General features: G+C 66.5%; 43 protein-coding genes and 1 tRNA gene (2 of these 44 cut by a window edge). 22 read left to right on the top strand and 22 right to left on the bottom strand.

The annotated features are described in order from the left end of the window. From purD to ACFPO9_RS14295, 3 genes are all read right to left on the bottom strand, one after another. On the bottom strand, nucleotides 1–902 hold the 5' portion of the coding sequence (gene purD, locus ACFPO9_RS14305; RefSeq protein WP_379771796.1) for a phosphoribosylamine--glycine ligase. 367 nt of this gene lie to the left of the window's left edge; the window shows 902 of its 1,269 coding nt (coding positions 1–902); the start codon lies at nucleotides 900–902; its stop codon lies beyond the left edge, outside the window. Nucleotides 903–907: 5 nt separating this feature from the next. After that, nucleotides 908–1,633 (bottom strand): YebC/PmpR family DNA-binding transcriptional regulator, encoded by a 726-nt coding sequence (locus ACFPO9_RS14300; RefSeq protein ID WP_379771795.1) that lies wholly within the window; start codon nucleotides 1,631–1,633, stop codon nucleotides 908–910. A 71-nt stretch (nucleotides 1,634–1,704) separates the two neighbouring features. Continuing rightward, entirely contained in the window at nucleotides 1,705–2,475 is a 771-nt protein-coding gene (locus ACFPO9_RS14295) for a DUF2182 domain-containing protein (protein WP_379771794.1), read from the bottom strand. A 144-nt stretch (nucleotides 2,476–2,619) separates the two neighbouring features. Between ACFPO9_RS14295 and ACFPO9_RS14290 the strand changes: the two genes are divergently transcribed. The 5 genes from ACFPO9_RS14290 (at nucleotide 2,620) to ACFPO9_RS14270 (ending at nucleotide 5,714) form a co-directional block, all read left to right on the top strand. Further along, nucleotides 2,620–3,543, top strand: coding sequence for a DMT family transporter (locus tag ACFPO9_RS14290; RefSeq protein WP_379771793.1), 924 nt, complete (start codon nucleotides 2,620–2,622; stop codon nucleotides 3,541–3,543). Between the two features lie 9 nt (nucleotides 3,544–3,552). Further along, on the top strand, nucleotides 3,553–3,930 hold the full coding sequence (locus ACFPO9_RS14285; RefSeq protein ID WP_379771792.1) for a methylglyoxal synthase: 378 nt from the start codon (nucleotides 3,553–3,555) through the stop codon (nucleotides 3,928–3,930). Nucleotides 3,931–3,945: 15 nt separating this feature from the next. Further along, nucleotides 3,946–4,929, top strand: coding sequence for a quinone oxidoreductase family protein (locus tag ACFPO9_RS14280; RefSeq protein WP_379771790.1), 984 nt, complete (start codon nucleotides 3,946–3,948; stop codon nucleotides 4,927–4,929). Then, nucleotides 4,926–5,081 (top strand): hypothetical protein, encoded by a 156-nt coding sequence (locus ACFPO9_RS14275; RefSeq protein WP_379771789.1) that lies wholly within the window; start codon nucleotides 4,926–4,928, stop codon nucleotides 5,079–5,081. Before ACFPO9_RS14280 ends, ACFPO9_RS14275 begins: the two co-directional genes overlap by 4 nt. A gap of 141 nt (nucleotides 5,082–5,222) precedes the next feature. Continuing rightward, nucleotides 5,223–5,714 carry a PEP-CTERM sorting domain-containing protein gene (locus ACFPO9_RS14270; RefSeq protein WP_379771788.1) on the top strand — a complete coding sequence of 164 codons (492 nt, stop codon included), beginning with the start codon at nucleotides 5,223–5,225 and terminating at the stop codon, nucleotides 5,712–5,714. A gap of 69 nt (nucleotides 5,715–5,783) precedes the next feature. On the opposite strand, the gene ACFPO9_RS14265 is transcribed toward ACFPO9_RS14270, so the two are convergent. After that, nucleotides 5,784–6,422 carry a DUF4136 domain-containing protein gene (locus ACFPO9_RS14265; protein WP_379771786.1) on the bottom strand — a complete coding sequence of 213 codons (639 nt, stop codon included), beginning with the start codon at nucleotides 6,420–6,422 and terminating at the stop codon, nucleotides 5,784–5,786. A gap of 209 nt (nucleotides 6,423–6,631) precedes the next feature. Between ACFPO9_RS14265 and pepN the strand changes: the two genes are divergently transcribed. From pepN to ACFPO9_RS14240, 5 genes are all read left to right on the top strand, one after another. Beyond that, complete coding sequence (gene pepN / locus ACFPO9_RS14260; RefSeq protein WP_379771784.1) at nucleotides 6,632–9,286, top strand: aminopeptidase N; 2,655 nt, start codon at nucleotides 6,632–6,634, stop codon at nucleotides 9,284–9,286. Between the two features lie 56 nt (nucleotides 9,287–9,342). After that, nucleotides 9,343–10,344, top strand: coding sequence for a class 1 fructose-bisphosphatase (locus ACFPO9_RS14255; RefSeq protein WP_379771782.1), 1,002 nt, complete (start codon nucleotides 9,343–9,345; stop codon nucleotides 10,342–10,344). 74 nt (nucleotides 10,345–10,418) lie between these two features. After that, a tRNA-Thr gene (locus ACFPO9_RS14250) sits at nucleotides 10,419–10,494 on the top strand. Nucleotides 10,495–10,802: 308 nt separating this feature from the next. Next, entirely contained in the window at nucleotides 10,803–11,564 is a 762-nt protein-coding gene (locus ACFPO9_RS14245) for an ElaB/YgaM/YqjD family protein (RefSeq protein ID WP_379771780.1), read from the top strand. Between the two features lie 245 nt (nucleotides 11,565–11,809). Continuing rightward, entirely contained in the window at nucleotides 11,810–13,507 is a 1,698-nt protein-coding gene (locus ACFPO9_RS14240) for a methyl-accepting chemotaxis protein (RefSeq protein WP_379771779.1), read from the top strand. Nucleotides 13,508–13,613: 106 nt separating this feature from the next. Here ACFPO9_RS14240 and ACFPO9_RS14235 read toward each other — a convergent pair whose 3' ends face one another. Beyond that, nucleotides 13,614–16,730 carry an efflux RND transporter permease subunit gene (locus tag ACFPO9_RS14235; protein ID WP_379771777.1) on the bottom strand — a complete coding sequence of 1,039 codons (3,117 nt, stop codon included), beginning with the start codon at nucleotides 16,728–16,730 and terminating at the stop codon, nucleotides 13,614–13,616. Between the two features lie 10 nt (nucleotides 16,731–16,740). Beyond that, a complete protein-coding gene (locus tag ACFPO9_RS14230) occupies nucleotides 16,741–17,886 on the bottom strand; it encodes an efflux RND transporter periplasmic adaptor subunit (RefSeq protein WP_379771776.1) in 1,146 nt (381 codons plus the stop codon). A 147-nt stretch (nucleotides 17,887–18,033) separates the two neighbouring features. On the opposite strand from ACFPO9_RS14230, the gene ACFPO9_RS14225 reads away from it, so the two are divergent. Both ACFPO9_RS14225 and ACFPO9_RS14220 read left to right on the top strand, forming a co-directional pair. After that, nucleotides 18,034–19,599, top strand: coding sequence for a DUF1800 domain-containing protein (locus ACFPO9_RS14225; protein WP_379771775.1), 1,566 nt, complete (start codon nucleotides 18,034–18,036; stop codon nucleotides 19,597–19,599). Nucleotides 19,600–19,609: 10 nt separating this feature from the next. Then, nucleotides 19,610–20,845, top strand: a complete 1,236-nt coding sequence (locus tag ACFPO9_RS14220; RefSeq protein ID WP_379771774.1) for a DUF1501 domain-containing protein — start codon at nucleotides 19,610–19,612, stop codon at nucleotides 20,843–20,845. A gap of 163 nt (nucleotides 20,846–21,008) precedes the next feature. On the opposite strand, the gene ACFPO9_RS14215 is transcribed toward ACFPO9_RS14220, so the two are convergent. The 10 genes from ACFPO9_RS14215 to ACFPO9_RS14170 all read right to left on the bottom strand — a co-directional run bounded on the left by ACFPO9_RS14215 (nucleotide 21,009) and on the right by ACFPO9_RS14170 (nucleotide 35,386). Further along, the gene (locus ACFPO9_RS14215; protein ID WP_379771773.1) at nucleotides 21,009–21,761 is read right to left on the bottom strand and encodes a 2OG-Fe dioxygenase family protein; all 753 of its coding nucleotides are present in this window, start codon (nucleotides 21,759–21,761) and stop codon (nucleotides 21,009–21,011) included. A 23-nt stretch (nucleotides 21,762–21,784) separates the two neighbouring features. Then, nucleotides 21,785–23,803: a TonB-dependent receptor gene (locus ACFPO9_RS14210; protein ID WP_379771772.1), complete on the bottom strand. Its 2,019-nt coding sequence runs from the start codon at nucleotides 23,801–23,803 to the stop codon at nucleotides 21,785–21,787. Nucleotides 23,804–23,805: 2 nt separating this feature from the next. Further along, nucleotides 23,806–24,318, bottom strand: coding sequence for a DUF6702 family protein (locus ACFPO9_RS14205; protein WP_379771771.1), 513 nt, complete (start codon nucleotides 24,316–24,318; stop codon nucleotides 23,806–23,808). Between the two features lies 1 nt (nucleotide 24,319). Beyond that, nucleotides 24,320–26,710 (bottom strand): M1 family metallopeptidase, encoded by a 2,391-nt coding sequence (locus tag ACFPO9_RS14200; RefSeq protein ID WP_379771770.1) that lies wholly within the window; start codon nucleotides 26,708–26,710, stop codon nucleotides 24,320–24,322. Between the two features lie 81 nt (nucleotides 26,711–26,791). After that, nucleotides 26,792–29,191, bottom strand: coding sequence for a M1 family metallopeptidase (locus tag ACFPO9_RS14195; RefSeq protein WP_379771769.1), 2,400 nt, complete (start codon nucleotides 29,189–29,191; stop codon nucleotides 26,792–26,794). Between the two features lie 102 nt (nucleotides 29,192–29,293). After that, entirely contained in the window at nucleotides 29,294–31,684 is a 2,391-nt protein-coding gene (locus ACFPO9_RS14190; protein ID WP_379771768.1) for a M1 family metallopeptidase, read from the bottom strand. Nucleotides 31,685–31,869: 185 nt separating this feature from the next. Next, a complete protein-coding gene (locus tag ACFPO9_RS14185; protein WP_379771766.1) occupies nucleotides 31,870–32,064 on the bottom strand; it encodes a hypothetical protein in 195 nt (64 codons plus the stop codon). 78 nt (nucleotides 32,065–32,142) lie between these two features. Beyond that, nucleotides 32,143–33,369, bottom strand: a complete 1,227-nt coding sequence (gene lplT / locus ACFPO9_RS14180; RefSeq protein ID WP_379771765.1) for a lysophospholipid transporter LplT — start codon at nucleotides 33,367–33,369, stop codon at nucleotides 32,143–32,145. Between the two features lie 92 nt (nucleotides 33,370–33,461). Next, nucleotides 33,462–34,301, bottom strand: a complete 840-nt coding sequence (locus ACFPO9_RS14175) for a phytanoyl-CoA dioxygenase family protein (protein WP_379771764.1) — start codon at nucleotides 34,299–34,301, stop codon at nucleotides 33,462–33,464. A gap of 32 nt (nucleotides 34,302–34,333) precedes the next feature. Beyond that, a complete protein-coding gene (locus tag ACFPO9_RS14170; protein ID WP_379771763.1) occupies nucleotides 34,334–35,386 on the bottom strand; it encodes a M29 family metallopeptidase in 1,053 nt (350 codons plus the stop codon). A 134-nt stretch (nucleotides 35,387–35,520) separates the two neighbouring features. Here ACFPO9_RS14170 and ACFPO9_RS14165 point away from each other — a divergent pair, with 134 nt between their 5' ends. From ACFPO9_RS14165 to ACFPO9_RS14135, 7 genes are all read left to right on the top strand, one after another. Then, on the top strand, nucleotides 35,521–36,057 hold the full coding sequence (locus tag ACFPO9_RS14165) for a DUF3828 domain-containing protein (RefSeq protein WP_379771762.1): 537 nt from the start codon (nucleotides 35,521–35,523) through the stop codon (nucleotides 36,055–36,057). Nucleotides 36,058–36,154: 97 nt separating this feature from the next. Further along, nucleotides 36,155–37,663 carry a hypothetical protein gene (locus tag ACFPO9_RS14160; protein ID WP_379771760.1) on the top strand — a complete coding sequence of 503 codons (1,509 nt, stop codon included), beginning with the start codon at nucleotides 36,155–36,157 and terminating at the stop codon, nucleotides 37,661–37,663. Next, nucleotides 37,660–39,153 (top strand): hypothetical protein, encoded by a 1,494-nt coding sequence (locus ACFPO9_RS14155; RefSeq protein ID WP_379771759.1) that lies wholly within the window; start codon nucleotides 37,660–37,662, stop codon nucleotides 39,151–39,153. The genes ACFPO9_RS14160 and ACFPO9_RS14155 overlap by 4 nt, the downstream gene beginning before the upstream one ends. A 33-nt stretch (nucleotides 39,154–39,186) precedes the next feature. Then, on the top strand, nucleotides 39,187–39,660 hold the full coding sequence (locus ACFPO9_RS14150) for a hypothetical protein (RefSeq protein ID WP_379771758.1): 474 nt from the start codon (nucleotides 39,187–39,189) through the stop codon (nucleotides 39,658–39,660). Nucleotides 39,661–39,678: 18 nt separating this feature from the next. Next, nucleotides 39,679–43,395, top strand: coding sequence for a tubulin-like doman-containing protein (locus ACFPO9_RS14145; protein WP_379771756.1), 3,717 nt, complete (start codon nucleotides 39,679–39,681; stop codon nucleotides 43,393–43,395). A 17-nt stretch (nucleotides 43,396–43,412) separates the two neighbouring features. Next, nucleotides 43,413–44,462, top strand: coding sequence for a hypothetical protein (locus tag ACFPO9_RS14140; protein ID WP_379771755.1), 1,050 nt, complete (start codon nucleotides 43,413–43,415; stop codon nucleotides 44,460–44,462). Between the two features lie 18 nt (nucleotides 44,463–44,480). Beyond that, on the top strand, nucleotides 44,481–44,780 hold the full coding sequence (locus ACFPO9_RS14135; RefSeq protein ID WP_379771753.1) for a hypothetical protein: 300 nt from the start codon (nucleotides 44,481–44,483) through the stop codon (nucleotides 44,778–44,780). A gap of 123 nt (nucleotides 44,781–44,903) precedes the next feature. On the opposite strand, the gene ACFPO9_RS14130 is transcribed toward ACFPO9_RS14135, so the two are convergent. The 4 genes from ACFPO9_RS14130 to ACFPO9_RS14115 form a co-directional block, all read right to left on the bottom strand. Then, on the bottom strand, nucleotides 44,904–46,814 hold the full coding sequence (locus ACFPO9_RS14130; RefSeq protein ID WP_379771752.1) for a tetratricopeptide repeat-containing diguanylate cyclase: 1,911 nt from the start codon (nucleotides 46,812–46,814) through the stop codon (nucleotides 44,904–44,906). A 337-nt stretch (nucleotides 46,815–47,151) separates the two neighbouring features. After that, nucleotides 47,152–48,948 (bottom strand): ABC transporter ATP-binding protein, encoded by a 1,797-nt coding sequence (locus tag ACFPO9_RS14125; RefSeq protein WP_379771751.1) that lies wholly within the window; start codon nucleotides 48,946–48,948, stop codon nucleotides 47,152–47,154. Continuing rightward, nucleotides 48,938–50,689 (bottom strand): ABC transporter ATP-binding protein, encoded by a 1,752-nt coding sequence (locus ACFPO9_RS14120; protein WP_379771750.1) that lies wholly within the window; start codon nucleotides 50,687–50,689, stop codon nucleotides 48,938–48,940. Before ACFPO9_RS14120 ends, ACFPO9_RS14125 begins: the two co-directional genes overlap by 11 nt. Before the next feature lie 100 nt (nucleotides 50,690–50,789). Further along, nucleotides 50,790–51,572 (bottom strand): phasin family protein, encoded by a 783-nt coding sequence (locus tag ACFPO9_RS14115; RefSeq protein WP_379771748.1) that lies wholly within the window; start codon nucleotides 51,570–51,572, stop codon nucleotides 50,790–50,792. 176 nt (nucleotides 51,573–51,748) lie between these two features. Between ACFPO9_RS14115 and ACFPO9_RS14110 the strand changes: the two genes are divergently transcribed. The 3 genes from ACFPO9_RS14110 (at nucleotide 51,749) to ACFPO9_RS14100 (ending at nucleotide 54,292) form a co-directional block, all read left to right on the top strand. Continuing rightward, a complete protein-coding gene (locus ACFPO9_RS14110) occupies nucleotides 51,749–53,029 on the top strand; it encodes an amidohydrolase family protein (protein WP_379771746.1) in 1,281 nt (426 codons plus the stop codon). Between the two features lie 204 nt (nucleotides 53,030–53,233). Beyond that, nucleotides 53,234–53,764 (top strand): GNAT family N-acetyltransferase, encoded by a 531-nt coding sequence (locus ACFPO9_RS14105; protein ID WP_379771745.1) that lies wholly within the window; start codon nucleotides 53,234–53,236, stop codon nucleotides 53,762–53,764. Nucleotides 53,765–53,770: 6 nt separating this feature from the next. Then, entirely contained in the window at nucleotides 53,771–54,292 is a 522-nt protein-coding gene (locus ACFPO9_RS14100) for a GNAT family N-acetyltransferase (protein WP_379771743.1), read from the top strand. 134 nt (nucleotides 54,293–54,426) lie between these two features. On the opposite strand, the gene ACFPO9_RS14095 is transcribed toward ACFPO9_RS14100, so the two are convergent. Both ACFPO9_RS14095 and ACFPO9_RS14090 read right to left on the bottom strand, forming a co-directional pair. Then, a complete protein-coding gene (locus tag ACFPO9_RS14095) occupies nucleotides 54,427–55,512 on the bottom strand; it encodes an alpha/beta hydrolase (protein WP_379771742.1) in 1,086 nt (361 codons plus the stop codon). 12 nt (nucleotides 55,513–55,524) lie between these two features. After that, nucleotides 55,525–57,671 carry the 3' portion of an esterase gene (locus tag ACFPO9_RS14090; RefSeq protein ID WP_379771740.1) on the bottom strand. The gene runs 775 nt beyond the window's last position, so the window shows 2,147 of its 2,922 coding nt (coding positions 776–2,922); its start codon lies beyond the right edge, outside the window — the gene reads right to left on this strand; it ends in the stop codon at nucleotides 55,525–55,527.

Genomic DNA, 57,671 nt, shown 5'->3' with positions numbered 1-57,671 from the left:
AGGCGCGCCATGATGGGCTGGGTTTCCGGGTCGCCCATGCGGCAGTTGAATTCCAGCGTCTTCGGCGTGCCGTTGGCGTCGATCATCAGGCCGGCGTACAGGAAGCCGGTGTAGGGGATGCCATCCCTGGCCATGCCCTGGATGGTCGGGTTGATGATCTCGCGCATCACGCGCGCATGCATCGACGGCGTGACGATCGGCGCCGGCGAGTAGGCGCCCATGCCGCCCGTATTCGGGCCCTGGTCGGCGTCCTTCAGGCGCTTGTGGTCCTGCGAGGTGGCCAGCGCCAGGACGTTCTTGCCGTCGCACATGACGATGAAGCTGGCTTCTTCGCCGGCCAGGAATTCCTCGATCACGATGCGCGCGCCGGCGTCGCCGAAGCGGTTATCCGACAGCATGTGGTCGACCGCCTGGTGCGCTTCTTCCAGCGTCATCGCGACGACCACGCCCTTGCCGGCCGCCAGGCCGTCGGCCTTGATCACGATCGGGGCGCCGTTGGCGTCGATGTAGGCGTGGGCCTCGGCGGCATCGGAGAAGGTCTGGTACTTCGCGGTCGGGATGCCGTGGCGCTCCATGAAGGCCTTGGCGAAGTCCTTCGAGCTTTCCAGCTGCGCCGCCTCGCGGGTCGGGCCGAAGACCTTCAGGCCGCGAGCGCGGAAGATGTTGACGATGCCGGCCGCCAGCGGCGCTTCCGGCCCCACCAGGGTCAGCGCGATGTGCTCGGCCACCACGAAGTCGGCCAGCGCGGCCGGGTCCGTGATGTCGATGTTGATCAGGCGGGAATCGCGCGCCGTCCCGCCGTTGCCGGGTGCGACATAGACCATCTGGACGCGGTCGGATTGGGCCAGTTTCCAGGCCAGGGCGTGTTCACGGCCACCAGAGCCGACTACCAGGATTTTCATGGGGATTACTCTTCGATGACGGCGTTCGTATAGATTTCCTGGACGTCGTCGAGGTTTTCCAGGACGTCGAGCAGCTTCTGCATCTTCTGCGCGTCTTCGCCGGTGAAGACGGTTTCGACGTCCGGCTTCATGATCACCTCGGCGGAATCGGCCTTGAAGCCGGCCTTCTCCAGCGCATCCTTGACGGTGCTGAAGGCGTTCGGGTCGCACAGCACTTCGAAGCCGCCTTCGTCGTCGGCGATGACGTCGTCGGCGCCGGCTTCCAGCGCGGCTTCCATCAGCTTGTCTTCTTCGACGCCGGGCGCGAACAGGAACTGGCCGACGTGCTTGAACATGAAGGAGACCGAACCTTCGGTGCCCATGTTGCCGCCGTATTTGCTGAAGGCGTGGCGGACTTCGGCCACGGTGCGCACGCGGTTGTCGGTCATGCAGTCGACGATGATGGCCGCGCCGCCGATGCCGTAGCCTTCATAGCGGATTTCTTCGTAGTTCACGCCTTCCAGGCCGCCCGAGCCGCGCTGGACCGCGCGGGTAACGTTATCCTTCGGCATATTCGCGTCGGCGGCCTTGTCGACGGCCAGGCGCAGGCGCGGGTTGGTTGCCACGTCGCCGCCGCCCATGCGGGCCGCAACCGTGATTTCCTTGATGAGTCGGGTCCAGATCTTGCCGCGCTTGGCGTCGGTGGCGGCCTTTTTATGCTTGATATTGGCCCATTTGCTGTGTCCAGCCATGTCGAGTGTCCTTACTTGGTCGGTATACTAAATCCTCGACATTTTAGCATAGCCCCCTTGCCCAAAAACTGTCAGGGAAACAACAGCGCAGTGCCCCAGGCCACCAGTCCGAGCCCGGTGGCGCAGGCCAGCAAGTGCCCGCCGGGCAGCAGTTTTTCAGCCAGGATCAGGGCGATCAAGCCGCAGATCACGGGCAAGTTCAGCACCCCGGCCGGCAAGACCAGCGCCAGCAGCAGCCAGCAGCAGCCCATGCAGTAGCGGGCATCGGTGACGCCCATCCGGAACCCGCCCCAGGCCCCGCGCCGCCAGTGGGTCAGGACGAAGGCCAGCGGCGTGCGGCAGTTGTCCAGGCAGACGTGCTTGGCCGGCGTCCACTGGTAGACCCCGGCCGCCACCAGCGCCAGCGCGCCGGCGGTGGGGTGGGCGATCGCCATGCTCTCGTCCAGCGCGCCGGCGTCGTGCAGGATCCAGCCGGCCAGCGTGGCCACCAGCGCGCAGCAGCACCAGACGAACAGGTAGCCGAGCACGAACATCAGCGTGCCAGGATAGATCCAGCGTTCGCGCCACAGGCGCTTGACGCGCGCATACAGCAGCACCGAGGGCGCGGCCGCAGGCAGCATCATGGCCGCGATCACGACCACCCAGAGCGCGAACAGCAGCACCAGGTCGCCCGCGTGATAGGGCGCGGCGACCTTCTTGCCGGCCGTGGCGAGGCCGATCGGCGCCATGCGGCCCATGCGGTATAGCAGGTAAGCCCAGCACAGGGCCGCGAGCAGTCCCAGCAGGGTGAGCACGACGGTGCGTTCGGAACCGCTGCGCCTGAGGCCGCCGGCGCGGCTCATGTGACCGCGCTCCTGCATGCGATCCTGGGGTGGCTCATGACAATCCTCTGCTTCAAGTAGGTCAGCGGCGGTTGGACCGCTGCGTCCCATCGTCGTTCGCTGCCGTCCTCAGCCGGGATTCCGGATTCGCACTACAATCGTCCGATGAGCAAAATCGCAATCGACACATCCGTTGCGCCGGTCCCACGTTCTGCCCTGGTCGCCGGCCTCGCCATTGCCATCGCCGGCGCCATTCTGTTTTCCACGAAGGCCGTAGTCGCCAAACTGCTGTACCGCTACCACATCGATGCAGTGACATTGATCGCCTTCAGAATGCTGTTCTCGCTTCCGGTGTTTGCGGGCGTGGCGATCTGGAAGATGCGCACCCAGCCCCCCTTGTCGGTGCGCGACCGCTGGCGCCTGGTGGGCCTGGGCCTGGTCGGCTACTACCTGTCCAGCTATCTCGATTTCCTCGGCTTGCAGTACATCTCGGTCGGGCTGGAACGCCTGATCCTGTTCCTGACGCCGACCTTCGTGCTCCTGATTACCGCGGTGTTCCTGAAACGCCGCATCGGCGCCGCCCAATGGCTGGCGCTGGGCCTGTCCTACTGCGGCATCGTGCTGGTGTTCGTGCACGACCTGGGCGCGGGCGCCGGCAGCATCGTGACCGGTTCCCTGCTCGTGCTGGGCTCGGCGGTGGCCTACGCGGCCTACCTGCTCGGCACCGGCGAGATGGTCCGGCGCATCGGCTCGCTGCGCCTGGTCGCCTACGCGATGTGCGTCTCGAGCGCGGCCTGCATCGCCCAGTTCTTCATCCTGCGCCCGGCCAGCCTGCTGGTGCAGCCGCTGCAGGTCTACGGCCTCTCGCTCGTGAACGGGATATTCTGTACCATCTTCCCGGTCTTCATGACCATGATTGCGGTGCAGCGCATCGGCGCCCCGGTCGCCTCGCAGGCCGGCATGATCGGCCCGGTGTCCACGTTGTTCCTGGGCTGGGCCATCCTCGGGGAGCCGATCACCGCCGTGCAGCTGGGCGGGACCGGGCTGGTGCTGGCGGGGATCTATCTGCTGTCGCTGAAAAAAACTTAAGGGAAAAAAATGAAACCACGCATTGCCCTGATTGCGCACGACAAGAAAAAAGACGACATGATCGCGCTCGCCCTTGAATACCGCGACTTCCTGGCCGGCTGCACACTCACCGCCACCGGCACCACCGGCGGCCGCCTGATCAACGAACTCGGCCTCGAGGTCACGCGCATGCATTCGGGCCCGCTGGGCGGCGACCTGCAGATCGGCGCCCATCTCGTCAACGGCGAAATCGACTGCGTGATCTTCCTGCGCGACCCGATGACGCCGCAGCCGCACGAACCCGATATCAACGCCCTGGTGCGCGCCTGCGACGTGCACAACATTCCCTGCGCGACCAATGTGGCGAGCGCGCGCCTGGTGCTGACCCGATTGAGCGAAATAGCCTGACAAGGAGAACCGAAGATGGCAAAAGCAATCCGTTATGCGCGCACCGGCGGTCCCGAGGTGCTGGAATATGTCGAGGTCGAGGTCGGCGAGCCCGGACCGGGCGAGGCGCGCGTGCGCAACCATGCGATCGGCCTGAACTTCATCGACGTCTATTTCCGCAACGGCCTGTATCCGGCGCCGCTGCCGGGCGGCCTGGGGCATGAAGCGGCCGGCGTTGTCGAGGCGGTGGGCGAGGGCGTGCTGCACGTGAAACCGGGCGACCGCGTGGCCTATGCGGCGCGCCCGAACGGCGCCTACAGCGAGCTGCGCGTGATGCCGGCCGATATCCTCGTCAAGCTGCCCGACACCATCGACTTCGAGACCGGGGCCGCGATGATGCTGCAGGGCCTGACGGTGCAATACCTGTTCCGCCAGACCTATCCGCTGAAGGCAGGCGACACCATCCTGTTCCACGCGGCGGCCGGCGGCGTCGGCCTGATCGCCTGCCAGTGGGCGCGCGCGATGGGCGTGAACCTGATCGGTACGGTGGGGTCAAACGAGAAAGCGGCGCTGGCGAAGCGCCACGGCGCCGCCCACGTCATCAACTACAACACCGAGGATGTGGTGCAGCGCGTGCTCGAGATCACGCATGGCGCGAAGGTGCCGGTGGTCTACGATTCGGTGGGCAAGGACACGTTCATCCGCTCGCTCGACTGCCTGGCGCCGCGTGGCCTGATGGTCAGCTTCGGCAACTCGTCCGGCGCGGTGCCGCCCTTCGCGCTGAGCGAACTGGTCTCGCGCGGCTCGCTGTACATCACGCGCCCCACGCTGGCGACCTATGCGGCGAAGCGCGAAGACCTGGAAGCGATGGCGGCCGACCTGTTCCAGATGGTCTCCAGCGGCCAGGTCAAGATCGAGATCCACCAGCGCTTCCCGCTGGCGGATGCGGCGCAAGCCCACAGCGCGCTGGAATCGCGGCGCACCACCGGTAAAACCATCCTTCTGCCATGCGTACCATGAGAGAGTTCAGCGACGATAACGATCCGGCCGGCGATCCGGCGCCCACCCGGCAAGGCGACAGCCCGCGCTTCGGGCGCCTGCTGGTGGTGCTGGCCCTGGCCATTCTGCTGATCGTGGCGATCACCCTGCTGTCGGAAACCTATCTGGCATGAGGCAAGCGGATTGTCGAAAATCTTTACAGTTTCCCCCCGCGCCGCGATTTGCTCGCACGTAAATATTTGAATTTATTCAAGTATTTCTTCCCGGCACGTATTGTGCTTCGGTAAGCGCGTCCGACCAACAGGGAGAAAACCATGAAACTGACGAAAAACCTGCTCGCTGCCGCGATCCTGGCCGGCGCCGCTGCCTCGGCTTTCGCCACCCCGATCTACGTGGGGTCCTGGGACCTTTACAGCGGCGCCGAGTGGGGTACCGTTCCGCCGACCTACACCGCCCAGGAAGCCGCCGCGGTCCTGTTTGGCGGCCGCGCCAGCGACTACCTGATCTCGACGCTCGGCGACAATGCCGCGCTGCTCAACGGGATGGGATGGTATGACCGATACGGTGATGGTCCGGCGACGTTCGCGCAGGACTACCGCGTGGATACCGGCGAGCTGGGCAAGTACGACACCTGGGGCGACACCTCGGCGATGATCAAGGATAACGCCGGCAACCGCAACCTGATCAACTATGCCTTCCGCGTCGACAGCGCCGACGTACCCGAACCGCTCAGCCTCGGCCTGATGGGCCTGGGCCTGGCCGGCCTGGCCGCCGCGCGCCGCCGCCGCCGCCGCAAGCCTGGCTGAAGCGTTCGCAGCAAACAAAAAAAGCCGGGGCGGCGAACCGACCCCGGCTTTGTCTTTTGCGGACCCCGATCAGCTTTTCCGCGGCTCCTGCTTCAACTCGATCACCCGCGCGCCGCCGTTCGGCCCCGGGAAACCTTCGAAGGCGCTCTGCACCAGCGCCGGCATCACCGCCGGGGTCGACATGGTCTTGCTCACATTGCGCACCGTGACGTCGAACAGGCGCTTGCTGTCGGCCACCGAGGTGATCGCGATCTGCACCTGGCGGTGGTAGCGGTGTTCTTCCTCGACCTCGTAGCGCGGGCCCGGCCCCCAGAACGGATCGTAGAAGGGGCTGTAAAAGCCGCCCCAGTAGCGCCGGCGGAAACCGCCGAAGCCGAAGCGCGCCGACGACGCATAGAAGGGTGAGTACGAGGGGTACAAGACCTGGGTCGGCACGTCGACCGTGACGAAGCGCACCGCGACCTTCATGGCCGGCGCTTGCGGCGCCTCATGGAAACCGAGGCGTGCGAGCTGGTCGCGCACCAGGTTCTGGTAGTTTTGCAGCTCGAGCGTGTTGTCCTGCGGGGCCGGGGCCTCGAAGGCATAGCTCTTGTCGGCGATCTGCGCCGGCCATTGGTGGAAGGTGGTGACGTCGCTGCGGATCGTGGTCGCGCAGCCGGCCAGCAGCAGGCTCAGCGATGCCGCCGCGGCGATCATAATGCGTTTCATGAGGTGCTCCATCTGGCTATCGTTTCTTCAATCGGCATTCTTCACGGGTACAGCTTACCCTTGCTGTTCAATTTACGGAAATACATTTACGACTGGTTAAGACAGTTACAGTGCGATACATGAAAGCGGCCGCGAAAGATGGAATCGAAGCGTGCCGCCGCTATTGGTAAAATAAGCATTCATTCCACCATCGTTCGCGGACCCCAACCATGCGCACCGATACGCCCCAGACCATCTACCGTAAGGACTACACGGCGCCCACCTACCTGGTCGACACCGTGGAACTCGGCTTCGACCTCGATCCCGCCCGCACCATCGTCGCCAACCGCATGACCATGCGCCGCAATCCGGACAGCATCCGGCGCGACATCGAGCTGGTCGGCGAGGATATCGAGCTGGTGGCGATCCGCCTGAACGGCAAGACCCTGGACCAGAGCGGCTATTCGATCGACGGCAGCGTGCTGCGCATTCCCGATGCGCCGGATACCGTGACTCTGGAAATCGAGACCATCTGCGTTCCTGAGAGCAATACGACCCTCAGCGGCCTCTACGTCTCGAACGGCAATTTCTACACCCAGTGCGAGGCCGAAGGCTTCCGCCGCATCACCTGGTTCCCGGACCGCCCGGACGTGATGGCCAGGTATATGGTGATGCTGCGTGCGGACAAGGCCAGGTTCCCGGTACTGCTCTCGAACGGCAACCTGGTCGAGGAGGGCGAGCTGCCCGGCGGCCGCCACTACGCCAAGTGGGAAGACCCGTTCAAGAAGCCGTCCTACCTGTTCGCGCTGGTGGCCGCGCGCCTGGTTTGCCAGGAGGAGCAATTCCCGCTGGCGGACGGCCGCACCGCCCTGCTGCAGGTATGGGTGGAAGAGGGCAACCTCGACAAGACCGATTACGCGATGCAGTCGCTCAAGCACAGCATCCGCTGGGACGAAGAGCGCTGGGGCCTCGAGCTCGATCTCGACCGCTTCATGATCGTCGCCGTCGGCGACTTCAACATGGGCGCGATGGAGAACAAGGGCCTGAACATCTTCAACACCAAGTTCGTGCTGGCGAATCCGCGCGTCGCCACCGACATCGACTTCCAGGGCATCGAAGCGGTGGTCGGCCATGAGTACTTCCACAACTGGACCGGCAACCGCGTGACCTGCCGCGACTGGTTCCAGCTGTCGCTGAAGGAAGGCCTGACCGTGTTCCGCGACCAGGAATTCTCGGCCGACATGATCGGCACCGAGTCCGGCCGCGCCGTGACCCGCATCGACCAGGTGCGCACCCTGCGCCAGGCCCAGTTCCCGGAAGACGCCGGCCCGATGGCCCACCCGGTGCGCCCCGACTCCTTCGTCGAGATCAATAACTTCTACACCGTCACCGTGTACGAGAAGGGCGCCGAGGTCGTCCGCATGTACCAGACCCTGCTGGGCCGCGACGGCTTCCGCAAGGGCATGGACCTGTACTTCGCCCGCCACGACGGCCAGGCCGTCACCTGCGACGACTTCCGCATGGCGATGGCCGACGCCAACGGCCGCGACCTGACCCAGTTCGAGCGCTGGTACAGCCAGGCCGGCACCCCCATCGTGCAGGCCGAGACCCGCTACATTGAGGCCACCCGCACCTATGAACTGCGCCTGATCCAGACCTGCCCGGCGACCCCGGGCCAGCCGGAGAAACTGCCCTTCCACATTCCGGTGGCCGTCGGCCTGCTGGGCAAGGACGGGCGCGACCTGCCGCTGACCATCGATGGCCAGCAGAAGGGTAACACCGCCGTGCTGGAGCTGACGGAAGCGGACCAGACCTTTGTCTTCACCGACGTGCCGGAGCAGCCGACGCCGTCGATCCTGCGCGACTTCTCGGCCCCGGTGGTCCTGCGGCACGGCTACAGCGACGCCGAACTGGTCCACCTGTTCAGCCACGACAGCGACCCGGTCAACCGCTGGGAAGCCGGCCAGCGCCTGGCGATGGGCCGCCTGCTGAAGCTAACCGGCATGGCCGGCGCAAACAGCGGCGCCGATGCGCTGGACCTGGACGACGTCTTCGTCGAAGCGATGCGCAAGATGCTGGCCGACGAAAGCCTCGATCCGGCCTTCCGCGAGCAGGCCCTGCTGCTGCCGACCGAGAGCATGATCGCCGACCAGCTGGACGTGGTGAATCCGCTCGCCATCCACACCGCGCGCCAGTTCGTGCGCGCCGACATCGGCGCCCGCCTGCGCGAGGAGCTGCTCGACCAGTACCAGGCCAACCAGACGCCGGGCGAATACAGCCCGGACGCGGCCTCTACGGCTAAGCGCGCGCTGAAGAACCTGGCCCTGTCCTACCTGTGCGCGGCGCCGGACGCGGAATCGCTGGCCCTGGCCGAGCGCCAGTTCGACGAGGCGACCAACATGACCGACCGCGTGGCCGCCCTGAGCGCGCTGGTGCACGCCCGCGCCCCGGTGGCCGCGGAGGCGCTGCAGCGTTTCTACGACGAGTTCCAGGGCGAGGCGCTGGTGGTCGACAAGTGGTTCATGATGCAGGCGACGTCCTCGACCACCGACGTGGCCGCCGTGCGCGAGCTGATGAAGCACCCGGCCTTCACGCTGCGTAACCCGAACCGCGCGCGCAGCCTGGTGGCCGCATTCTGCAGCGGCAATCCGGTGCAGTTCCACGCCCCGGACGGCAGCGGCTACGCCTTCTGGGCCGAGCAGGTGATCGCGCTGGATGCATTGAATCCGCAGGTCGCCAGCCGCCTGTCGCGCGCCATGGACCGCTGGCGCCGTTATTCGCCGGCGCTGCAGGAACACATGAAGAAGGCGCTGCAGCAGGTGGCCGGGCAGGCGAAGCTGTCGAACGACGTGAGAGAAGTCGTCAGCAAGGCATTGAGCAATTAACGTAGGGTGGGCACGCCGTGCCCACGCACGAAATTATTTATTACTAAAGGAAGTTCATGAAACGTGTCAGCCTGACCCAATACCTCGTTGAGGAGCAGCGTCTCCACAACAACATCCCGGCATCGCTGCGCCTCCTGATCGAGGTGGTGGCGCGCGCCTGCAAGACCATCAGCCATTCGGTCGGCAAGGGCGCCCTCGGCGATATCCTGGGCAGCGCCAACACCGAGAACATCCAGGGCGAAGTGCAGAAGAAGCTCGACGTGATCTCGAACGAAATCCTGCTCGAAGCGAACGAGTGGGGCGGCCACCTGGCGGCCATGGCCTCGGAAGAAATGGAATCGATCCACCCGATCCCGAACCGCTACCCGATGGGCGAATACATGCTGCTGTTCGATCCGCTGGACGGCTCCTCGAACATCGACGTCAACGTCTCGATCGGCACCATTTTCTCGGTCCTGAAAGCGCCCGAGGGCATGAGCGCGCCGACCGAAGCCGACTTCATGCAGGAAGGCGCCAAACAGGTCGCGGCCGGCTACGCCGTCTACGGCCCGCAGACCATGCTGGTGCTGACCACCGGCGCCGGCGTCAACTGCTTCACCCTGGACCGCGAGATGGGCTCCTGGGTGCTGACCCAGAAGAACCTGCAGATCCCGGCGGAGACCAAGGAATTCGCGATCAACATGTCAAACCAGCGCCACTGGCATCCGCCGGTGCAGCGCTACGTCTCCGAAATGCTGGCCGGCAGCACCGGCCCGCGCGGCAAGGACTTCAACATGCGCTGGATCGCCTCGATGGTCGCCGACGTGCACCGCATCCTGAACCGCGGCGGCATCTTCATGTACCCGGCCGACCTGCGCGATCCTTCGCAGCCGGGCAAGCTGCGCCTGATGTACGAAGCCAACCCGATGGCCTTCATCGTCGAACAGGCCGGCGGCGCCGCCACCGACGGCAAACAGCGCATCCTCGACATCCCGCCGACCAAGCTGCACCAGCGCGTGCCGGTGTTCCTGGGCTCGAAGAGCGAGGTGGAGCGGGTCACCGGCTACCACGCGGAGTGATTTTTGACTCGCAAGCAAAAATGCTGAGCCGGACTAGCAAGTTTGCGTAGTTGTTTGTTAGAATACGACTCCCCGCCGCTGTAGCTCAGTCGGTAGAGCAGCGCATTCGTAATGCGAAGGTCACCAGTTCGATTCCGGTCAGCGGCACCAAGGATTCAAGATTCATCAAAAAGGGTTGCATGTTCTTACATGCGACCCTTTTTTGTTTCTATCGGCCTCTTTCCTCCGTCATCCCACAGCTCTGTTAGTCAGCGCACAGTCCCCCCGGTCAAAAAGTTATAACTTTTCTATCGCGACGCCGCGCAACCGGTGTCGAACCGGCATCGCGGCTTAACCCCAGCAAACGCGAAATGGATCATCCCTAGGCACGGAACTCCTGAAAGTGTTCAGGGTCAATGTGTTGATGGTCGAGTATCGGTCTGTTCCGCGTTGGTCAAAATTTTACCAAGGAAGACATCATGGATAATCAAAAGTCGAGCGAAGCAAAAGGCAGCACTTCGGGCAGCAACGCAAGTAACCAGGGCAGCTCGAGCAACTCGGGCAGCCTGAACAAGAGCACCCAGCTGAACCAGGGCAAGGATCAAACCGCTTCGACCGGCTCCAGCACCGGCGGCGCCACCGCGTCGAGCACCGGCGCCGTGGGCGGCACCAGCAACGCCGGTTCGTCGTCGTCGAACTCGTCGCAGAGCACCGGTTCGATGGGCGCGATGAGCTCCAGCGGTACCAACAGCGCCAGCAGCGGTTCGACCGGCTCGTCCGGCGCCGACAAGGGCTCGAGCATGGGTCCGAGCGGTTCGAGCGGCAGCAGCCAGAGCGGCGCGGGCGCCAGCACCGGCTCGGGCGCCGGCGGCGACATGAAGGACATCGCCAACAAGGCCCAAGGCATGGCCGAGCAGAAGGCCCAGGACCTGCACGCCAAGATCGACCAGGCAGCGGATGCCGCCAAGCCGATGGTCGACAAGGCCGTCAACAGCGTGGCGCCGGTCGTCGACCGCCTGGCAACGACCGCCCACGCCGGCGTGGACAAGCTGCAGGGCATGCTGAGCGGCGCGGGCGACAGCCTGGGCCAGCGCAAGGTGCAGCTGACGGACGCCTATGGCGAGTACATGGACCAGGGCCGCGAGTACGTGCGCCAGAACCCGGGTACCGCCGTGGCGATTGCCGCGGGCGTCGGCTTCCTGCTGGCCAAGATCCTGGGCGGCAGCCGCCGCGATTACTGATCGATTTTTCGTTCAGCAGCGACAATCAGGGCCGGCTTCATGCCGGCCTTTTGTTTTTCTGAACAGTGCAGCCTTTCATGACATCCGGTCGTTACCAGGCAGTCACAAATTCTCACTCAGCAATTGAATTAAAGCAGAAATTGCCTTAGTCTTGGTGCACTACGGCAATAACCGCAAGCCGCCGTCCGACACCCGCCGGTCGTTTTAAAACCCCGTTTCTCATTCCGTGCGCAAGCAGCAGGCGCATGGCCACGCACACCCATTTTTCGGTCGATATGAACTTCCTGAATCTGAACATCGCGAACCGCCTGCGTCTCGGTTTTGGCCTGCAGCTCATCTTCATCCTCGTCCTGGCGATCGTCGGCGTCAAGTCGGTGGACAAACTCCATGACGGCACGGACGAGCTGGCCAAGCGCGCATCGACGCGTGTGCGCCTGGCGAATCTCGCGCTCGACAATGTACGCGGCAGCATGGGCCGGGTCGGCCAGCTGGTTGCCGTGACCGATCCCGCCGCCCGCGACGCCGCCAATGCGCGCCTGGCCGCAAACATGGCCGAGGCTGACAAGGCGCTGAAGGAACTCGAGCCGCTGCTGGTGGCGCCGACCGGCAAGATCCTGCTGGCGGAATCGGTCACGCTGCGCAGCGACTACATGGCGCTGGTCGGCCAGGTACAGACGCTGGCGAAGGAAGAAAAGCTGGACGAGGCGCGCGCCCTCGCATTCGGCAAGACCTACGACGCCCTGCACGCGCTTGCCGCCAACACGCGCAAACAGCTGGAATTCCAGAGCAAGCGCTTCGACGAGCTGGCGGTCGAGGCATCGAACACTTACACGACCGCGCTGCGCATCATCGCCATCGTGGCCGCCGTGGCCATGCTGCTGGCGATCGGCGCCGCCCTGTGGATCACCCGTTCGGTGGTGCGGCCGCTGAGCCGCGCGGTGGAGGTGGCGCGCACGGTGGCGGCGGGCGACCTGACCAGCCACATCGAAGTCGAGGGCAGCGACGAAGCCGCGCAGATGATGCTGGCCCTGCGGGACATGAACGCATCGCTCGCGAATCTGGTATCCGAAGTGCGCACCGGCAGCGATGAAATCGCCACCGCCGCGAACGAGATCGCGAGCGGCAACCTGGAACTGTCCTCGCGCACCGAGCAACAGGCGGGCTCGCTCGAAGAGACCGCGTCCTCGATGGAAGAGATGACCTCGACCGTCCGCCAGAACGCCGAGAACGCGCTGCAGGCGAACCAGTTGGCCGCCAGCGCATCCGACGTCGCGCGCCGCGGCGGCGAAGTGGTGGCGCGCGTGGTCGAGACCATGGGCGACATCGACGTCGCCTCGCGCAAGATCGTCGAGATCATCGCGGTCATCGACGGCATCGCCTTCCAGACGAATATCCTGGCCCTGAACGCCGCGGTCGAAGCCGCGCGCGCCGGCGAGCAGGGGCGCGGCTTTGCCGTGGTCGCGAGCGAGGTCCGCAACCTGGCGCAGCGCTCGGCCTCGGCGGCCAGGGAGATCAAGCAGCTGATCGACGACTCGGTCGGCAAGGTGAGCCAGGGCACGCAGCTGGTCGGCCAGGCCGGCGCCACCATGGGCGAGGTGGTGGACAGCGTACAGCGCGTGACGGACATCATGGCCGAGATCAGCAGCGCCAGCCGCGAGCAGGAAGGCGGCATCACCCAGATCAATCACGCCATCACCGAGATGGATGCGGTCACCCAGCAGAATGCGGCCCTGGTCGAGGAAGCCGCCGGCGCGGCGGGCAGCCTGCAGGAGCAGGCGGAGCGCCTGGCGCAGATGGTGGCGGTGTTCAGGGTGGAGATGGGAAGCGCTACGCCGCGCAAGGTGGTCAGCAAAGCGGCGCCGGAACAGCGTTTGCCGGCGGTGGTGGCGAAGCCGAAGGTGGCGAAGCGCGGGGCGGCGCTTGAGGAGTGGGAGACTTTCTGAGTACCACCTGCTGAAAGACCGTCATTCCCGCGCAGGCGGGAATCCAAGTTCTGCACGCATTTCGATAACTCGTCCAGCTTGGATTCCCGCCTTCGCGGGAATGACGTTATCTCATCGCGCTTTCCTCAGCACGCGCCGGATGATGCGGATGCTTCCGCAACCTCCGCCCCATCCGCCCCATCCAGTGCTCCGCATCGTCCACATAAGTGAACACCGCCGGCACCACCAGCAAACTCAATAAGGTCGAGGTAATCAAGCCGCCGATCACCGCGACCGCCATCGGCGAGCGGAAGCTCGGGTCGCCGGAGAAGCCCAGGGCCAGCGGCAGCATGCCGGCGCCCATCGCGATGGTGGTCATGACGATCGGGCGCGAGCGCTTGTGGCAGGCGTCCACCAGGGCATCGAAGCGGTTCATGCCGGCTTTCCTCGCCAGGATCGCGTAGTCGACCAGCAGGATCGAATTCTTGGTCACGATCCCCATCAGCATGATCAGGCCGATCATGGTCGGCATCGACAGCGCGTTCCGCGTCAGCAGCAGCGCGACGAAGGCGCCGCCGATCGACAGCGGCAGCGCCGCCAGGATGGTCACCGGCTGCAGGAAGTCGGTGAACAGCAGCACCAGCACGCCGTAGATGCACAGCACGCCGATCAGCATCGCCAGGCCGAAGCTGGCGAACAGGGCCTGCATCTCCTGGGCGTCGCCCAGTTCCGCGATCGCTACCTTCGCCGGCAAATTCTTCAGCGCCGGCAGGGCGCGCGCTTCCTCGTTCACTTCGCCCAGCGAGCGGCCGTTCAGCTCCACTTCCAGCGTCACGTTGCGGCTGCGGTTCAGGCGGTCGATCTGGGCCGGGCCGCTTTCCATCGTGATTTCCGCCACGTTCGCCAGCAGCACCGGGCCGTTCTTGCCCGGCACCGTCAGGCGGCCGATGGCGTCGAGGTCGGCGCGCACCGCGTCCGGCAGCTTTACGCGGATCGGCACCTGGCGCTCGGACACGTTCATCTTCGCCAGCACCTGGTCATAGTCGCCGGCAGTGGCCACGCGCACGGTTTCGCCGATGCTGGCCGCGGTGACGCCCAGGTCGGCGGCGCGCGCGAAGTCGGGCCGCACGATGATCTCGGGCCGCACCAGCGAGGCGCTGGAACTGACGTTGCCGACGCCGTGCAGGGTACGCAACTGGCGCTCGGCTTCGCGGGCGACGGCGGTCAGGGCCACCGGGTCTTCGCTGCGCAGCACCAGCTGCATCTTGACGCCGGTGTCGGGCGGTCCTACCGTGAAGCGGGCGCCGGGGATGTCGGCCAGCTTCGCGCGCAGGCTCGATTCGATGGCCGCCAGCGATTCCTTGCGGTCGCTGCGGTGCACGGTGCTGAGGGTCAGCACGGCGCGCCGCGCTTCGGCCGCGCCGCCGGGGGCGAAGGCGTCGCCGCTGGAGCCGCCGCCGATGGAGCTGAACACGGCCTTGACCTGCGGGACCTGCAGCGCGGCCTGGCGCACGCGCTCGGCCACCAGGCGCGTCTCCACGAGCGTCGAGCCGGGCGGCAGCTCGACGTTGATCTGGGTCTGGGCGCGGTCGGCGGCGGGCACGAAGCCGGTCGGCAGCAGCGGCACCAGAGAGATCGAGCCGACGAAGAACAGGGCCGCCGCCAGCATGGTCAGGCCGCGGTGGCGCAGGCACCACTGCATCACGTGCATGTAACGCCGCATGACCGGGCCGTCCTTTTCCTCGCCGTGCTTCGCCGGCTTCAGGAAATAGGCCGCCATCATCGGCGTCAGCAGGCGCGCCACCAGCAGCGAAGCGAGAATCGCCAGCACCGCGGTCCAGCCGAACTGCTTGAAGAATTTGCCGGGGATGCCGCTCATGAAGGCGGTCGGCAGGAACACCGCCACCAGCGAGAACGTGGTCGCGATCACCGCCATGCCGATTTCGTCGGCCGCTTCGAGCGCGGCCTGCATCGGCGATTTTCCCATCCTCAGGTGCCGCGAGATGTTTTCGATCTCGACGATCGCATCGTCCACCAGCACGCCCACCACCAGGGCCAGCGACAGCAGGGTCACCATGTTCAGCGTGTAGCCGAACAGGTACTGGCCGAGGAAGGCCGGGATCACCGACAGCGGCAGGGCGGCGGCGGCGACCAGGGTGGCGCGCCAGTCGCGCAGGAACCAGAACACCACCAGCACGGCCAGGATCGCGCCCTCGTACAGCATCTCCATCGAGGCCTTGAAGTTTTCCGTGACCGGTTCGGCGTTGTCGATCACTTCGCGCAGCACCACGTTGCCATGCCTGGCCTGCAGCTCGCGGATGGCGGCGCGTGCGCCCGCGGCGACGTCGGTCTCGCCGGCGCCGCGGGTGCGGAAGACTTCGAAGCCGACCACGCTGCGGCCATTCTGCTCGGCCAGCGCGCGCGGCTCGGCCACCGTGTCCTCGACCTTCGCGATCTCGCTCAGCCGTACGTGGCGGCCGTCCGGCAGCGGGATCTCCATGCGCGCCAGTTCCTGGGCCGTCTGCACGGTGGCGAGGGTGCGCACCGACTGCTCGCCGCCGCTGACGTCGCCGCGTCCGCCCGGCTCCTCGCGCTGCACGTTGCGCAGCTGGCGCGAGACGTCCAGGGCCGACACCCGCAGCGCCGCCATGCGGGCGTCGTCGAGCTCGACCCGCACCTCGCGGGTCACGCCGCCGACGCGCTTGACCGCGCCCACGCCCGGCACGCTGAGCAGGCGCTTGGACACCGTGTTGTCGACGAACCAGCTCAGGTCCGGCGCATCCAGCGCCGGCCCGCCGTTGGCCTGCGCCGCCTCGGCGGTGAAGGTCAGGATCACGCGGCCGGCGGTGGCGACCTTGGTCACGCTGGGGTCGCGCATCTCGGCCGGCAGGTCGGCGCGCACGCGCGCCACCGCGTCGCGCACGTCGTTGACGGCGTCCGACAAGTCCTTCTCGAGGACGAATTCGACGGTGATGGTGGCGACGCCGTCCAGCACCTTGGTATAGATGTTCTTGATGCCTTGCAGGGTCGCGACCGAGTCCTCGATCTTGCGCGCGACCTCGGTTTCCAGCTGGGCCGGCGCGGCGCCGTCGAGCGTGGCGGTGACGGTCACGATGGGCAGTTCGATGTCCGGGAAGTCCTGCACCTTGTTGGCCCGGAAGGCCAGGATGCCGGCCAGCGTGAGCAGGACGAACAGCATGATCGCCGGGATCGGGTTGCGGATCGAGAGGGCCGAGAAATTCATGCCTGCCCCTTCAGCGCTTGGCGACCGTGGCCGGCGCTGCCGGCGCGGACGGCACCGCAGTCGGCACATTACGTACCAGATCGCCGTCGTTCAGGAAGCCGGCGCCGCTGGTCACCACCAGCGCATCCGGCGGCAGGCCGGCCACGATTTCGACGCGGTCGCCGAGGCGCCGGCCGGTCGTCACCTTGACCTGGCTGACGCGGTTGTCCTGGTTCAGGCGGAACACGTAGGCGAAGCCGTCGCGCACCACGACCGCCTGCTGCGGCACCGTCAGCGCGCCCGACTCGCCCAGATTAAAGGAGCCGCCGGCGAACATCCCGGCCTTCAGCGGCGCGTTCGACGACAGGCTCGGCGGCAGGTCGACGTAGACCAGGGCGACGCGGCTTTGCGGGTCGACGGTCGGGGCCACGGTGCGCACCGTGCCCTTGATCGTGGCGCCGCTGGCGGCCTTGACCTCGGCCTTCAGGCCCGGCTTCATGCGCGGTAGCTCGGCGGCGGTGACCTCAGCGCGCCATTCCAGCCGGCCCTGGCGGATCATGCGGAACAGCTCCGCACCCACGCCCGCGACCGCGCCCACGGTGGCGTTGCGGGCCGAGATGATGCCGCTGTCGGGCGCCACCACCTGCGTGTACTTCAGGCGCAGCTGCTGCTGCGACAGGCTGGCGCGCGCGGCGGCCACCCGCGCCGCGGCGGTGCGCTCGGCGGTGATGTACTGGGTGACCTGCTGCTCGCTCATGGCGCCCGAGCTTTTCAGCGCGCGGGCGCGCTGGGCGTCGGCCTGGGCGGCGGCGGCATTCGCCTCCGCTTCCTGCAGCGCGGCGCGGCCCTGGGCCAGGTCGGCGTTGACGACGTCGGCATCGAACACGGCCAGCACTTCGCCTTTCTTGACGATGTCGCCGACGTTGACCCGCACTTCGCGCAGGCGCAGGCCGTTCGATTCGCTGCCGATGACCGCTTCCTGCCAGGCGGCGACGTTGCCGTTGGCGTCCAGGCGCAGCGGCAGACGCGTGGTGGCTGGACGCGCCGTGGTCACGGTGAGGGCCGGGCGCGGGGCGGCGGCCTTCTTGTCGTCGGCAGCGCGGCTGGTGGCGAAGGCGCCGGCCAGGGCTGCGAGCACGGCGAGCGGGATCAGGATGTGGGGGCGGGGTCGGGTCATCATCCTGCGAGTGTAACAAAAATGCATGCCTTGCCGACGCCTCGTATGTACTGATCCGGCTTTACAAATCTTTACGCCTGAAAAGACATCCCGCTGGCTACACTGTATCTTATGCTTGTGTGCGATAACCCATCGGAGCGTCCGTTCATGACCAAGCGTCTTCTATTAGCACTCCTTGCCGCGGCGTCGGCCGCCGCGCCCGCGCTGCACGCCGCGCCGCTGCCCGCCGACCAGCAGGCCGTGCACGTGCTGAACCGCCTCGCCTTCGGGCCGCGCCCCGGCGGCGTCGAGCGGGTCCAGCGCATGGGCGTGCAGCGCTACATCGACGAGCAGCTGCATCCCGAGACCATTCCCATGCCGGCTGAGTTGAGCGCGCGCCTGGACGCGCTGGAGACGGTCAAGCGCAGCGCCGGCACGGCCCTCGGCGACTACATCGAGCTGCGCAAGGAAGTGCGCAACGAAGAGGAGGGTGCCAAGCAGCGCCGCCGCATCGAGCAGGGCCGCGCCACGCGCGAAGAAGCCGAGGCGCGCCTGGTGCGCGCGGTCGAGAGCCCGCGCCAGCTCGAAGAGGTGATGGTCGATTTCTGGTACAACCATTTCAATGTCTTCGCCGGCAAGGGCGTCGATCGCGCGCTGGTTGCCAGCTACGAGCGCGACGCCATCCGCCCGCATGTGCTGGGCTCCTTCCGCGAACTGCTGGGCGCCACCGCCAAGCACCCCGCGATGCTGTTCTACCTCGACAACGTGGTGTCCTCGACGCCGCGGCCGAACGCCAGGGGCAGGGCGCAAGGCCTGAACGAGAACTATGCGCGCGAGCTGATGGAACTGCACACGCTGGGCGTGGACGGCGGCTACAGCCAGCGCGACGTGACCGAGCTTGCGCGCATGCTGACCGGCTGGACCTTCGACCAGCGCCGCCTGGTGCGCCAGGACGAGACCTTCCGCTTCGACGCCGGCCGCCACGACAAGGGGACCAAGACCTGGCTCGGCCACGAGATCGCGCCATCCGGCCAGGCCGAGGGCGAGTACGCGCTCGACGTGCTGGCCATGCACCCGGCCACCGCGCGCCACCTCAGCTTCCAGCTGGCGCAGTACTTCGTCAGCGATGTGCCGCCCCCTGGCTTGGTCGAGCGCATGGCCCAGGCCTGGCTGGCCAGCCGGGGCGACATCCGCACCGTGCTGAAGACGATGTTCTCCAGCCCCGAGTTCATGGATGATGCCGCGCTCGGGGCCAAGTTCAAGACGCCTTACCAGTTCGTGGTGTCGGCCGCGCGCGCCAGCAGCGCGCCGCTGGCGAACGTGGGCCCGCTGGTGAACACCATGAGCCAGCTCGGCATGCCGCTGTACGGCTGCCAGACCCCGGACGGCTACAAGAACACCCAGGAGGCCTGGCTCAATCCGGATGCGCTGACCCGCCGCATCGCCTTCGCGACCTCGCTGGCCCAGGGCCGGCTGCCGCTGGCGACCAGGCCGGTGCTCGCGCCGCCGCCGGCGCCGATGATGCAGAACCTGGCCGGCAGCGACGCCTCGCCGGCGATGTTCATGCCGCCGCCACCGACGGCGCCCGCACCGCCGGTCCCCATCGATCCGACGCGCCTGCAGGCCACGCTGGCCGGCGTGTTGTCGCCCGCGACCCTGGACAGCATCGCACGCCATCCCGACAACCTGCGCGCCGCGATGGTCCTGGGCAGCCCGGACTTCATGCAGCACTAAGGAGACAACCATGAAACGCAGGGACTTCCTGAATACGCTGGCGCTGGGCGCCGGCATCGTGCTGCCGCTGGGCTCCCACGCCTGGGCGGCGACCGGGACCGGCGAGAGCCCGACCCGCAAGAAGCTGGTGGTGGTGATGCTGCGCGGCGCCGTCGACGGTTTGAACGTGGTGGCGCCGGTGGGCGACGAGAACTACCTGCGCCTTCGTCCCGGCATCGGCCTGGGCGCGCCGGGCATGGAGAACGGCGCGCTGGACCTGGACGGCTACTTCGGCCTGCACCCGGCGCTGGCCAGCCTGCAGCCGCTGTGGCAGCAGAAGAAGCTGGCCTTCGTGCACGCCAGCGGCTCGCCCGACGGCACCCGCTCGCACTTCGACGCCCAGGACTATATGGAATCGGCCACGCCGGGCCGCAAGAACACGCCGGACGGCTGGATGAACCGCCTGGTCGCGACCCTGCCGGGCACCACCACGCCCAGCCGCCTGCTGGGCATCGGTCCGGTCATGCCGCGCATCCTGGCCGGCCAGGCGGCGGCGGTCAACCTGCCGAACGTGGCATCGGGCACCAAGGCCGACATCCTCGACCGCCCGGCGATCGGCGCCGCCTTCGACCAGCTGTACGCGAACCACCCGCGCTTCGGCCGCGCCTACGACGATGGCCGTAAGGCGCACCGCGAAGTGATGATGGCCGCCGCCGAAACCCCGCAGATGCAGGCCGCCGACCGCGGCGCGCCGCTGCCCAACGGCTTCCCCGACGATGCGGCGCGCCTGGCCACCCTGATGCGCAACGACCCGAAGATCCAGATGGCTTTCGTGGCGCTGGGCGGCTGGGACACCCACGTCGGCCAGGGCGCCGGCACCGGCCAGCTGGCGAATCGCCTGGCGCCGCTGGGGCAGGGCCTGACGGTGCTGGCCGAGCGCCTCGGCAGCCTGTTCGACGATACCGTGATCGTCGTGATGTCGGAGTTCGGCCGCACCGCGCGCGAGAACGGCACCGGCGGCACCGACCATGGGCACGGGAATGCGATGTGGGTACTGGGCGGGAAGGTCAACGGCGGCCGCGTCTACGGCGACTGGCAAGGCCTGGAAGACGCCGCCCTGAATGAAGGGCGGGATTTGCCGGTCACAACCGATTTCCGTTCGGTGCTGGCGCAGGTGGCCGAACGACATTTACTTTTGAACGACAAGCAGCTCGGGCAGGTCTTTCCCGCAATGCCGCAAAAAGGTCCGTCTTTCAAGCTTGTCTGAGGTGACTGTAGGAGCGGTCCCACTCTGGGGCGAGGCCTTGAGGCTATCGTAGTTCTACTGTATTGCGCTGCACAATAAATGGCGCTATAGTTGAACCGTCTCCTCCAGTTTTCTCCGAAACCTGGATTCCGCCCGCTCCGCAAGGTAGCGGGTTTTTTTTTGTTCAAGCGCCGGCCGGCTCGGCCTCATCCCCCTGGAACGCACCCGCGCGCCAGGTCAGCACCAGCGTATCCCGATGCCCATGCTCAGCCAGCGGCTGGATCGGCGTCGACTCGTGGATCACGGCGGCGTCGTCGAGCAGCAGCATGGTCCAGGGTTCGAGCATGGTGAAGCGCTGCCCCTTCGGGCCGTCGGCTTCGAACACGCGGGTCTCGCCGCCCTTGATGCCCTCGCGCCCGATCAGGATCACGGCCACGAAGTCGACGCCGTCGCGGTGCGCGCCTTCCGGCGTCGGACGGCCGATGCCGTCGGCGGTATCGATGCGGAACTGGTGCGCCTCGACATACCAGGGCTGCGGACCCTTCACCGCGGTGCAAACCGCACTCAGGGAACGCAGCAGGCGCTTCCAGGCAGGCTGCTCGATCGTGGCCGCTTCGATCGGCACGAACAGGCGGTGCATGCCGCCGTGCAGGGCGTTGTACTCGACCGGCTGCCAGTGCGCACGGTGCGGGCTCTGGACCAGCGCCGCGCCGTCGTCGACGAAGCAGGCGTGGCGCCGGCGCCGGTAGCGGCCGCCGTCCTTCAGGTAGTTGTCGAGTTCCAGGCGGTCCCAGCTCGGCGCCAGGGCCTGCAGGTCGTCGAGGGAGCAGCCGGCGAGGCTGGCCACGTCTTGCGGACGCAGCAGGACATAACCGTCCGTGCGCAGCGCTTCGACGATGCGCGACGGGTCGGAATAGGGTGGTTGCGAGGTAGTCATCCCGCTAGCGTAGCAGGTTTTCGTCACCAATTCTTGATGAGGGTAAGGCGGAAGGAGCGCGATTCGAGCGGGTGGAAGTGGATGTCCTCATGGGGCTCCGCTTCGCCCTTCAGCTGCGAGGCATAGTAGTAGTCGATGCTCGAGACGCGCTTGTTGGCCAGGTTGAAGCCTTCCAGCTCCAGCCGCAGGTCCTTCGCAAACCGGTAGCCGATGCGACCGTTCAGGGTGGTGCTGGCGTGCGAGCGCACGCTGTTGTCCTCGACCAGCGGGCGCGGGCCGAAGTAGCGCAGGCGCAGCGCGCCTTCCCAGGCGCCGTCCTTGCCAAGCTGGCTGGCGGTGATCGCCAGCTGGCCCACGCCCTCGACGGCGCCAGGGATGTGCTCCTGGCCGGCCTCCACCTCGCGCGAGCGGGCGTGCGCGAAGGCGGCGTCGAAGTCGATCGACAGCCACTTCACGGGCTTGTAGTAGTTCGAGAACTCGATGCCGATGCGGCGGCTGGGCGCGCCGGCCTCGGTATTGCCTGCGTCGCCGACATAGGTCAGCTCCGAATCGAAATCCAGGCGGTACAGCGACAGCGCGGTTTGATTCTTGGGAATCGCTTCCGTGCGCAGGCCGATCTCCATGCCGCGCGAACGCACCAGAGGTTCGACACTGGTGACAGCGCCGCGCGCGTCGTTGCTGTGGAAGCCCTGGCCATAGTTCAGGTAGATCTCGCTGCTCTGCCAGGGGCCGAACGCCAGGTTCAGCGAAGGGCTGAGCAGGGTGTCGCCGGCGCTGGCCGTCGTGCCTGTCAGCTCGCTCCGCACACGGAAGCGGTAGCCGTCGGCGCGCAGGCCGAGGGTGCTGCGGACAAAATCCCCCCAGCGCGTCGCGCTCTCGATCCAGGCCGCGCGGCTGGTCTCGACGACATGGTCCTGGCGCGTGAGGCCCAGGGTTTGCCGCGCCTCGGTGTGCGCCAGGGCGTTGAAGATATTGTCGTTCTGCGCCTGCAGGCCCACGCTGATGTCGGCGCTAAGGGTATCGCCGCGGTGCGCGTGCCAGGTATGCAGGGCGTTGACGCCGCTGGTGACGCGGCGGTCCGGCTGGGCGAACTGGTCGCCGTGCACCGGGTCGTCCATGAAGTAGGTGAAGTTCGACCACAGGTCCAGCTGGTTGCGGATGAGGTAGGCATTCACCTTCGAGGCCGAATCGGCCGTGGTCTGGCGCCACACGCCGGACAGGCTATAGCGGCGCGCCTCGCCGCCGTCGGTATCGTCGACCAGGCCGAAGCGCTTGACGCGCCCGTCGTCGACCGCGCGCTCGGGGATCTGGTCGGTGGCATTCCAGCGGCCGTGGTAGGCCATCGCCGTCACGCTCCAGCCGTTGTTGGCATAGCCGCGGCTGTAGCGCAGCACGCCGTTCAGCTTCTGGTAATCGTCAGGGCGGGTGTAGGGGCCGTCGTTGTGCAGCAGTTCCAGCGCATAGGTGAGGGCGCCCCCAAGCGCATCCTTCGAGGCCGCCAGCGCCGTGCGCGCATAGCCGTTCTGGCCCACGCTGAGGGTCGCCACGTCGCGCACCAGGCGGCTGGCGTAGGTAATCGATGCGCTGCCGGCCGAGGCAAAGTCGCCTTCGCGCGCCGAGTAGGGCCCCTTGCGGTAGTCGAGGCGGGCGGTCAGTTCCGGGATCAGGAAGTTCAGGTCGGTCCAGCCCTGGCCGTGGGCGTGCGAGCGCTGGTTGACCGGCATGTCGTCGACATAGGTGGCGAGATCGGTGCCGTGGTCGAGGTTGAAGCCGCGCAGGTAGAACTGGTTGGCCTTGCCTTCGCCGCTGTGCTGGCTGGCGATCAGGCCGGGCGCCGCCTCCAGCAGTTCGCCGGGACGGTAGATGGTGCGCATCTCCAGTTCCTTCTGGCTCACGCTGCCGGCGTTCGCGGAATCGGCGATGCCGAGCTGGCTGGCGCGCGCGCCCTCGACCAGCACGCGCTGGATCACCGGGTCATCGGCGTGGGCAAGGGTGTGGGCGGACAGCGCGGCCAGGGCGCAGGGCAGGAGTCGGAGACGCATATTCAGTGTACCGAGAACTCGGATTGCTTGCTGCTGAAGCCGAAGGTGCGCAGGCTGCCGGCCACCGTCAGGTTCACGGTGTTGAGCTGGTCGGGCATGAAGTCGGTCAGCACCGCGTCGTGGATGATCTCGACCTTCGCGGCCGGCGTCTGCGGCGCTTCCTGGTAGATCGTGACGCTCTGGGCATCGGCCGTCATGCCGACCCAGTTCAGGGGCAGGCGGCGCTGGTCCTTGTCCGCCAGCCAGAACTGCTTTTCGACGACCTTGCGGAACACGGCCTGGTCGTCCGGATCGGACAGGTCGAACTGGCGCTGGTACAGATTGGTCAGCAGGGCCTCGACGTCGTGCGCCATGTAGGTGTGCACGACCTCGAGGCTGCCGGACCGCTCGTTGTAGCTGATGTCGGTGATCCCGGCGTGGAAGTTATGGGCCAGCAGCGGCGCCGGCGCCAGCGCGCAGGCGCCGGCCAGAGCGGCGGCGACTGTGTACTGTACGATGAAGCGTTTCAGTTTCATTTTATTCTTCGGCCTTCACGGCTTCCTTGCTGTCCTTCTTCGGCTCTTTCGTCTTCAGCTTTTCGCTGTAGTCTTTCATCATGTCATCCGATGGGCGCTGGCTCTTGAACAGTTCCAGGCGCGATTGCGCCGGCTTGCGCGGCCAGGCGTTGTCGCTCTGGTCGACGTCGGCGGTCTCCCAGTACGGGTCCTGCACCAGGCTGCTCATCGGTTCGTCGGTGATGATCAGTTTCGTGATCTTCTTCGGGTTGTAGCGCCAGACTTCGGCCGGCACGCGCTCGATATACTTCTTGCCGCTGGCGAGGGTGATCTCGAGGATCAGCGGCGTCACCAGCCCGCCCTTGTTGGTGAAGTCGACCAGGTAGAGATGCTTGCCTTCCTTCAGCAGCGCCTTTTCCCAGTCTTCCAGGCCATCCACGGTCTCATTGTACTTGTTGCGGTCCTTGTTGGTGACCGTGAACTCGTCGTGTTCGTTGTAGAAGTCCTTCAGCTCCGGATGGGCGTCCAGGCGGCGCGGCAGCGTGCCCTTGTTGCGCTGGTCGGTGATCGAGACCGGCTCGCCGGCCTTTTGCGCACGCTTCCATGCCTTCTCGAGTTCCGGATCCTTGGTCCCGACCGTGTACTCGCTGATGCCGTCCACGCTCACATCCACCGCGTCGGTGGTGTAGAACCAGCCGCGCCAGAACCAGTCGAGGTCCGTGCCGGAGGCGTCTTCCATGGTGCGGAAGAAGTCGGCCGGGGTCGGGCGCTTGAACTTCCAGCGCTGTGCGTATTCCTTGAAGGCGAAGTCGAACAGTTCGCGGCCCAGCACCGTCTCGCGCAGGATGTTCAGCGCGGTGGCCGGCTTGGCATAGGCGTTGTTGCCGCGCTGGGTGACGGATTCGGAGCCGGTCATGATCGGCACCTGGTTGCGGCTCTTCATGTAGTCGGTGATGTTGCGCGCTTCGCCGCGGCGGGCCGGGTAGTTTTCTTCCCACGCGGTCTCGGCCAGGAATTCCATGAAGGAGTTGAGGCCCTCGTCCATCCAGGTCCACTGGCGCTCGTCCGAGTTGACGATCATCGGGAAGTAGTTGTGGCCGACCTCGTGGATGATCACGCTGATCAGGCCATACTTGGTGCTGCGCGAGTAGGTCAGCTCGCCGGTCTTCTTGTCCTTGGTCGGGCGGCCGCCGTTGAAGGAGATCATCGGGTACTCCATGCCGCCCACCGGGCCGTTCACGGAAATCGCCACCGGATATGGATAGTCGAAGGAATACTTGTTGTACTGGTCGATGGTGTGGATGATGGCCTGGGTCGAGTACTTCTCCCACAGCGGATTGCCTTCCTTCGGGTAGTAGGACATGGCCAGCACGTCGGTCTCGCCCTTCTTGAAGCCCTGCGCATCCCAGATGAACTTGCGGCTGGTGGCCCAGGCGAAGTCGCGCACGTTCTTAGCCTTGAAGCGCCAGGTTTTCGTGGTGGAGGCGCGGCCTTTTTCGCGCGCTTCGGCGTCCGCCTGGCTGGCGATGACGACCGGCTGCTTCGCGGTGCGGGCCTGCTTCAGGCGCTCGCGCTGGGCGGCGGTGAGGACCTCGCCTTCGTTCTGCAGCTCGCCGGTGGCGGCGACGATGTGATCGGACGGCACCGTGATCTCGACATCGTAGTCGCCGAACTCCAGCGTGAATTCGCCGTCGCCGCGGTACTGCGTGTTCTGCCAGCCGTGGGCGTCGTAATAGGCGGCCATGCGCGGATGGAACTGGGCGATCTCGAACAGGTCGTTCTTGTCCTCTTTGTCGAAACGCTCGTAGCCCATGCGGCGGCCCAGCACATTCGTCTCAGGCACATTGAAGGACCACGACATATTGAAGGAGACGCGCGCGCCCGGCTTGAGCGGCTGTTCGAGGTCGATGCGCATCATGGTCTTGTTGATCACGTAGCGCAGGGGCTTGCCGTCCGTGCCGGTGACGCTGGCGACCTTGAAGCCGCCGTCGAACTTGCGGCTCTCGACCAGGAAGCGCGCCGCCTCGTACTGCAGGCCTGTCTGGCCGCCGGCGCCCGCCGTGCGCCATGCCTCGCGCGAGGGGTAGCTCGAGATCATGCGGTTGTCCGAGTCGGCGCGGAACATGTTCTGGTCCAGCTGGACCCACAGGTAGTTCAGCGTGTCCGGCGAATTGTTGTGGTAGGTGACGGTCTCGCTGCCGGTGATGGCGCGCTTCGCTTCATCCAGCTGCGCGCGGATCTTGTAGTCGGCGCGCTGCTGCCAGTAGGCGTGGCCCGGCGCGCCCGAAGCGGTGCGGGTGTCGGTGGGCGTGGGCAGCAGCTCGTCGAGCTGGCGGAACTTGTCGTCGAATTGCTGGGCGTAGGCGGTGCCGGTGATGGCGGCGATCAGGGTCAGAGTAGCGAGATGTTTCATGTTGTAGGGTGGACACCCCGTGCCCACCATGTGCGTTAATCGATGCGTGGGCACGGCGTGCCCACCCTACGGTTACTTGGCTTACTTGGCGATCGGCTTCTCTTCGTCCTTGGCTTTCTCGTCCTTGGTCTTCAGCTTTTCGTTGAAGTCCTTCATCATGTCGTCGCCACCGCCGCGCTGGGACTTGAACAGCTCCAGGCGCGTCGGGGTCGCCTTGCGCGGCCAGGCGTTGTCGCTCTGGTCGGTGTCGGCGGTCTCCCAGTACGGGTCTTCGACCAGGCTGGTCATCGGCTCGTCGGTGATGATCAGTTTCGTGATCTTCTTCGGGTTGTAGCGCCAGATTTCGGCGGGCACGCGCTCGACATACTTCTTGCCGCTGGCGAGGGTGATCTCGAGGATCAGCGGCGTCACCAGGCCGCCCTTGTTGCTGAAGTCGACCAGGTAGAGGTGCTTGCCTTCCTTGAGCAGCGCCTTTTCCCAATCCTCCAGGCCTTCCACGGCTTCGTTGTACTTGTTGCGGTCCTTGTTCGTGACCGTGAACTCGTCGTGTTCGTTGTAGAAGTCCTTCAGCTCTGGATGCGCATCGAGGCGGCGCGGCAGCGTGCCCTTGTTGCGCCGGTCGGTGATCGAGACCGGCTCGCCGGCCTTTTGCGCACGCTTCCAGGCCTTCTCGATTTCCGGATCCTTGCTCCCCACCGTGTACTCGCTGATGCCGTCGATGCTGACGTCCACGTAGTCGGTGGTGTAGAACCAGCCGCGCCAGAACCAGTCGAGGTCCGTGCCCGACGCGTCTTCCATGGTGCGGAAGAAGTCGGCCGGGGTCGGGCGCTTGAACTTCCAGCGGCGTGCGTACTCCTTGAACGCGAAGTCGAACAGTTCGCGGCCCAGCACTGTCTCGCGCAGCACGTTCAGCGCGGTGGCCGGCTTGGCATAGGCGTTGTTGAGGAACTGGACGATCGATTCCGAGTTGGTCATGATCGGCACCTGGTTCTGGCTCTTCATGTAGCTCGCGATCAGGCGCGACTCGCCCCACTGGACCGGGAATTTCTCTTCCCAGGCTTCTTCGGCCAGGAACTCGAGGAAGCTGTTCAGGCCCTCGTCCATCCAGGTCCACTGGCGCTCGTCCGAGTTGACGACCATCGGGAAGTAGTTGTGGCCGACCTCGTGGATCACCACGCCGATCAGGCCGTACTTGGTGCTCTTCGAGTAGCTGATCTCGCCGGTCTTCTTGTCCTTGCTCGGACGCGGGCCGTTAAACGAGATCATCGGGTATTCCATGCCGCCGCCGACGTCGAAGTTGACGGAAATGGCGACCGGGTAGGGGTAGTCGAAGGAGTACTTGCTGTACTGGTCGAGGGTGTGCACCACGGCCTGGGTCGAGTACCGGCCCCACAGTGGATTGCCTTCCTTCGGATAGAAGGACATCGCCAGCGCGTCCGTGCCATCCTTCTTGTAGCCTTGCGCATCCCAGATGAACTTGCGGCTCGAGGCGAAGGCGAAGTCGCGCACGTTCTTCGCGCGGAAGCGCCAGGTCTTGCTGGTGTCGGCGTGGGTCTTTTCCTTGGCTTCCGCCTCGGCTTGGGTCACGATCAGCACCGGCTGCTTCGCGCTGCGGGCCTGGTCGAGGCGCTGGCGCTGGGCCGCGCTCAGCACATCGCCGGGGTTCTGCAGCTCGCCGGTGGCGGCCACGATGTGGTCGGACGGGACGGTCAGCTCGACGTCGTAGTCGCCGAATTCCAGCGTGAACTCGCCGGCGCCGAGGAACTGCTTGTGCTGCCAGCCGTGGGCGTCGTAGTAGGCCGCCATGCGCGGGAACCACTGGGCGATCGCGAACAGCTCGTTCTTGTCGTCGAAGCCTTCGTAGCCGGAGCGGCCGTGCACGATCTTCTGGTTGTTGATGTTGTAGTGCCAGTCGACCGAGAAGGACAGCTTCGCGCCCGGCTTCATCGGCTGCGGCAGGTCGATCCGCATCATGGTGCCGTTGATGACGTAGTGGAGCGGCGCGCCGCCGGCATCCTTCACCGCCGTGATGTTGAAACCGCCGTCGAACAGGCGCGATTCCAGCATGGTGCGCATGCCGTCGAACTTCACGCCCGTCTCCGGGGTCGCCCGGGCCCAGGCGTCGCGCGAGACCACCGTCGCCGAGGTGCGCCCGTTCGAGTTCGGCTTGAACAGGTTCTGGTCCAGCTGCAGCCACAGGTAGTTCAGCGTGTCCGGCGAGTTGTTGTGGTAGGTGACGGTCTCGCTGCCGGTGATCGCATGCTTCGCTTCGTCGAGCCTGGCGCGGATCTTGTAGTCGGCGCGCTGCTGCCAATAGGCGTGGCCCGGCGCGCCCGAGGCGGTGCGGGTGCCGGTGGGCGTGGGCAGCAGCTCGTCGAGCTGGCGGAACTTGTCGTCGAATTGCTGGGCGAAGGCGGAGCCGGTAACGGCGGCGATCAGGGTGAGGGCGGCGAGACTGGCGGGCAGGCGCTTGAGGTTCATGTCGTTCTATTTATATGTATGTTTTTGCGGTCCAAAAATGCGAAATGCCCACGCGGGCGTTTGCGTTGTGCAAACGTCCCGCGTGGGCACGGGGTGCCCACCCTACTTGGCTGCGGCGCCCTGGTCGGCGGCGGCCTTCACTTCCGGCTTGGCGTCCTTGGCGCCCTTGTCGTCTTTCGACTCCTTGGACTCCTTGGTCTTCAGCTTCTCGTTGAAGTCTTTCATCATGTCGTCGCCGCCACCGCGCTGGGACTTGAACAGTTCCAGGCGCGACGGGGTTGCCTTGCGCGGCCAGGCGTTGTCGCTCTGGTCGGTGTCGGCGGTTTCCCAGTACGGGTCCTGGACCAGGCTGGTCATGGTCTCGTCGGTGATGATCAGCTTCGTGATCTTCTTCGGCGAATAGCGCCACACTTCGGCCGGCACGCGCTCGATGTATTTCTTGCCGCTGGCCAGGGTGATCTCCAGCACCAGCGGGGTGACCAGGCCGCCCTTGTTCGTGAAATCGACCAGGTAGAGGTGCTTGCCATCCTTGAGCAGCGCCTTTTCCCAATCCTCCAGGCCTTCGACAGCTTCGTTGTACTTGTTGCGGTCCTTGTTGGTGACCGTGAACTCGTCGTGCTCGTTGTAGAAGTCCTTCAGTTCCGGGTGCGCATCCAGGCGGCGCGGCAGCGTGCCCTTGTTGCGCTGGTCGGTGATCGAGACCGGCTCCGCATCCTTCTGCGCGCGCTTCCACGCCTTTTCGATTTCCGGGTCCTTGGTGCCGACGGTGTACTCGCTGATGCCGTCCACGCTCACATCGACGTGGTCGGTGGTGTAGAACCAGCCGCGCCAGAACCAGTCGAGGTCCGTGCCCGACGCATCTTCCATGGTGCGGAAGAAGTCCGACGGGGTCGGGCGCTTGAATTTCCAGCGGCGCGCGTATTCGCGGAACGCGAAGTCGAACAGCTCGCGGCCCAGCACCGTTTCGCGCAGCACGTTCAGGGCGGCGGTCGGCTTGGCGTAGGCGTTCGCACCCAGCGCCGTGATCGACTCGGAGTTGGTCATGATCGGCTGCTGGCCAGCGCTCTTCATGTAGTCCACGATCGAACGCGGCTCGCCGCGCGACTGCGGGTAATTCTCTTCCCAGGCCTGCTCGGCCAGGTACTGCACGAAGCTGTTGAGGCCTTCGTCCATCCAGGTCCACTGGCGCTCGTCCGAGTTGACGATCATCGGGAAGTAGTTGTGGCCCACTTCGTGGATCACGACGCCGATCAGGCCGTACTTGGTGCGCTTCGAATAAGTCAGCTCGCCGGTCTTCTTGTCCTTGGTCGGGCGCGGGCCGTTAAACGAAATCATCGGGTATTCCATGCCGCCCACCGGGCCGTTCACGGAAATCGCGACCGGATACGGGTAGTCGAAGGAGTACTTGTTGTACTGGTCGATGGTGTGGATGATGGCCTGGGTCGAATACTTCTCCCACAGCGGGTTGCCTTCCTTCGGGTAGTAGGACATCGCCATCACATTGGTCGCGTCCTTCTTGAAGCCCTGGGCGTCCCAGATGAACTTGCGGGACGAGGCCCAGGCGAAGTCGCGCACGTTCTTCGCGCGGAAGCGCCAGGTCTTGCTGCCGCTGGCGCGGGTCTTTTCCTTGGCTTCCGCTTCGGCCTGGGTCACGATGACCACCGGCTGCTTGGCGGTGCGGGCCTGCTCGAGGCGCTGGCGCTGGGCCGCGCTCAGCACGTCGCCCGGATTCTGCAGCTCGCCGGTGGAGGCCACGATGTGGTCGGCCGGGACGGTCACGGCCACGTCGTAGTCGCCGAACTCCAGCGTGAACTCGCCGGTGCCCAGGAACTGCTTGTGCTGCCAGCCCATCACGTCGTAGTAGGCCGCCATGCGCGGGAACCACTGGGCGACTTCGAACAGGTCGTTCTTGTCGTCGAATTTCTCGTAGCCCGAGCGGCCGCCGAGCACCTTCTGCTCGTTGATGTTGTAGCTCCATTCGATCGCGAACGAGACCTTGGCGCCGGACTTGAGCGGCTGCGGCAGGTCGATGCGCATCATCGTGCGGTTGATGACGTAGTGGAGCGGGGCGCCGCTGCCGTCCTTGACCGACTTGATGTTGAAGCCGCCGTCGAAAGTACGGGCGGTCATCAGGCTCTGCATCTGGTCGAACTTCATGCCGTCGTCCGGGCCGCGCGGCTTGTCCCAGGCGTCGCGCGAGCGGATCGTGGCGCCGGTGCGCGAATCCGAATTCGGCTTGTAGATGTTCTGGTCGAGCTGGACCCACAGGTAGGTCAGCGTGTCAGGGGAATTGTTGTGATACGTGATCGTCTCGGCGCCACTGATCGAACGGTTCGCCTCGTCCAGCGTGGCGCGGATCGAATAATCGGCGCGCTGCTGCCAGTAGGCGTGACCCGGCGCGCCGGAGGCGGTGCGGATCGTGGTCGGGGTGGGGAGCAGTTCGTCGAGCTGGCGGAATTTGTCGTCGAAAGGTTCCGCTGCAATTGCTGACATGGTGAGGCATAGAGCCGCCAAGCCGATCGGCAAACGTATCATATTTACCCTGCTTTAGAGGTTGAAAGAAAGAAAATATTCTAGTCTTCCCTCTAAAGCAATTGTTCGCTTGATTTGTAACAAGCTTGTTACAAAGCACCAAAATTCGCGAATGTGGCGTTTTGGATACTACTGTATAGCCGGCCTCAGCCTTGGCTGGTCTGGGCCACGCGCTGGCCGCCGTGCATCCCGTCCATGAATCCATGGGCGAGTTCTTCCGATCCAGCGCCAAACCAGAGCAGCAGTGCAGCGCCGAGCATCAAGTTGCGATTGGCGCCGCGGAAACCGGCCACAAGAAGGATGAATCCAAGAACCTGGATCACCAGGGAGATGACGGCCATGGCTGCCTCCATATGCATGAGTTGACGATAATTTATTATAGGCAAACCTAATATATCGATGTCAACTATTGGCAAAGCTCATGCATGTTGCGATGTATTCGCCACCGCGCGCAAATAGAGCATGGCGAGGGCAATGAGGAGGCCAATCAGTATCAGCACCGTGTTCATTGCCAGTTTTACCTGCAGCGCCATCGCATAGCTGGCCGTCATCGCCAGGATGGCCAGGTTCTCATTGAAATTCTGCACCGCGATCGATTGCCCGGCGCTCATCAGGCTGTGGCCGCGGTGCTGCAAAATCGCGTTCATCGGCACCACGAACAGGCCGGCCAGCCCGCCGATTGCCAGCAGCAGGGGCAGCGCGGCCTGCACCGTGTGCACGAACACCATCGCGCACAAGGCGACGCCCAGCACGATCCCGACCGGCATCACCGACATCGAGCGCACCAGCGGCACCGTCTTGCCGGCGATCGCGGCGCCGATCACGACCCCGAGCGCGAACACGCCCTGCAGCGCCGCCGCCTTGTCCAGGCCGAGGCTGAGCGCCGACTGGGCCCAGGCCAGCAGCAGGATCTGCAGCACCATGCCGGCGCCCCAGAACAGCGAGGTCACGCCCAGCGAGACCCGGCCCTCGCGGTCGCGCCACAGCGTCGAATTGCAGCGGTAGAAGTCCAGCAGCAGCGAGGGCAGGGAGCGGCGCGCCTTCGCATGGCGGGCGCCGGCGTTCACCACGCACAGGTTCAGCACCCCGGCGATGAAATAGGTCAGCACGATCACGGCCACCGCCGCGCGCAGCGGCGTTCCGGCGATGCCGGGATAAGCGGGCGCCATCGTCAGCAGCCAGGCGATGGTGTGCTGGTTGGCGGAAATGAGCCCGCCGAGGATCGTGCCGAGGATCGTCGCGACCACGGTGGTCCCCTCGATCCAGCCATTGGCCGCCACCAGGCGCCGGGCCGGCAGGACTTCGGCCAGGATCCCGTACTTGGCCGGCGAGTAGCCCGAAGCGCCGAAGCCGACGATGCCATAGGCGAGCAGGGGGTTGGCCTTGGCCAGGATCAGCGAGCAGCCGAACATCTTGATCGTGTTCGTCACCAGCATCACACGGCCCTTCGGAAACATGTCGACGAAGGCGCCGGCGAACGGGGCCAGCAGGATGTACGAGAGCACGAAGCCCATCTTCAGCATCGGCGTCATCCATTCCGGAAAAGCCAGGGTCGTGACCAGCGACACGCACAGGATGAACAGCGCGCTGTCGGCCAGCGATGAAAAGAACTGGGCCCCAACGATGGCGAAGAAGGCGGGTTTCATGGCTGCGGGCGGGTGATCGGTCTGACCTTATATCACAGCCTTACCAGGCCCCGGTTTCGCCTGGATCATGCGTGCCGCATATAAATAGTATGTCAGTCGAAGCCGCGCACCGGCAAACGCGCGTCGCGCTGGATCCAGTTGCGCGCCGAGTAGGCGGTGCGCGCATCCGTCACGTGCAGCGTGAACGCATGCCGCGACACCGCTGAACGGTTCGGCGCGCTGTAATGCGGCAGCAGCCCATGGAAGCACACCAGGCTGCCCGCCTTCGCTTCCAGCGGCACCGCGGTCGAGTCATCCGGCCAGGGCGTGGCATCCAGTTTTTCCATGCTGATGCGATCGCCGTCGCGCAGGAAGCGCTCGCGCAGCGGTCCGCGATGGCCGCCCGGTTCCACCCACAGGCAGCCGTTGTCGACGGTCGCGTCTTCCAGCGCGAACCAGAAGGTGGTCACGCTGATCGGTGTCGAATCGAAGAAGGTCGCGTCCTGGTGCCAGCGCACTTCGCCGCCGATGCCGGGCTGCTTGAAGATGTACATCGACTGCCAGACCTGCGGCCGTTCGAGGCCCAGGTCGCGCGCCACCGCCGCCAGCTTCGCATCGCGGGTGAAGGCTTCGAAGACCGGGTCGAGGTCGTGCATGGCGTGGCCGATCTTGTTGATCGACAGGGCCTTGGCCTGCTTGAGTTGGCCGTGCTCGTCGAAGGCTTCCTCTTCGAAGAAGCAGCGCACCGTGTTGTCCGAGCCGAGGAACCAGGCATCGCTGGCGCTTTCCTGGTCGCGCGTGGTGAAGACGGCGCGCGACTCGGCCGGGTCGAAGGCCTCGACGATTTCCTCAGCACGCAAGCGCAGGCGCGCGAGATCTTCGGGCGCCTTGAAATTCGGGATGACGATGTAGCCGTCGCGTTGATACCGGTCGCGCTGTTCCTGGGTCAGCATTGTGTAGAGCTCCGTTGAATGACCGCGCTATTCTACGACGCCGCCACGGTCCAGGCGCCGTCGGCATACACCCGCTCTTCATCGAGATATACCGCATCGGTCACCACGAACACATCGATGTGGTAACGCGCATCCTTGCGCTTGAAGCCCGGCTTCGCATACACGCCATGCTTGGCGCCCAGCGACAGGTGGATGCCGCACATGCGCTCGTAGGTGCCGATGTCGTCGACGCGGCGTTCGCGCGTAAAGGCGCGGTTCATGCCGAAGCCCAGTTCGCGCACCCAGACCTCGCCCTCGTCGCGGCGGATGATGTCCAGCACCTGCTGGAATTCGGGCGTCGCGTTCTCGGTATCGACCACGCGGCCGCGCTCGATCACCAGCGTGACCGGCGATGCCGGGCGGTTCACCAGATAGGACGTATCGCCGAACACGTGGACCTGGGCGCGGCCGCTGACGGCTTCCAGGTCGCGCGCTTCGGTGAACACTTCGCCGATCGGGAACTGGCCGCCGACGTTGTTCATCGCACTGTAGTCGCCGACGTTCAGCTTGGCCGATTCCAGCGCCGAATCGAAGACCAGGACCTCGCCGCCGCCATGCACCTCGGCACGCTGCGCCGTGTCGATGCGCGCCTTCAAGGCATGCCCGACGCCGCGGAAGTACTGCGGATCGTAGGCCAGCGCCTCGATGTAGTGGTCGCCCTGCGCGCCCGGCATGCGCGACAGGTGCACGTGCTCGATCACCTTCAGGCCCAGCTTGAACAACTCGACGCGCAGGCGGAAGCCGTCGAGGCGGAAGTTGGTCGACTGCACCAGCACCACCAGGTCGCCCGCCGCATAGTCCTTGAAGGACGCCAGCACCAAGTCCGGCGCCACGCCGTCGAAGTCGATGAAATCCGCATCCGGCAGGTTGCGCCGATAGGCCTCGAGCAGCGCCCGCGCCAGGGCCGTGCGCCGGTCGTAGACCACCAGCGCGCGCCGTCCCGGTCCGTGTTCGAGCGCGATCGCGAGCACGTCGCGCAGGTGCGCGGTGGCGGCGGCGATGGCGGAAGCGGGCAGGTCGGCGGTCGGGAGTTCGGTGGCGGTCATGGCGTGGAAACGTTCGGAAGCAACCCGTCATTATAGCCTCGCTCCCGGCTGCCTGGCCGCCCGCGGCGATGCTTGCGGCAGCTCACGGACAGCCGTTCCGCTTTGCTGCACAGTTTGTCTGTAGGGAGTCTATCATGTTGATTCTAAAAGGAAAATTTCCAATCTTTAACTTGCTGCCGCTGCCGCTGCTGCTGGCGCTCTTGCTGGCGCTTGCCGCGCCGGCACGAGCGCTGGAGACGAAAGCGGGCGCACGCGCGCCGGACGCCGTCGCCACCGAGTTCTACGCCTGGTACCTGGAGACCCTGAGCGCCGACCAGGACCCCCTCAGCGACCGCTACGACACCTTCATCCGCTATGTGGCGAAGGAGCTGGCGGCGCGCCTGGTCGAGCGCCTGCAGGGCGGCAAGCTGCCGCAGCGCGATTACTTCACCCAGTCCGCCAGCTATCGTCCGGCCTGGCAGCGCAGCGTGCGCGCGGCCGTGATGCGCCAGCGCGCGGGCGCGGCCGACGTGCTGGTGACGCTCGGCGACGGCATCGAGTCGCGCTTCGATGATGCCGGGCCGCGCCAGGTGCTGGTCTTGTCCATGGTGCTCGAGAACGGCGCCTGGAAAATCCGCCAGGTGGCGGCCGTCGATGCAGCAGGAAGTTCCCCGGAACAGCCCGTCATTTGATCCGTGAAGCACCGCCCTGCGCTCCTTTCGTGAACGGCGCGCCGTAGGCCTATTGCTGGCGCTATGATTCCAAAAGTGCAACGGCAATGGCAGACAAATGGCATACAGATGGGAAACGCCGGCCAGCGTCTGGCTGGAAGACGAGAACAGCGGGCAGTTCGAACTGGCGGCCAGCGAAGGCCTGGGCCGGATCGACTGGAGCAGCCACGCGCGTGGACGGGTGGCCGACTTCGCGCACCTGCTCGGCGCCTCGCTCCCTCGCGCTTGTGCCGACAATCAGGGCGAGGGCTGCGAGCACTCGTCCATCTATCCGGAAGGCTTCTCCTTTTGCCCGACTTGCGGCAAGCCCCTGGCGCGCCTGGCCGGCACGGCCCAGCGCCAGCCCGACTGGTGGGGCCCGCATGCCGACCAGCTGCTGCCGCGCCATGTGCCGCACGGCCTGCCGGTGACCTCGCTGCCGCTCGGCGACAGCCTCGAGGAGCGTCCCGCGGCGCCGGTGGTCGGCCGCTTCGACAGCGCGATGCCGCCGCCGCCGAATTCGCAATGCATCTTCATCGCCGCCGGCTACGGTTTTCCGGAGCAGCGCCTGCTGGCCCTGGCGCCGGGCCGCGGCGTGCTGCAGTACTGGGATCCGCTGGGCGAACTGTGGCATGTGCTGGTGCCGGAAGAGGGCACCGCCGAGCTGCGCTTCGGCGCGGCCGACTACGGCTGGCTGCCGGTTACCGAGCCGCGGCGCGGCGAAGTCGGCCTGGTGCCGACCGCGCAAGGCCTGTACCGCCTGTGGATCAACCCGATCAACGAGACCTACCGCCTCGAATCCGTGCTGGCCGCGCCGATGGTTGCGGCGCCGGGCGCGATGCGCCGCCAGCTGGCCTGCCTGGTGCGCGGGCATGCCGGCGTGCTGGTGCTGTCCTCGCTGGGCGCGGACCTGGCGCCGGGGCCGCAGTACGAATGCGGTGCGTTGCCGCTGTCCGGCTGGAGCCGGCCGATCGGCTACGACGGCCAGTTATGCTGGCTGCACGCCGACGGCCAGCTGCTGTGGCGCCCGGGCGAGGCGCCGCGCTTCCTGCCCTGGCCCGGCACCTGGCTGCCGCGCCTGCAGTTCGGCGGGCCGACCCTCAGCCGCGACGGCCGCATGTGGCTGATCGGGCATGACGGACTGTCCTACTGCTTCCTCGAACTCGGCGTCCCGAACCCGCAGCGCGAGCCCATCGACGGCGCCCGCCTGGGCTTCGCCAACCTGCTGTTCCGGCGCGGCCATCCGGTGGTCGACGAACCCTGGTCCGGCGAACACGTCGAGGACCAGAACGAAGACGATTCGCTGGTGCTGCCGCTGCTGCGCAGCTTCAACAACAACCGCGCCCAGCCCAGCGGGCTGGTGCTGCGCTTCCACAAATACACCGGCCGCGCCGAAGAAGCGCTGGCCGACCGCGTGATCGCCCGCACCACGGTCGAATGGATAGGCCGGCGCAACGTCATCCTCGACGAGATCGCACGCCTGTCGCGCCCGCTCGAGTGCCTGCCCTTCGTGTATGCCAATCATCTGTGGCTGCACCACCCAGACTGGAACCGGATCCGCGGCTGGAACCTGGAAGAGCTGACGTGAGGCGGGCGCTCGCTCTCATCGGCGTGCTCGCGGCCGGCCTGCTCGGCTTCGACGCGCCTGCCTTCGCCATCCCGCAGGTGGTGCTGGTGCAGAACTCGGGCTGGATGGAGCCCTTCTACACCGACCCCAAATCGGCCTTCAAGCCGCTGGTGACGGAGCTGGTCGCCAATGTCGTGCAGCCCGGCGACGCCCTGGTGCTGGCCGCCTTCAACCAGTCCTTGCCCGGCGCGCCCTCGCCGAAGGGGCTGCTGTCCGAGCAGGTCGATGCGAAGACCGTCCACGCCCACGTCGAAGCTGCGCTGGCCGGCCTGCAGACGGCGCGCAAGCCCAACGGCCAGGCGCTGGCCGACACCGACCTCGGCGAGGCCGTCGACGCCGCCCTGAACCAGGTCCTGGCCGGCAAGCCGGGGCTGGTCTGGCTGGTGACGAATAACCGCAACAGCCCGAACAACGACCAGGCGACCGCCGCGCGCAACCGCGAATTCTACGCCCTGATCCACCGCGGCGCCGCGATCGACAAGGCCGTGGCTTTCCCGCTGCGGATGCCGGTAGCGGGCGCTCACTACAGCGCCAACGGCCTGATGGTCTACGTGTTCGCGGCCGGGAAAGAGGGCGGACGCGCGCTCGACGCCCTGCTGGCCTCGGGCCGCGTGCAGCGCGTGATCACCGAGCCGCCGGCGCGCCTGAAACCGCTGGACCGCGACACCGTGCGCCTGGTGCCGCGCCGCGTCGAGGGCGCGCCCGGCGTCTCGCTGGCGATGGATGCGGGCGGCCGCCTGCATGCCGACGTCGAGCCGGACGCGGTGGCGCCCGCCACCCGCATCCAGTGGCAGCTGCAGAACACGATCTACCCGTACACGATCGCCGGCGCCACCATCAGTGCGCGCTCGATGCTGGCCGGCGAAAACCGCCCCATCGAACTGGCGCGCCACGAGCTCAAGCAGCTGGCGCCGGGCAAGGCCGAGCCGCTGGCGTCCAGCATGCAGCTGCCGGTGGCCAGACTGCCCGGCAAATGGTCGATGGAGGCGCTGAAGTCCGCCGGCTCCGCCTATGTGCTGCCGGGGCAGATCGAACTGCACCTGGCCGGCCAGACGCTGGTGCTGTCGCAGGCTTTCCGCGAGCGGATGGCGGAACTGTTCCCCGGCGACCCGCTGCCCGACATCTTCACGCCGCCCGCCGAGATCCAGGCCTCGACCGCGGTGCTGCCGCTGGAGGTGAGGGTTCACTACGGCGCCGGCCCGCTGCTGGCCGCGATCGCCGGTGCGCTGGCCCTGCTGGCGGCGGGCGCCGGCGCGGCCTATGCGTATGGCCGTCCGCGCCGCGTGCAGCTGACCGTGGAGGACGAGTTGCGCACCGTGCACACGCGCGCCGGCGCGACGCAGCCGATTTATGACAAGGCGGGCCAGCAGGTGGCAAGCCTGAAGACCACGCTGTTCGGCCACCAGCTGATCGACCTGCGCGAAGGCGCCCAGGTCCGGCTGGGGCCTTGAAGACACCATAAAAATAGACCCGAGAGGACCCCCATGCAAGACCAGAAGGCTACACCGACAACGACCGACCCCGGCTTCAAGCTGCCCGGCCAGACGGCGCCGACCACGCCGACCGCGCCCCAGGATCCGATGCCGAAGACGGCGCCCGACACCGCCAACCAGCCGGTCGAGATCGCGCCCGGCGGCGCCACCAATCCGAGCGCGGCCCCGTTGCGCGACACCTCGGGTCGCGACCTGGCGATCGGCGGCGCCGTGCTGCTGGTGCTGCTGGTGATTTACTTCTTCGTGCGCAACGCCTACGTGCACCACCTGGTGGTCAAGCGCGTGGCGCCGTCCTCGGCCGGCAGCGCGGGCTGGCTGATGTTCGTCGGCCTGTCCTTCCTGTCCTTCGCGGCGGTGCTGGCGATCATCAACGCCGCCAAGTACCTGACGCTGGCGATCACGGGGCCGCTGGTGATCATTGGTGTGGCAGCACTCATCGCGGCTTTATTCATCGGCCGCCGCTGATATTTAGGAAGAACGAACATGGCAGATTTTCCCGATCCCTCGGCATTGAACAAGAAAGCCGAACTCAAAGTCGACCTGCGGCCGACACTGTTCATCGGTTCCGGCGGCACCGGCATGGAAGTCATGATGCGCATCCGCCGCCGCATCCTGTCGGCGGTCTGGAACCGCCAGCATCCGACCCGGGTGGAGTCGATCGCCGACTTCCCGGTCGCGCGCTTCCTGCACTTCGACCTCGACAACCAGGCCATTATCGACGAGGGCAAGTCGCAGCAGACCGATCCCTGGTACGAGCTGGTCAAGCTGAGCGACGAAGAGAGGCTCGTGGAGCCTCTCGATCTCCCTCAGTATCACGAGTCCGACGACAGCCTGGCGCGCTTTCCCCTCATCGAAAGCTGGATGCCGCTGCGGCCCAAGAAACTGCGCTCGCTGGGCATCGACCCCTCGAAAGGCGCGGGCCAGATCCGTGCGCTGGCGCGCCTGTACCTGTTCGATAAGTATCCCAAGCTGCGGGGCCGCATCAAGGGCGCGCTGAACTTCCTCAGCTCGAACGCCGGCATCGAGCGCAAGGAGAATTACCAGCGCCTGGGCCTGCAAGTCGATACGAGTAAATTCCGCATCGTCGTCATCGCCTCGAACGCCGGCGGCACCGGGGCCGGCAGCGCCATCGACCTGGGCTGGATCGCCAAGGCCATCGCGCGCCAGGAAGTGTCGGACAGCCAGGTCGACCTGGTGATGTTCCTGCCTTCGGGCTATGCGAAGGCGAATAAAGAGCGCACCGAGGCCAATGCCTACGCGACCCTGATGGAGCTCGAGACCACCATGCGCGACATGAACGCGCGCGTGCAGTGGATGGACCCGGACAGCGTGGTCGGGCGCGGCGCGCCTTTCGACGACGTCTACTTCGTCGACACCGCCAACCTGGCCAACAAGGCGACCCAGGACGTGAAGGACGTCTACCAGATGGTGGCGGACACCCTGTTCGAGGATTTCGCCTCGGCCGATTTTGCCAACCGCAAGCGCTCGGTGGCGGTCAACCAGCAGCAGCACAAGCTGGGCCCCTACAATCCGCGCGTGCCGGAGCAGCGCTTCGGCGACATGCGCCTGTCCTATTCGAAGGTCTATTCCGCCTTCGGCCAGGCCGTGCTCGACACCCAGCAAAGCCTGCGCGACGATATTCGCGCCTACGAGCTGGCGGCGCTGATGGTGAAGGCTTTCTTCGGCCTCGCCGGCACCGACGGCGCCGGCGCGCGCCGCGCCACCGATGCGGAGCGCGACAGCTTCATGCGCGAGCAGATGGCCATGGGAGAGCATCCGTTCTCCGAATTCCCGGACTTCCGCAAGGGCACCGTGGACGTCACGCCCTTCCAGGAATACGCGCTGACCGACATGCTCCTGATGGACAAGGACCAGCGTTCGCTGCTGGAGCGGGTCGAGAGCAAGGTGCAGGTCGAGGTCGACCGCATCATGGCGTCCTACGACCTGAAGCTGTGGCGCGAGAAGGTGGTCGAGCTGCTGCCCAACCTGGAGCGCGACGCCATCCGCGAAGCCGGCGCCACCGCCGAGACCAGCGAGGACCGCATCAAGCGCCACACCGGCGAGCTGCTCGCGAACCTGCGCCTGAACGTGCGCGGGCGCCTCTACATGCTGCTCGACGACCGCAAGCAGGGCGGCCTCGAATTCGTGCTCTCGCTGCTGGAGCAGGTCAAATCGCGGCTGGCCCAGCGCGACCTCGCCAACGCCCAGCGCAACGGCAAGCGCTACCGCGACATCCGCGACGCCCTGCGCACGCGCCAGGTCGAGGAGTCGCTGAACAATCTGTCGCAGGCCGCCGGCCGCCTGTTCGGCAAGGACGCGCAGGCGCGCGAAGTCATGAACCACCTGAAGCGCGACATCGCCGACTACCTGCGCTTCCACTTGCTGGCTGTCGCATCCGGCCAGGCGATCGACGTCATGAACAGCATGTCGGCCTGGCTCGGCAATCCGCAGGGCACCGATGAACATGGAAACGCCCAATGGAGCGGCATCGCCGGCGAATTCCAGGAAGGACGGCGCTCCGTGCAGGCCATGCTGGCGGCCTGCGATCAGCGCATCGGCCAGCTGCGCGCCGACGCCCGCCAGGAGCACGCCACCTACATCAAGCTGGCCAGCGACGTGCTGCCGCAGCCGGTGCGGCTGACCAGCGACGTCAGCGGCTGGTCCGAAGAGGTGCTGCTGGAATTCGGCGGCTCGGCCAGGCTGTTCCCGCAACTGGGCGACGAGCGCCTGCGGGCCGACCTATTGTTGAAGTTGTTCCGCCGTGCGCAGACCCAGCTCTCGAGCATGCAGGCGGCCGGGCTGGAGCCGGCGCAGGCGGTCGACCCGCTGCTGGAGCGCCTGAACGCGATGTCGCCGCAAGAGCGCCACCGCGTGTTCAGCGAGTGGATACGCAGTGCCATGCCGTGGATTAATGCGCGCTTCTCGGCCGAGTTCATGCCCAGCGCCGACCAGTTCAAGTGCTTCGTCGGCGTCGGCGACCCGGCCGCGTGGCGCAAGCTGGAACCGGAGATCCGCGCCGCGGTGCCGACCGGCTTCCTGCACGGCGACGCGGTCGCCATCGTCAACACCGGCGTGGCGGGCAGGGCGGTCTGCTACATCGAACTGTCCGGCTACCCGATGACGGTGCTGCGCGGCCTGCCGACCTGGCGCGCCTCCTACCAGATCGAGAACCCCAAGATCCCGACGCACCTGCATTTCGATGCGACCCGCTTCCGCCATCCGATCTCGCCTTCGATGGACGAGCTGAACCGCCTGGCCGACGACTACGAATGGTTCCTGCAGGCGGTGGCGCTGGGCGTCATCCGCCGCAAGCAGGATGCCGGCGACCGCGAAGCCGCCTTCCAGCCGCGCGGCCAGTACCTGTTCGAAGTCGAGCAGGGCTCGGGCGAATGGCTCCAGATCGGCAACGAGTACGCGATCCGCTCGAACGGCTTGCCGCCCTATTACCGCGAGCAGGTGATCGCCGCCGTGCGCCAGCGCCTCGGCGCGATGGGGCCTTACCGGCTGGCGCTGCTCGCCGCGCTGATGCGCCACTACCAGTTGCGCGTGTATGAGCCCAAGCTGGAAGTCGACGAGACCGGCGCCCAGCTGCCGTCGCCCTCGCTGCCGACGATTACCGCGCGGCGCCTGTACGACCAGTGGATGCGGCGCGCGGCGTCCCTGCATCCCGAGCTGTCGCCGGCCCAGGTCGAGGCGGCGCTGGCCCAGCTCGACCTGTGGAGCGAGACAGTGCCGGATTCCGCCAGCGATGCCTATCACTGGGAAGTCGAGCGCCCGGTCGACAAGCGCGTGATCCGGCCCGAGTTCCTGGCCGGCGAAGCGCGCGCGCTGCAGGCGCTGGAGCGGCGTTCGGCTTCGCCTGCGTCGGCGCCGGCCGGGCCGGGTGCAGGCGCCGTCGGTCCGGGCATGCATGCGGCGGCGGTGGGCAGCCCCGAGGCTTTCGTGGCCGGAGCGAGCCCGATGGCGTCGCGCTATAAACTGTTCGTCAACGGCGCCCAGCGCGGCCCGTATGCGCTGGAAGAGGTCGCGCAGGCGCTGGCGCGCGGCGAGATCGACCACGGCACGCGCATCTGGAACATGCAGTGGAATCCGCGCCAGGACAAGTGGAAGACGGTCGGTGAGATGCCGGAACTGGCGGCGGTTTTCGACAACGCGATTCCGGATCCCGAGGACGGGGTTCCGGATCCGGATCCGGCCTAAAGGAATAAAGGAACAACGTGCACGACCAGGCAATCTACCGCTGCATCAACGAGGCTTGCGGCCGGCCCGCGCCGCGGCCCGTGCATTACTGTCCATGGTGCGGGACAGCGCAGGCGCGCGCCGGTGCGCAGGGCGTGGCGGCCGGCGCCGACGTGAGGGCGTCGCCGGCGTCGGCAAGCGCCGGCGCCGCATCGCCGCCGCTTGAGACGCCGCGTCCGAATGCCGCACCGCCATCCACGTCCCCCACCCCGAGCGCGAACGAATTCGGCCGCACCGCCAAGCCCGGCGCAAGCAGCCCGCCGCCACCGCCACCGCCACCGCCACCGCCGCCACGCCAGGAAGTCCCGCGCCCGCCGCTGGCCGCGCATCCGCCCAGGCGCACGCCGATCCGCCTGCGCTGGTGGATTCTGGCCCTGGTCGCGCTGTGGGGCCTGTGGCTGCTGGCCAAGCCCTCGACGAAGAAGATCGACCGCCAGATCGACGCCGCGATCGCGCTGGCGCGCGAATGCAAGGGCAGCGAAGCCCAGGCCGACCTGATCGCGCTGCGCAAGTCGCGCGCCACGCCGGAACAGCTGCAGCGCCTGCAGCAGGCGCTCAACGACGAAGCCGCGAAGTGCACCAGGCGCCGCCAGCGCGGCAAGGCCTGGAGCGAGGCCGGCAACGCGGTCGAGGCGGCGCTGGCGGCGGCCAGCTGGGACAAGGCGAGAACCCGCCTGCAGGCCTTCACCAAGCGCTGGGGCGAGGACGAGGACACGGCCGCGATGAAGGAAAGGATCGAGGCCGCGCGCCGCGAGGATGAGACGCACCGCGCCCACCCGCTGGCGGTGCCGCGCAACGCGGTCGGTGCCTCGGGCGGCGGTGCGACCGGCTCCGGCGGCGGCCGGTCCGCGCAGGAAACGGCCCAGTCCGCGTACAACCTGATCCAGAGCGCAGAACGCGATCTGGCAAACGGCAACTACGCCGCCGCGGCCGACAAGATGACGCTGTGCCTGACCATGGTCGATGCCGGCAACCGCGAGTGCCGTGCGCTGAAGACCCAGGCCGAGCAGCAGGCAAAGTTCCAGTAACCGGAGAGGGGGTGCATCATGAATCGTGTATCGGCTATCGCTTTATTGTCCGCCGCCTTGCTGGCCGGCTGCAACCAGTCGCCCGCCGACGGCATGGGCCCGGCCCAGAAAGCCGGCAAGGTCGTCGACGAGGCCGGCGCCAAGGTGCAGACGGCGGTCCAGGACCAGGTGGTCAAGGCCGACGCCGCCGCCGAGCGGGCGCGGGAGAAGGCGAAGGAAGCGGCGGCCGAGGCCAGGACCAACCTGGACCGGGCGACTGCGAAAGTGGGGGAGAAGGTGGAGCAGGCGGGCGAGAAGATGCAGGAGGCGGCGCGTTAGCCTGGAAGCTGTCGTTGCCCCAACCGTCTCGTCGTTCCCGCGAAGGCGGGAACCCAAGTTCTGCATGCGCTAACGAAACGCAAACAAACTTGGATTCCCGCCTGCGCGGGGACCACGTGAGGCTTAGGAAACCGCTCTTAGCTCCTGCCAGTTCCCCTGCACGACAGACAGCTCCACGCTGCCAGCCCGCCACGCGGCCTCGATATCCTGCTCGATCTGCTCCATGCTCATGCCGGTATCGCCCGCAAACCCCTGCACGCCATAAGCGCGGTTGCGACCGTGGCCCTTGGCCAGGTAGAGCGCCATGTCGACCAGGTTGACGGCGCGTTCCCATGACATCGACTTGCCGCCCGGCGCCAGCGGGAAGGGCGCGAAGCCGATCGAGACGTTCACCGACAGCTTGGCGCCCTGGTAGTCGATGCTGCGGGCCGGGATGCCGCTCAGCAGGCGGCGCGCGACGTCGTCCAGGCTGCTGCGCGGCACCGCCGGCAGGAAGGCCAGGAATTCCTCGCCGCCCCAACGCACGATCATGTCGGTCTCGCGCAGGATCTCGCGCAGGGCCTCGGAGATTTCACGCAGCACCGCGTCGCCGGCGCCGTGGCCGTAGGTGTCGTTGATGTGCTTGAAATGGTCGACGTCCAGCAGGTAGAGCGCGCTGACCATCTCCTCGCTGGCGTTCGCATCCTTGCCGGCGCCGCGCTGCGCGATCTCCTGGTGGCCACGCATGAATTCCTGGAAGTGGCGGCGGTTGTACAGGGCGGTCAGCGGATCGCGCGCGCTCTGCTGCTTCAGCTCCTGGTTCTTTTCCTCGAGCTGGGCATTCGCCTGGCGCACTTTGCGGTACAGGAAGTAGACGATCACGGCGGACAGCGCGAACACCAGCGCCAGCAGCCACCAGACGCGCTGCTGCAGGCGGCGGTTGTCGATCTCGGTGCTCTTGACCTGGTTTTCCTGGCGCAGCAGCTCGATCTGGCGCTGGCGCTTGTCGGCTTCGTATTTTTCCTGCAGCTCCACCATCGCCTTCTGGCGGCGCTTTTCGAACAGCTCGTTCGACAGCGTGCGCTCGCGGTGGTAGGCCTGCACCGCGCCCGCCATGTCGCCTGCACGTTCGAGCGCGTCGCCGTACTCGGTCAGGGCCGACTGGAGATCCGGCATGTGGCCGGATTTTTCGAACCAGACCATGCCTTCTTCGATCGACTTCTTGCCTTCCGCCAGGCGCCCCATCGCCAGGTAGGCCTGGCCGATGTTGAGGCGCGCGGTGGCCATGGTCGATTCGTTCTTGATGCGGCGCGACTGCTCCAGCGCCTGCTGGGCGGATGCCAGGGCGTTCTTGTAATCGCGCTGCTTCAGGTAGAAGTCCGACAGGTTGACGTAAGTCGTGCCAATCATCGAGTCGGCATTGGCCCGGCGCGCCAGCTCGAGCGCCGCCTGCAGGGCATCGAGGCCGCGCTTGACATGGCCGGAATCGATCGACACGGCGTAATCGGTGGTCTTCAGGATGGCCAGGCGGCCCGGCGAATTCAGTTCCCCGGCCGCGCGGTAGGCCTCGTCCAGCACTTCGAACGCCTTGGCGTGCTCGCGCATCTGGTTGTACAGGTAGGCCAGTGAATTCAGGGCCATGACGGTATACAGCGGGCTACCGCTCTGGCGAGCCAGGGTAGCGGCGGCCTGCATTTTGCTCAGGGCAGTCGGGAAATTGCCGTCCTCCGCGTACGACTCGCCCGACGAGATGGTCGCGCGCAGGCGCAAATCGAGGTCCGGACTGGACGCGGCCAGCTTTTCGGCCTGCCACACCAATTGGTGCGCCTGGCCCATTTCGTTGATGGCGAACAAGGCATAGGCTTTCGCCAGCAAAGCCTTGGCGATTGCGTGCTGGTCCCCGCTCTCGCGCGCCATCGCCAGCGATTGCTCGCACAAGGGCAAGGCATGTTCGTTGTCGCCGACCCGGTAATGGGCGATGCAGGACAGACTGAGGAATTCCGCATGCTCCGCGCCCGAGGCCTTGCTTGCCGCCGGCGCGAGTTCGTCCAGCATGCTCAAGCCGCGTTGCGGGTTGATGCGGATCGTTTCCTGTATTCCCAGGAGGCGAGGCTCAAGGGGACCCGGATAAGCGGCAACGGTGCCTGACGCGCACAAAAGCGCGAACAGCAGCTTGAGGCTGCGCCGGTGATGCGTTCCGCGTTTCAGGCCTGCCAACATAGTTCCTCAGGGACGTGACGATTGCGTCCCACTCGGGACTCAACCAATCATTGTACGCCGGTTGCTACAAAGAAATACAAATTCTGCCCGATATATGCGAAAAAGATACAGAGGTATTCCTTTGTCTTATATGTTGTATATACAGACGCTATGCGATATGCATCAACATTGTTCAGGCGGCAAGCTGCTGCAGCAAATAAAGCCGCTGGTACAGCCCGCCTTCGATGCGCATCAGCTCTTCGTGGCTGCCGGCCTCGCTGATGCGGCCGTGGTTGAGCACCACGATGCGGTCGGCGTCGCGGATGGTCGACAGGCGGTGCGCGATCGCGATCACCGTCACCTTGCCGCGCAGCCCGACCACGGCCTGCTGCACGATCTGCTCGGTCGCGCTGTCGATGCGCGAGGTCGCTTCGTCCAGCAGCAGGATGCGCGGCTTGCCGGCCAGCGCGCGGGCGATGGCGATCAGCTGCTTCTGCCCGGACGACAGGCGCGAGCCGCCTTCGCCGAGCGGCGTGTCGTAGCCCTGTTCCAGCGCGGCGATGAAGTCGTGGGCGTGGGCCGCGCGCGCCGCCGTTTCGATCGCCTCGACGGAGAGACCGCGTCCCATGTCGATGTTCTCGCGCGCCGTCGCCGCCAGCAGGAAGGGATCCTGCGGCACCAGGCCGACCTCGTTGCGGAAGCGCTCGTTGGCGATGCCGGCCAGCGGCTCGCCGTGGATCTCGATACTGCCATGCTTGACGGGGTAGTAGCGCAGCAGCAGCGACAGCAGGGTCGACTTGCCGCTGCCGGTGTGGCCGACGATGCCGAAGAAGGCGCCCTGCGGAATCTCCAGCGACAGGTGGTGCAGCACGGTGACGCCGTCGACGTAGCCGAAGCTGAGGTCGCGCACCCGCACCGCCGGCGCGCCTTCGACCTGGTTCGCCGGCGTATCGGCAGGGCGGCCGCCGCTGCCGCTGCGCAGGCCGTGGTCGGGCGCGCTGGTTTCATCCAGCAGGTGCGCCACGCGCGCGGTCGCGACCACCGCCTGCTGCAGGCCGCTGAACTGCATCGTGATCTGGATCAGCGGCTCGACCACCCGCGCGATATAGCTGATGAAGGCGTACAGCACCCCGACCTCGACCGCGCCCATGCTTTGGCGGCCGAAGCTGAAGATCACCACCGCCAGCAGGATCACGTTGAGGAAGTCGAGCGCGGGACGCAGCAGGAAGGCGTTCGCGCGCAGCTCGGCCACGCGCGCCGTGTAGTGCTGGTCGTTGGTGGCGGCGAAGCGCTGGCCGAAGCGGTGCTCGGCATTGTTCGCCTGCAGCACGCTCATGCCGCCGATCGATTCCGCCATCTGCGCATTGATGTCGCTGCGCAGCGCGCGTGCGCGCGTGACCGCCGGCGCGGAGAGGCGCTGGTAGAGCCAGATGATGCCCAGCACCGCCGGCAGCAGGCCCAGCACGATCAGCATCAGGCGCCAGTCCAGCCAGGCCATCGCGATCGAGGTCCCGACCAGCACGATGGTGGAATCGAGGATCACGAACAGCACCTGGATGTACAGGGTTTTGACGGCCTCGGTGTCGTTGGTGACGCGGCTCACCAGCTGGCCGGTGATGGCGCGGTCGAAAAAGGCCATCGGCAGGCGCAGCACGTGGCCGTAGACCCACTCGCGCAGCCGCTGCACCGAGCGCATCGCCAGGCCGGACAGGCGCACCAGCTGCAGGAAGCGCAGCCAGGACGCGGCCCAGCCGGTCAGCAGCACGCCGGCCAGCAGCCAGCCCATGCGGGTCCAGTCGAGATGATGCGTCAGCAGGTGCTCGTCGATCAGCTTCTTGCCGAGCAGCGGGCCGACGACTTCGAGGCCGGCGGCCAGGATCAGCCAGCCGGTGGCCCAGCCCAGGTGGGCGCGGTCCGGGTGCGCGGCGCGGCGCAGCAGGCCGGCCGCCTGCCTGGCCTGGGCCGGCGTCGTTTTTTCTTTAGACTGCATCGAGGCTGGCCTCCAGTTGTTGATAGCGCCATTGGCTGGCGTACCAGCCGTCCAGCGCCAGCAGATCCTCATGGCTGCCCGATTCGGCGATGCGCCCATCCTTCAGCACGATGATCAGATCGGCCTTGACCACGGCCGACAGGCGATGGCTGGCGATCACCGCGGACAGCTCGGGGCGGTTTGCGCGTAGTTCGTCGAGGTGCTCGAGGATGCGGGTCTCGGTGCCGGTATCGACCGCCGATAAAGCGTCGTCGAGCAGCAGCAGCGGGCTTTGCGCCAGCAGCGAGCGCGCGATCGCCACGCGCTGGCGCTGGCCGCCGGACAGGGTGATGCCCTTTTCGCCGACCGGGGTGTCGTAGCCGTTCGGGAAGCGCAGGATGTCGTCGTGGATGTCGGCCATGCGCGCCGCGTGCTCGATCTCCTGGCGCGAGGCGCCGGGCTTGGCGAGGGCGATGTTTTCGGCGATCGAGGCCGAGAACAGGAAGGATTCCTGCGGCACCCAGCTGATCCCGGCGCGCAGCGTCGCCAGGGTGTACTCGTCGAGCGCGTGGCCGCCCCAGCTGACGCGCCCGTGCTGGGGTTCGGCCTGGCGCAGCAGCACCCGCAGCAGGGTCGACTTGCCGGCCCCGGTGGGCCCGACCAGGCCCAGGGTCTGGCCGGGTTCGAGGCGCAGCGATACCTGCTTCAGGGCGGGGATCTCCTGGCCGGTGTAGGCGAAGCTCAGGTCCTGCAGCACCAGCGGTCCGCGCTGCAGCCGGGCTACGGTGCCATGGTCGTCGATGGTGAGCGGCGCCTCCAGCAGCGGCTCCAGGCGCGCCAGCGCTGCGCGTCCGCGTTCGATCAGGGACAGCACCCAGCCGGCCGCGAACATCGGCCAGATCAGCTGTCCGAGGTACATCGTGAAGCTGGTCAGCGAACCGATGGTGAGCTGGCTGTTCCACACCAGGTAGCCGCCCAGGCCGAGCGTGAGGCCGGTGGCGGCGGTCAGGGTCAGGCCGACCGCCGGCTCGTAGGCCGCTTCCCATTTTTGCGCGGTCAGGCTGGCGTCGGCGGCGCGTGCGGCCAGCTCGCCGAACTGCTTCGCGCTGCGCTGCTCCAGACCGAGGGCGCGCAGGGTGCGCACGCCGGACAGGGTTTCCTGCACGTGGTCGTTCAGCGCGGAGAAGCGCTTCAGCGAATCGCTGGACGCGGTGTGGATGTGGCTGGAGATGCGCCAGAAGGCCAGCGCCATCAGCGGGAAGGGCAGCAGGGCGATCAGGGTCAGGCGCCAGTCGACGCCGAGGAACATGATGCCGAGGACCATGACCAGGGTCAGGGTGCCGTCGAAGCCGGCCAGCATGGCTTCGCCGGCGGCCTGCTCGATGGCGTCGATGTCGTTGGTGGCGAGCGCCATCAGGTCGCCGGTGCGCTGGCGCTGGTAGAAGGCCGGGCCCTGGGCCGACAGTCGCGCGTACAGCCGGGTGCGCAGTTCGACCCCGAGGCGGTAGGCGGCGGAATACAGGCGCAGGCGCCAGGCCACGCGCAGCACGTAGATGGCCAGGCCGAGGCCCAGCAGCTGCAGCAACTGGAAAGTGAGGTCCTGGCCCTGCAGGCGGTGCGCCGCCAGGGCGTCGATGGTGGCGCCGACCTTGCGCGGCACCAGCACCGAGCACAGGGCGACGCCGAACAGCATCACCGCCGACGACGCGTACGAACGCCAATGCCGGCGCACGAAGCCGCCGATCAGCCTAGCCAAACCCATTGCGTGTCCTGTTCTTCGATCGTGTTGCGAGGACCGCTAATGTACTATTTTTGCCAGGCGCCTGCAGACCGGCTGTGCTTTGAAGGTGCGTTCGCTTCGCTCACTTCCGGCGCGAAGAGCGCGATGTCTTCGGCGGCGGCGCGATGAACGGCGCGATGTTTTCCGGCGGCGTCACCGGCGGCAGTTCGACCTGGCCTTCCGCGGCTTCCAGCGGCACGGTGGAGGCGACCGGGTGCCCGGCGCTCGCGGGCTTCGGCGACAGCTCGTGCAGGGCCTTGGCCAGCGCGGTCGGTTCGGCGGGCGGCGTTTCGTCGGCAATGGCGGTTTCCACGGCGGCTTCGAATTCCGCGATCCTGGCGTCAGCCTGCGCCTCGGCTGCCTGGACAGCTTCGGCGCGCGCCATGGTGCCGGCTTCGATCGCGGCTTCCGCATGCGCGGCGCCGATATCCACGGCCGCGGCGGCGATCTCGCTGCCGATCGTGGCGGCGGCGTCGGTGGCGATCGAAGCCTGTTCGATCACCTGGGCGTAGCTGGTCGGGACGTTGGCGGTGGGCGCGGGCGCAGCCAGCAGCGGGATCGATGCCGGCAGCGTGGGCACGCCGGCGGCGAGGCCGGCCAGTTCGCGGCCATACGAGAACAGGGCCTGCCACTGTCCCTGTGCGGCGGAGCCGAGCGAGAACAGGTCGCGCGGGTCGCGCACCTCGAGCAGCTGCTTGAAAGCGCCGGCGGCCTGCTCGACGGAGGCGCGCGAGGTGCGCACGTTCAGCGCGGCCAGCTGGCTGGCGCTGTCGAGTGCGCGGGTGGTGAAGGAACGGAAGAAATCGAGCTGGGCTTCGAACTGCGCCTGGCGGACGGCGGACAACTGGTCGGAAAATTGAGTCATCGGTATCCCTTTATATTCAGTTATGACGCACTGCAATAAGATCTAGTGTAAAGGCGTTCACTAGTGTTGGGAAGCGGTATTTGTGTTGTTTTTGCAAGGAAATATTGCGATGCAGTATGAATTATTAATTTGCATCATTCGCTGTACAATCGATCATCCTCATCAGGAGAATGTGCATGGATATCGTCATCCGCAACGCCTCCCTGGCCGATGGCCGCCACGGGATCGACATCGCCATCGAGGGTGAGCGCATCGCCGCGGTCGGCCCGCAATTGCCGCAGCGCGGCGTGCGCGAGATCGACGCCGGCGGCGACTTGGCCAGCCCGCCTTTCGTCGACGCCCACTTCCACATGGACGCCACCCTGAGCTACGGCCTGCCGCGCGTGAACGAATCAGGAACCCTGCTGGAAGGGATCGCGCTGTGGGGCGAGCTGAAACCGCAACTGGCCCAGGAAGCGCTGATCGAGCGCGCGCTGCAGTACTGCGACTGGGCGGTGGCGCGCGGCCTGCTGGCGATCCGCACCCACGTCGACATCTGCGACGACCGGCTGCTGGCGGTCGAAGCCCTGCTCGAGGTGAAGCGCCGCGTGGCTTCGTACATCGACCTGCAGCTGGTGGCCTTCCCGCAGGACGGCCTGCTGCGCAGTCCCACGGCCTTCGACAACCTGAAGCGCGCCATCGCCATGGGCGTGGACGTGGTGGGCGGCATCCCGCACTTCGAGCGCACCATGGCGCAAGGCGCGGAATCGGTGGGCCTGCTGTGCGAATTCGCGGCGGAGAAGGGGCTGATGGTCGACATGCATTGCGACGAGACCGACGACCCGCTGTCGCGCCACATCGAGACCCTGGCCTGCGAGACCCAGCGCCTGGGGATGCAGGGCAGGGTGGCCGGCTCGCACCTGACTTCGATGCACTCGATGGACAACTACTATGTCAGCAAGCTGATTCCGCTGATTGCCGAAGCGGGCGTCGCGGCCATCGCCAACCCGCTCATCAACATCACCTTGCAGGGCCGCCACGACAGCTATCCGAAGCGGCGCGGCATGACCCGGGTGCCGGAGCTGCTGGCGGCCGGGGTGCCGGTCGCCTTCGGCCACGACTGCGTGATGGACCCCTGGTACGGGCTCGGTTCGGGCGACATGCTGGAGGTGGCCCACATGGGCCTGCACGTGGCCCAGATGACGGGCCAGGCCGCGATGCGCCAGTGCTTCCTGGCGGTGACGGAAACGCCGGCGCGCATCCTCGGCCTGCGGGGCTATGGCATCCAGGCGGGCGCCAACGCCGACCTGGTGCTGCTCGACGCCGGCGGCCCGGTCGAAGCGATCCGCCTGCGCGCCGCGCGCCGCCTGGTGCTGCGGCGCGGCAAAGTGCTGAGCGAGGCGCCGCCGGCGCGCGCGTCGCTGAACCTGCCAGGCAGGCCGCAGAGCGTCGATTTCAGGTTGACCCGCAAAGAGTAGGAACGTTTTGCGAAGTCCTGCCTATACAAGTCAAGACAGGAGAAAATACGTAAACATGGCGGACAAGCATGCTAGAAATTCGGGAAAAGTTGCTTACCGTAACTCAATTTCTATGTGTAAATTCGGTTACATTTTTCTCTAGCCGCGCAGCCAGTTCCCGGTTTAGAATCTTGCGCTTTCGTTACACATCCAGCGGGCTCAGCAGTGAGAGACATCCAGATTCGACCAGCGCGCGACGCCGACTTCCACGCCATGTGGACCATCTTCCAGGCCCATGTCGCCACAGGTGAAACCGTCGCCCATGGCGGCGCGACCAGCCGCGAGGACAGCCATGATTACTGGTTCGCGCCGAGTGCGACAACCTTCGTGGCGGCCAAGGGAGGCGAACGGATACTCGGGATGTACAAGCTGCAGCCGAACCACTTCGGACGCGGCAACCACGTCGCCAACGCCTCCTACATGGTGAGCCCGAACGCCCAGGGCGTGGGGGTGGGCCGCATGCTGGGGCAACACAGCATCGAGGAAGCGCGCCGCCAGCGCTACCTGGCCATGCAGTTCAACTACGTGGTCAGCACCAACAGTCCGGCGATCACCCTCTGGAAGCGGCTGGGTTTTTCGATCGTCGGCACCCTGCCCAAGGCCTACCGGCACCGCCGCCTGGGTTATGTCGACGCCTATGTGATGTACAAATTACTGGAAGACCCGGCGCGCTGGGAGCTTCCCGAGGAAGACTGACAATCGATGGAGATCGTCCGCACCGAACGCCTGCGCCTGCGCACCGCCACGCCAGACGACACCGTGTTCTATCACGCGCTGGTCAACGACCCCGCCTTCATCGAACATATCGGCGACCGCGGCATCCGCACGCTGGACGACGCCCGGCAGGCCTTGCTGGCCGGTCCTGTCGCGATGCAGGAAGAGCGCGGACATTCGCTGTATGTGGTGGAATTGAGCGAGGGCGGGTTCCCGGACGGGCACGTGCCGATCGGCATGTGCGGCCTGATCAAGCGCGACACGCTGGACGAGATCGACATCGGCTACGCCTACCTGCCGGACTGGCGCGGCCAGGGCTATGCCTACGAGGCGGCGAGGGCGGTGCTTGCGTATGCGCCGACCATCGGTATCCGCAAGCTGGTGGCGATCGTCTCGCCCAACAACCAGGCGTCGAACGGGCTGCTGCGCAAGCTGGGGATGGCGTTTGTCGAGTTCAGGCATCTGGTGCCTGGGGATGCGGGCAGCAATTTGTACAGCATCGAGTTCTGACGTCGTTCCCGCGCCTCCACCGTCGTTCCCGCGAAGGCGGGAACCCAAGTTCGGCGTGCACCACTAGCGCTTGATTGTAGCGGTATGCGTGCAAACTTGGGTCCCCGCCTGCGCGGGGACGACGGTGCTGGCCCTTACTGCTTCGTACTCCCCCAGGGGAAAAACCAGGTCAGCGGCTTTTCCACCCGCGCCGCCCATGAAGCCTCGTTGTGGCGCCCGCCGTCGGCCTTGAAGAACATCAGGTCCTCGTTCTCGCGATAGCCCTTGGCGCGCATGGCTTCCAGCATCTTCGTGGTGTCATCGAGCCCATCGTCGACGGTGCCGGCGTCGAGGTAGAACTTGACCGGCAGGCGCGCCGGCACTTTGGCGATCAGGGCGCCCTTGTTCCACCAGAAGGAGCTGGACACGCCGCCCGCCTTCGAGAAGGTCTCCGGATAGCGCTGCGCGATCGCCACCGAGGCGATGCCGCCCAGGGACGAGCCCATGATCGCGGTGTTCTCCTTGCCCGGCAGCGTGCGGTAAGTGCGGTCGACGTAGGGCTTGACCGTGTCGACGATGAAGGCGCCGTAGGCATCGAGCTTGCCGCCGCCGTATTTCGGGTCGCAGCAGGGCGTGTATTCGGGGATGCGGTCGGGGGTGTTGTCGATGCCGACCACGATCACTTCCTCGGCCGTGCCCATCGCGATCAGGCGGTTCATGGTCTCGTCGATGCCCCATTCGACGCCGAAGGCCGCGGTCTTCGCATCGAACAGGTTCTGGCCGTCGTGCATGTAGAGCACCGGGTAGCGCTTGGCCGGATTCTCGGCATAGCTGGGCGGCAGCCAGATGCGCAGCGCGCGCTTGTTGTTCAGTTGCGGCGATGCGAAGTCCTTCACGATCGCCAGCTTGCCGAAGGGCGCGCCGAAGAAGGGGTAGATGTCGACGGTGCTGCCCGGCGCCAGCCTGTAGGCGCCGCCGATCGAGACCTTGTCCTCGCCCAGCGTGGGCTTCATCTGCACCGCGCCCAGCTCGTCCGGCCAGGTATAGGTCCAGACATTCACCGGACCTTCGGGGCGCTGCGCCGGCACGCCTTTCGACCAGGTCATCGGCCCTTTGTCGCCGATGACGCGGATGTCTTCCTTGCCGGCCGGGTAGTGGATCCTGACCGTGGTGGCGCCGGCCTGCTGGGCCGTCAGCGCCAGCAGCATCGCCGCCGCGGCCGTGTACATGCGTCGTTTCATAGATTTCCCGTGTCAGCGCACGCGCAGCAGGCGCACGCCATAAATGTCGAAGCGGTTGGATGGTCCCTCGGCGCCGCCCGCCGCATTGAAGCTGCTGTTACTCTGCAGGTAGCTCATGTTATAGAAGTCGCTCATTTCGATCCGATACGCACGGCCTGCCTTCAGGCGGGCCGCCAGCGGCGTCGAATACACAAGCGGCGTATGCGCCTTCTCGATGCGCGCGTGCGGCAGCTGCACCACGCCCTGCGCGACGATGGCGCCCGACTCATCCTTCACCGCGAGCCATTTTACGCCACCGCTGATGCCCAGGTTCACCTGGTTGGCGCCGTTGTGGTAGCGGACCTGGACCGCATAGTCGCCGGCGGCGGGCGCCTTCACGTCGCGGACTTCGAAGCGGTCCTGCGGCCCGCCCCAGTTGGCCAGGTGCGGCTCGTCGAAGCGCGGCGAGGGGCCGGCCAGCGCGACGCTTGCGTTCACGCGCGGATCGGCCGCCGGGATCTCGACGCCGGTATCGAGGCAGCGCGGGCGGCTGTGGTGGCTGCGGTTGCCCGAGCCTTCGAATGCCGCTTCGACCGCGTAGCAGGCGGTGGCGGAGGCACGGCGGTCGGTCCAGGCGCCGGCCGGCAGCTTCGACGCCACCAGCTTGCCGTCGCGGTAGATGTTGTAGTGGAGCTTGCCGGTGTCCTTCGCTTCGATGCGCAAGGTCGCGTTGCCGCTTGCATCACGCTGCAAGCCGGCGATGACCGGCTCGTGCGGCCCGAACACGGCGGGCGTCTCGACGTAGGGATCGGCGTTCACGCGGCGGATGGCCTGTTCGCCGGCTTCCAGTTTGCCGAGCACGATCTCGATCTGGTTGTCGTCCGCCAGCTCGCTCCATTTGATATGGGCGCCGCCCGGCTTGCCGTTCAGGAGGATGCGCTCGACGGCATACACGCCATTGACGTCCTTCCCGGCCACCACGGGCAGGCGCAGCTTGATGTTCAGCGCGTGGCCTTGCAGGCGCAGGTTGTAGAGCGAGATCTCGTTGGCGGCCGCGAACACGCCGCCGCGCAGCTTGGCCGTGACGAAGGGGTCCAAGGCGATGCCCTCGTCGGTGGCCGAGACGCCGAACACGTTGCGCACCACCATGCCGATGTAGGCGCCGACGGACCATAGCTGGCGCTTCGAGTTGATGACCGGTCCGATCAGCTTCGGATGGGCTTCGTCCAGCAGCAGCGGCTGGCCGGACAGCCATTCCAGGTTCTCCATGTTCGACAAATTCAGCGCCGCGCCGCGCATCAGCGCATCGTAGGCGGCGTCGGCGACGGCCACGTTGCGGCCCGCCACGGCCGCGCGCAGGCCGTAGGCCGTCACGAAAGGCCACATGGCGCGGTTGTGGTAGACCGGCATGTCGAGCTGTTGCGGCCAGATGACCGGCGCGCCCATCGGGCCGTGCGGATAGCTGGCCAGGATACGCCGCGCGCGCTTGCCGTCGGCGATGCCGGTGACGATGGCCAGCGACTGCCCCAGCCAGTCGAACTTGTGCATGGGCGCGCCGTCGAAATGGGCGGCGGTGAGGCTGCTGTACATGCCGGCGTCCTCGAGCCACAGGCGGGCGTTGATCGCGCGTTTCAGCTCGCGCGCCCAGCTCTCGTAGCGTCGTGCGCGCGCGGCGTCCTTCCGTTCGCGCGCCAGCATCGCCGCCAGCGTGAGGGCTTTGTAGTGGCCGACGTTGGTCGACAGCGCTTTCGAACTCGCCATCGAGGCCAGGTCTTCCGGAATCCACGCCGCGTAGCTCTGGTCGCGCCAGTCGAGGAAGGATTCCTCGCCGGTGTACAGGCCGGTGGCCTGGTCGAAGGCGGCGATGCGGTCGTTCTCGATGGTATTCGATAAAGCCTTCAGCGCGGTGGCGGCGAAGGGGGCACGCTCGGACGGCGGCAGGGATTTCAGCACCTCCTCGGCGGCGAAGGCCCAGGTGATGCGGTCGGTGCTGACCGGCCAGCTGCCGCCGCTGCCGGTGTCCTGGGCGATCTGCAGGCCGTCCTTGGTTCCCGCGACTTGCGGCGCTTGCGTCACGCCATCGCGCCAGCCGGACAGTTTGAAGAGCAGCGAATTGCGTACCCGCTGCGGATCCAGCATGGCCAGGCCGAGGTCGGCCGCATAGGACAGGTCGCGGGTCC

It is taken from the genome of Massilia aerilata, assembly GCF_042656905.1.
GTDB lineage: Bacteria > Pseudomonadota > Gammaproteobacteria > Burkholderiales > Burkholderiaceae_D > Telluria > Telluria aerilata.
The sequence above is the reverse complement of the archived record's forward strand: the minus strand, read 5'-3'. Positions and strand labels throughout refer to the sequence as shown.

Bases quoted from the DNA above. Each gene is read 5' to 3' on its own strand.
- ACFPO9_RS14290 (WP_379771793.1), top strand. From the start codon at position 2,620: ATGAGCAAAATCGCAATCGACACATCCGTTGCGCCGGTCCCACGTTCT.
- ACFPO9_RS14285 (WP_379771792.1), top strand. From the start codon at position 3,553: ATGAAACCACGCATTGCCCTGATTGCGCACGACAAGAAAAAAGACGAC.
- ACFPO9_RS14265 (WP_379771786.1), bottom strand. From the start codon at position 6,422: ATGAAACGCATTATGATCGCCGCGGCGGCATCGCTGAGCCTGCTGCTG.
- ACFPO9_RS14125 (WP_379771751.1), bottom strand. From the start codon at position 48,948: ATGCAGTCTAAAGAAAAAACGACGCCGGCCCAGGCCAGGCAGGCGGCC.
- ACFPO9_RS14150 (WP_379771758.1), top strand. From the start codon at position 39,187: ATGCAAGACCAGAAGGCTACACCGACAACGACCGACCCCGGCTTCAAG.
- ACFPO9_RS14230 (WP_379771776.1), bottom strand. From the start codon at position 17,886: ATGACCCGACCCCGCCCCCACATCCTGATCCCGCTCGCCGTGCTCGCA.
- ACFPO9_RS14160 (WP_379771760.1), top strand. From the start codon at position 36,155: ATGGCATACAGATGGGAAACGCCGGCCAGCGTCTGGCTGGAAGACGAG.
- ACFPO9_RS14280 (WP_379771790.1), top strand. From the start codon at position 3,946: ATGGCAAAAGCAATCCGTTATGCGCGCACCGGCGGTCCCGAGGTGCTG.
- ACFPO9_RS14115 (WP_379771748.1), bottom strand. From the start codon at position 51,572: ATGACTCAATTTTCCGACCAGTTGTCCGCCGTCCGCCAGGCGCAGTTC.
- lplT (WP_379771765.1), bottom strand. From the start codon at position 33,369: ATGAAACCCGCCTTCTTCGCCATCGTTGGGGCCCAGTTCTTTTCATCG.
- ACFPO9_RS14190 (WP_379771768.1), bottom strand. From the start codon at position 31,684: ATGTCAGCAATTGCAGCGGAACCTTTCGACGACAAATTCCGCCAGCTC.
- ACFPO9_RS14240 (WP_379771779.1), top strand. From the start codon at position 11,810: ATGGCCACGCACACCCATTTTTCGGTCGATATGAACTTCCTGAATCTG.
- ACFPO9_RS14185 (WP_379771766.1), bottom strand. From the start codon at position 32,064: ATGGCCGTCATCTCCCTGGTGATCCAGGTTCTTGGATTCATCCTTCTT.
- ACFPO9_RS14145 (WP_379771756.1), top strand. From the start codon at position 39,679: ATGGCAGATTTTCCCGATCCCTCGGCATTGAACAAGAAAGCCGAACTC.
- ACFPO9_RS14170 (WP_379771763.1), bottom strand. From the start codon at position 35,386: ATGACCGCCACCGAACTCCCGACCGCCGACCTGCCCGCTTCCGCCATC.
- ACFPO9_RS14095 (WP_379771742.1), bottom strand. From the start codon at position 55,512: ATGAAACGACGCATGTACACGGCCGCGGCGGCGATGCTGCTGGCGCTG.
- ACFPO9_RS14275 (WP_379771789.1), top strand. From the start codon at position 4,926: ATGAGAGAGTTCAGCGACGATAACGATCCGGCCGGCGATCCGGCGCCC.
- ACFPO9_RS14300 (WP_379771795.1), bottom strand. From the start codon at position 1,633: ATGGCTGGACACAGCAAATGGGCCAATATCAAGCATAAAAAGGCCGCC.
- ACFPO9_RS14110 (WP_379771746.1), top strand. From the start codon at position 51,749: ATGGATATCGTCATCCGCAACGCCTCCCTGGCCGATGGCCGCCACGGG.
- ACFPO9_RS14120 (WP_379771750.1), bottom strand. From the start codon at position 50,689: ATGGGTTTGGCTAGGCTGATCGGCGGCTTCGTGCGCCGGCATTGGCGT.
- ACFPO9_RS14295 (WP_379771794.1), bottom strand. From the start codon at position 2,475: ATGAGCCGCGCCGGCGGCCTCAGGCGCAGCGGTTCCGAACGCACCGTC.
- ACFPO9_RS14130 (WP_379771752.1), bottom strand. From the start codon at position 46,814: ATGCTGGACGAACTCGCGCCGGCGGCAAGCAAGGCCTCGGGCGCGGAG.
- ACFPO9_RS14255 (WP_379771782.1), top strand. From the start codon at position 9,343: ATGAAACGTGTCAGCCTGACCCAATACCTCGTTGAGGAGCAGCGTCTC.
- ACFPO9_RS14270 (WP_379771788.1), top strand. From the start codon at position 5,223: ATGAAACTGACGAAAAACCTGCTCGCTGCCGCGATCCTGGCCGGCGCC.
- pepN (WP_379771784.1), top strand. From the start codon at position 6,632: ATGCGCACCGATACGCCCCAGACCATCTACCGTAAGGACTACACGGCG.
- ACFPO9_RS14220 (WP_379771774.1), top strand. From the start codon at position 19,610: ATGAAACGCAGGGACTTCCTGAATACGCTGGCGCTGGGCGCCGGCATC.
- ACFPO9_RS14165 (WP_379771762.1), top strand. From the start codon at position 35,521: ATGTTGATTCTAAAAGGAAAATTTCCAATCTTTAACTTGCTGCCGCTG.
- ACFPO9_RS14215 (WP_379771773.1), bottom strand. From the start codon at position 21,761: ATGACTACCTCGCAACCACCCTATTCCGACCCGTCGCGCATCGTCGAA.
- ACFPO9_RS14205 (WP_379771771.1), bottom strand. From the start codon at position 24,318: ATGAAACTGAAACGCTTCATCGTACAGTACACAGTCGCCGCCGCTCTG.
- ACFPO9_RS14245 (WP_379771780.1), top strand. From the start codon at position 10,803: ATGGATAATCAAAAGTCGAGCGAAGCAAAAGGCAGCACTTCGGGCAGC.
- ACFPO9_RS14200 (WP_379771770.1), bottom strand. From the start codon at position 26,710: ATGAAACATCTCGCTACTCTGACCCTGATCGCCGCCATCACCGGCACC.
- ACFPO9_RS14235 (WP_379771777.1), bottom strand. From the start codon at position 16,730: ATGAATTTCTCGGCCCTCTCGATCCGCAACCCGATCCCGGCGATCATG.
- ACFPO9_RS14175 (WP_379771764.1), bottom strand. From the start codon at position 34,301: ATGCTGACCCAGGAACAGCGCGACCGGTATCAACGCGACGGCTACATC.
- ACFPO9_RS14225 (WP_379771775.1), top strand. From the start codon at position 18,034: ATGACCAAGCGTCTTCTATTAGCACTCCTTGCCGCGGCGTCGGCCGCC.
- ACFPO9_RS14100 (WP_379771743.1), top strand. From the start codon at position 53,771: ATGGAGATCGTCCGCACCGAACGCCTGCGCCTGCGCACCGCCACGCCA.
- ACFPO9_RS14195 (WP_379771769.1), bottom strand. From the start codon at position 29,191: ATGAACCTCAAGCGCCTGCCCGCCAGTCTCGCCGCCCTCACCCTGATC.
- ACFPO9_RS14135 (WP_379771753.1), top strand. From the start codon at position 44,481: ATGAATCGTGTATCGGCTATCGCTTTATTGTCCGCCGCCTTGCTGGCC.
- ACFPO9_RS14210 (WP_379771772.1), bottom strand. From the start codon at position 23,803: ATGCGTCTCCGACTCCTGCCCTGCGCCCTGGCCGCGCTGTCCGCCCAC.